We start from the raw sequence: 56,939 nt of genomic DNA, 5'->3' as shown, positions 1-56,939 counted from the left end.
ATGAATAGATTCACAAACCCTCAAGGTGGTGAGCAATACATTGATTCATAAAAAAATATATAATGCTAGAAACTTGAAAACAGCGAAAGGCACTTTAATTATTGAAGGTCCTGTCTCTACACATAACTTAGAAATGTATGAATTTCATCCAGATTTAGTTGCGTTTCGTCCTGCCGAGCAGCAATATAAAGCAATTGTCGAAATTTCTAAATTACCAGAAGCTCGTCTCATTATTGCTAGACATGACCAAACGATTGTTGGATATGTTACATACTTGTATCCTGATCCACTCGAACGATGGTCAGAAGGAAAGATAGAAAACTTAATTGAACTCGGGGCGATTGAAGTTGTCCCTGCCTTCCGTGGTTGCGCTGTCGGAAAGAACTTATTAGAAGTTTCAATGATGGACGACCATATGGAAGATTACATTATATTGACGACTGAATATTATTGGCACTGGGATTTAAAACAAACAGGCTTAAATGTTTGGGAGTACCGAAAAGTAATGGAAAAAATGATGAATGCTGGTGGCTTACAATGGATGGCTACAGATGATCCTGAAATTTGTTCGCATCCTGCTAACTGTTTAATGGTCCGCATCGGTAAACGTGTTGATACGGATACTATTCAAGCTTTTGATCGTCTACGTTTTCACAATCGTTTTATGTATTAATAAAGGGGGCAACTGGAATGATTGTAGAAGAAATTATGAATCAAAATGTAGTTACACTACATCCAAACGATACAATCGAAACAGCAATCCGAACGATACGCACGAAAGGCATTCGGCACATTCCAATTGTCGATCAAAATAATCACGTCGTGGGCATTATTTCTGATCGGGATGTAAGAGATGCAAGTCCGTCTATTCTAGATGAACAAGTTTCACTCGATATGCTGAAGCAACCGCTCGAACTTATTATGAAACATCCTGTTATGACTTGCCATCCTCTCGATTTCGTTGAGGAAATTGCTACTTTATTTTTTGAAAATAAAATTGGCTGTCTTCCTGTTACAAAGGCTGGGAAGTTAGTTGGAATCATTTCTGAATCTACAGTATTACACACGTTAGTAAAATTAACAGGAGCACATCAACCAAGTTCGCAAATTGAAATTCAAGTAAAAAACGAACCTGGTATTCTTGGAAAAGTCGTTGCTATTTTTAGTGATTTACAAATAAATATCGTGAGCGTTCTCGTCTACCCAGCAAAAGATGAGAATGATAAAGTACTCGTTTTCCGCATTCAAACGATGAATCCTCTAAAAGTGATTGATGCACTTGAAGCAGAAGGCTACCGCGTATTATGGCCGAACATCATGGGGATGCAAGCATGAGTAGCGCGTTTATTTATTCGGATGACTTTCGGGGCTATTCATTTAGCCCTGATCATCCTTTTAACCAACTGCGCGTCACACTTACGTATGATTTATTACAAAAGGGTGGTTTTATCTCTCCTGCTCAAATCATCTCACCACGGATGGCTACAGATGAAGAGATCGCCTACATTCATACAGAGGAGTACATAAATGCGGTAAAACGTGCTGGAGAAGGAAAGTTAGAAAAATCAATTGCAATGACATATGGACTTGGAACAGAAGATACACCGATGTTCCCAAATATGCACGAAGCAAGCGCATTGCTCGTTGGTGGTACGTTAACAGCTGTCGATGCTGTTCTTTCTGGGAAAGTAAAGCACGCTCTCAATTTAGGCGGTGGCTTACATCATGGCTTTCGCGGCAAAGCATCTGGATTTTGCATTTATAACGATAGTTCCATCGCAATGAAATATATTCAAAAGAAATATGGTTTACGCGTCTTATATATTGATACAGACGCTCATCACGGCGATGGTGTACAGTGGTCATTTTATGATGACCCTAACGTATGCACCATTTCATTACATGAAACTGGTCGCTATTTATTCCCTGGAACTGGCGCTGTAAACGAACGCGGACAAGGTAATGGTTATAGTTATTCTTTTAACGTTCCACTCGATGCTTTTACAGAAGATGAATCGTTCTTAGAATCATATCGAACTGTTGTAAAAGAAGTTGCAGCATACTTTAAACCGGATATTATTTTAACGCAAAATGGTGCTGATGCACATTACTACGACCCACTTACACACCTTTGCGCAACGATGAATATTTACCGTGAAATACCGAAGCTCGCTCGCGAAATCGCTAACGAATATTGCGAAGGTCGCTGGATTGCTGTCGGCGGCGGTGGCTATGACCACTGGCGCGTCGTCCCAAGAGCTTGGGCACTCATTTGGCTCGAAATGAACAACATCCAAAACATCTCAGGTTATCTCCCTCCAGAATGGATTGACGCTTGGAAAGGACAAGCTGAAACAGAACTTCCCCTCACATGGGAAGATCCAGACAACATGTATAAACCGATCCCCCGTAAACCAGAAATTGAAGAAAAGAATGCATTAACTGTAACGAAATCCCTTGAAATAATTCGGAATAATATGACAAAATCTTTGTACTAAACGAAAAGGAGGCTCGTTTTTGAATAGCCTCCTTTTATTTATTGTCAGTTTCTGTCGGTAAGTCGATATATTTTGAGATTCGCTGATATATTTTATTTAATAATTAACTGGTCCAACTTTTATGAGAAAAGGTCGTGATATTATGTGGAAACAACAAATAATCAATACAAAACGCGGCACATTTGAACTCTTTACAAAAGGAAATGGCGAACCACTCTGTATTACACATCACTATTCACAATTTAATGAAACTGGTGATTACTTTGCGGATGTTTTCACTGCTACACATCGTGTATTCCTCATTAATTTACGAGACGCTGGTAACTCAGCAAAAGCCAATTCAGCAAAAGAATTACGTATGATTGAAACGGTTCACGACTTAGAGGCAATACGAGAAGCTTTACAACTCCCAACATGGCATTTCGCCGGTCATTCAACAGGTGGTATGCTTGGACTTTTATATGCGATTACATATCCACATTCCTTACAATCATTAGTCGTGGCCGGAGCTGCAGCAAGTAATTATACCGAAACATCATTTTGCATTTATCACCTAGCACACCCACAGTTTCATTATATGCAACAGCTCATCGAAAACTTAAAAAAACCTGATCTTACAAGTGAAGAACGAAAAGAACTATCTACTGAGAGAGCAAAATTATCATTGCATAAACCGGAAAACTACAACTCTTATTTTTGTAAACCAATCCAAAAAACAATGTCTACTAGCCGAATGAATGCTTTCGCCAATGAATATCCGTCATTTGATTTAAGAGAGCATTTACCTTCTATCCAAACAAAAACACTTATTATATGCGGAAGATATGATGTGCAGTGCCCGATTCAGTATTCTATCGAGATGCATGAGGGTATATGTAATTCTATCTTCATTCCATTTGAGGAGAGTAACCATTATCCTTTTTTAGAAGAGGACAATCGGTTTATTTCTATTACCCAAGAATTTTTTGAGTTTAAAAAGGAAATTAAGGATTCACAAAGGCAATAAGTATAGGAAAATAGAACAAGTTTATTAGTGCTGTTTTACTAAAGGAGGACAATTGGATGAAAGAAAAATTATTAAGAGTTGGAACGACTTATATTCCAGTTACCAACGTAGAACTTTCTTCAAACTGGTATATAAACAAATTAGGAGCAGAGTTGAGCTTTAAAGATGAAGACAAGGCTATTATTAACTTTGCAAATCAAAGCTTTTTTCTCGTTAAATCCCAAGATAATCAACGTTTAAATTTTTTCGATTTTCATGGTGAAGAACGCTTTTCTTTAACATTTGAAGTTAACGGATTACATGCACTAGAGTCAATTCATAAGGACTTTATAAAAAAAGAAATTATAGTTGAAGAAATTGAAAACAGGGGACATGGTGGAAAGAATTTTATTTTTTATGATTTAGATGGTAATAAATTTGATGTTTGGAGTGAATTGAGTCCTATTTTCAAAGGAAAATACCTAATATCACAATAAAATATATTAACCGTTCTAATGTAGAGTCATTTTCACAATCGGGCTTAAATATTGAATAGCCTAGAAAGATACGAGGCTTATTCTATTAAAGCCTCGTTAATCCATATATTAATTTTCAAAAGAAATATTTCACACTAAAAACAGCAAGCAGAACAAAAAAATCATTAAACCTACATCAATGAATATCGATTTTTTATCTCCTTCTTTTATACTCATCATAAAACTAGAAATTATTTTAATTCCAAAAAAGATCATCATAAATAACCCACCGAAATGATCATTTGTAGGGTCTTCATCATAAAACATTTAAATTGCACCAATAATTAATAAAATAAGTATGATATTGGTTCCAATCTTTAAAGCCCTGTTTAATTTATTATCTTTTAATGTATCTCCCAAAATGTAGCACGCCCTCTCATGCTCTCCTATGTTTTATTTCTCTATATCTTAACATAAATTACCTATTTTCCCCTTTTAGTCCAGATAACAATAAAAAACCTGCCACTTACTCGGCAGGTACATTACACGTTAAAGCGATAACCAGCTCCCCACACTGTTTCAATATATTGCGGATGAGCGGGATCTCTTTCAATTTTTTCACGTAGCTTTCTAATGTGAACAACGACAGTGGCTAAATCGCCAGCTGAGTCTAGTCCCCAAATACGTTCAAATAACTGTTCTTTATTTAATACTTGGTTTGGATGCGTTACAAAGAATGTTAATAAATCAAATTCCTTCGTTGTAAACGCGATTTCTTCATTGTTTATAAAAACTTTTCTTGCTCGCTGGTCAATAGAAATTCCGTGAATGTATAGCGTATCGCGTTGCTTACTCACATTTCCTGATAATCTTTCATAACGAGAAATATGCGCTTTTACCCTTGCGACTAATTCACTTGGACTAAATGGTTTCGTTATATAATCATCCGCTCCTAAACCGAGTCCGCGAATTTTATCTATATCTTCCTTCTTTGCTGAAACAAGTAAAATTGGAATGTCTTTTATAGCACGTATTTGTTTACAAATTTCGAATCCGTTCATTTTCGGGAGCATAATATCTAAAATAATTAAATCATATTCTTCTTGCAGGGCTATTTGTAAACCTGTTTCTCCTGAATGCTCTACATCAACTTGGAAATCATTAATTTCTAAATAATCTCGCTGTAATTCTGCAATACTTACTTCATCTTCTATTAGTAAAATTCTTTTCAATTTACTCACCACATTCCTCTACTTTTTCCAATGAGAAGAAAATGCTTGTGCCTTTACCAAGCTCGCTTTCCGCCCAAATTTCTCCGCTATGTTCTTCAACAATTTGCTTCGCTATTGCTAAGCCAAGTCCACTTCCACCTGTGCTAGAATTTCGCGATTGCTCTGCACGATAAAACCGCTCAAATATATACGGCAGCGTATCAGCTTCTATACCTGATCCATTGTCCATCACTTTCACAATGACTGTATTGTTATCATTTAATACTGTTACAGTAATTTTCTTCTCTTCTTTATCCATGTATTTCACACTGTTATGAATTAAATTGGATATCACTCTATTTATCTTTTCACAATCGGCCGTTACATATAGTGGTGATGAATGTAATTGTAAGTGAACTTCTATACCTTCCTCACTTAAATCCATCTGCATCTCTTCTAATAATTCTTGCATAAACACGTTTAACTCTATCGTTTCAAACTGAAAGGGAACTCTATTCAAATCAAGCTTCGAAAATAAAAAGAGCTCATCAATGAGTGTATCCATATGTTTTGCCTTCGTATGAATGGTCATTAAATACTTATCCATTTTTTCTGGCGTATTTGCTACCCCGTCTTTTATACCTTCCACATATCCAATAATAGAAGTGATCGGTGTTTTTAAATCATGAGATATGTTTGAAATGAGCTCTTTTCGATTTTCTTCATACTGTGTTTGCATCTCTATCGACTCTTTTAATTTCTTTCTCATTTCCTCAAACCCTTGATTTAATTGCCCGATTTCATCATGGGATGTAACTGGAATTTGAAAATCTAAATTCCCTTCTTTAATTCTCGCAGTCGCATCTTTCAATACAAAAATTGGTTTTATCACACTTCTTGAGACGAAATAACTTACTAATCCAATGAGTAATATTGCTAGCAGTAAAAGCGCTACGAATAAAATTGGAAATAATTTTTGTGTAAGGTCTACAAATGAACTTTGCTTTTTTAGTACAAATATACTCCCTTCTTCTTTCTCTGCAAAATAAAAATCAAATTTTACATATCGATAAAATGTATCACCTAGTTCCGTTGTACCACGACTATTAATATTTGCTGCTTCAAATTTCGGAAGGGCTTCTGTTAAAGTCGAACTTTCAAAACCCTTTGTAGCATAAGAAATGTTTTCTCCCTTTCTTACAATTATTTTCACGCCTTCTTTTTCAATTGATGAAACGAACGATTCATCTAATAATTGAGATTGATGTTGCTTTGCCGCTAATTTTAATTCAAGATAGGCATTCTCTTCTTCTGCTGTAAGCGGCTTTTGAATGTAAGAACTTTTATAGAAATTTTTCACTGCTTCCAAGTCACCTGTTATCGAAAAAACAATTAAAAATCCCGCGACTAATATGAGCGTAATAGAAACGAGAATTACAGCAATATAAGAAAATAAAAACCTTGTTTTAATAGACATCATTTACATCCTCACTTTACCCATCCTTCATATTCATAAGCATAAAAATATATGTTCAAATACTCAAGCGATTTTATAGTAATTTTAGCGTCAGTTTATAAAAATTTAATGTTCCTATTTTAAAGTTGAAATTAGGAGGTTGAAATTCCATGTTCAAAAAAACATTCAGTATGATATGTTGCGTAATTTTTTTACAAGGATGCTCGCAAGAACAAGAAGTAAAAAAGGAGATGACAAACATGGAGACTGCACTACTAGCAGCTACTGAAAAAAATGAAACGAATACTGTTATATCTTTACTAAAACAAGGCGCAAATATAAATGCGACGGATAATCAAGGACGCACTCCGCTTATGATTGCTACATACAAAAATGATGTAAAAACCGCAAAAGCGCTTATCGAATCTGGTGCTGATGTAAATATCCAAGATGACATGAAAAACAATCCCTTTCTATACGCCGGTGCGGAAGGTTACTTAGACATTTTAAAGCTAACAATTGATGCTGGTGCAGATCCTACGATTACAAATCGTTACGGTGGAACAGCTCTTATCCCAGCCTCAGAACATGGCTATATTGAAGTTATAAAAGAACTCCTCACTCGAACAAATATTGATGTAAATCATGTAAATAACCTCGGATGGATAGCTTTAATGGAAGCCATCTTACTAAATAACGGAAACGAAACACAGCAACAAGTCATTCGCCTTCTTATTGAGCACGGTGCAGATGTAAATATTCCAGACCATGATGGTGTTACCCCGTTAGAGCATGCTCGCGCTCATCACTTTGAAGAGATAGAGAAGATTTTGTTAGAAGGACGTAAGTAAAAAGCTAATTTTTGCCTTCCTCCCCCACCCTATGCTACATTTAAGCCGTTACATTAATATTAATAGGGTGGGAATAAAAATGAACAAACCTAAAATTGGGATGATTGGACTTGGAAGTATTGCGCAAAAGGCCTATCTTCCAACACTTACAAAAGAAACAGATTGGAATTTTGTAGGGGCGTTTACACCTAACGAGGAGAAAAGAAAACAAGTTTGCCAGCAATACCGGATTCAAGACTTTCATTCTATTGAAATGTTAGCTTCGGAATGCGATGCAATCTTCGTGCATAGTTCAACTGCATCACATTATGAAATCATTTCTGAACTTCTGAAAAAAGGGATCGACGTTTATGTTGATAAGCCGCTAGCAGCTACAGTGGAACAAGCTGAGCAACTAGTCGAGTTGAGCGAGAAATATAACCGAAAATTAATGGTCGGATTTAATCGCAGATTCGTTCCTATGTATGTCGCTGCCAAAGAACAGGCTAATGATATTTCATGGATTCGAATTGAAAAGCATCGCACAAATAAAGTCGGGCCATATACGTACGATTTCACTATGTTAGATGATTATTTACACATTGTAGATACAGCTCGCTGGTTAGCTAATAATGACCTTAACGTCGTTCACAATATGATGCAAATCAATGAAAAGAATGAACTTCTTTACGGACATCATACATATACAACTCCAAGTGGACTGTTACTTTCTACTGCAATGCATCGCCATGCCGGTACAAATTTAGAACAAATTGAACTTGTAACGCCAGGGAAAATCATTCGCGTAAAAAATATGAATACATTTGAAATTGAACAGGAAAACTCAGTTTCACAAAGTGGTTCCCCATCATGGGATACGACGTTAAAACAACGTGGTTTTGAAGATGCTGTTCATCATTTTATTGAGTGTGTACAAGGCGATACAAAGCCTGTTGTAGATGGATTAGAAGGATTAAAAACGCAGCAAATGCTACAATCTTTACTAGATGATGTAAACAAAAATTAAAACGGATACATTTTTCAGAATTTACTTTCATTCCCATTTCCTCTTTATTTCTCTCGTAAATTTCTATAGAATATGTTGATAGGAATTATAAATTTCATATTGAATCGTGGAAAGGATGGGATTAACACATGTGGAACGAGTTTAAAAAGTTCGCTTTCAAAGGGAATGTCGTTGATTTAGCTGTCGGGGTTGTAATCGGTGCTGCATTCGGTAAAATCGTTAGTTCTTTAGTAAAAGACATTATTACACCATTACTTGGTATGGTATTAGGTGGCGTTAACTTTACAGATTTACACTTTGGATATGGTAAATCAGCTGTTATGTATGGTAACTTCATCCAAACAATTTTTGATTTCTTAATTATCGCAGCTTCTATCTTTATGTTTATTAAAGTTTTCAACAAACTAACATCTAAAAAAGAAGACGAAAAAGAGGAAGAAATTCCAGAACCAACAAAAGAAGAAGTTCTTCTTGGCGAAATTCGCGACTTATTAAAGCAACAAAATTCTTCTAAAGATAGAGCATAATTGAACGGATAAAAAGGCATGTCCCAAGGGACATGCCTTTTCTATATGTTATAACGTTTCTGAATTCATATGAATAAATAAAATAATACCAGCAACCATAAGTACCATAATGCTACCTGCAAATAGTGTAATACCAATAAACATTAAACTTGTGCTCATATCTACTGATACACTTTCAATAAAAATAGAAATTACATACGTGATAAGGGCAATTCCTGCAAGAATACTTCCTGGAACAAATCGCTTTAAGCCATTTTGTTTTAACGTCATATATGCAAAAATAGCAGTCATACAAAGCGTAATTATCCAAAGAACGATCATCTCTTCTCCCCCCTCACAAGCCTTTTCTTTCTATTATACATTACATTGCCCTATAATAGGTAAATTTGCACTTATGTGACATATAACAAGGAATCATACAATTTATAGAGAAATCTTCTAAATAAGCTATAAACTAGGGAGAATTTCAATTGAAAGATGATATTGTAGGATATTTTAAACAAGTAGAGCGATTCGATTAAATTACAATTGACTTAGACAAAGATGAAACCATTATTACTGGCCATGTGAAACAATATGATCCTTCTAGATTAGAACAGTTAATACAAAGTTTTAAAACGCACTGCCCAAACATGCCTTGAACATAATTTACGAAGCGCTGAAGAACTTTTTGCATTTTGGAAAAGAAATTGACCACTAGGAAAATATGGATATTTTTCATATAAATCGATATAATTACCATATACAAATATTCTTTGTAAGGGAGTGTTCATAATGATTTGGATTTCACTAATCGTATTAGCTTATTTCATCATTCTCGTCCCAATACAGTACAACTACATTAAAATGCTCAAAGAAAAACAGAAAAAAATGAATGTCTCACAAAACGAACTATATGACAACATGTCTTATGAAGAATCCCAAGTACATTACCATTATCAAAGTAACGTATTTACAATACCTGCTTCGCTTGTCGCAAGTATTATTTATAAAGTGAAACATGCAGCATAATATGTACGCTGTAAAATTATTGTTTGAGTCTGTTCATTCTGGTGAGCCTCATCCTATGAAAATGAATGAGCATTATGAAGAGAATCACGATACACTTTTTGAAGAAAGTATTATTCTTGTTAAAGCAAAAAGTTTAGAAGAAGCTCATGAACTAGGTGAAAAGATAGCTATACAATCGGAGCACACATACGATAATATGTATGATGAGCAAATCACATGGACGTTCCGAAAAGTGTTACATGTGTTTGAATTAGACGATACGCCATTTGAAACTGGAAAAGAATTGTACGCAAGATTTTTACACATTAAGAAAAATGAAACTGTAGATACAGTAATTGAAAAATATTATCCTGAATATGAATAAAAGCTCACAGCAAATGCTGTGAGCTTTTTTATACTTACTTCGTTGAATCTCTAAATTGGATACGGTGAGGTAAGATAACAGTGTGATCTTCCACTTTTTCTTTGTTCATATACTTTGTTAATAGACGCATTGCTACTGCACCGATATCATACATCGGTTGTACAACTGTTGAAAGTTGCGGACGAACCATTAATGCAAGGCGTGTATTATCGAAACCAAGTACTTCTACATCAGTTGGTACGTTTAATCCAGCGTCTTGTGCTGCATGGATTACACCTAGTGCCATTTCATCAGAAGATACGAAGATTGCTGTTGGCTTTTCATCATTGCTCCAAAGCTTTTCGAATGCTTCGATACCTGAGTCATATGTGTAATCTCCATCGATTACAAGATTTTCATCATATGAAATACCTTCTTCTTCTAAAGCTTTTTTATAACCTTGTAACTTCTTCGCGCTTCCCGCTTTATCAATGAATGGACCAGAGACGAAACCGATACGCTTATGTCCTTGCTCAATAAAGTGCTTCATTGCATCGTAAGCTGCTTGTGTATAATCAATATTTACTGATGGCGTTTCATTTTGCTCATCGAATGACGCTGCTAATACAATTGGTACTGGAGATTTTTTAAATTCTTCAATGTGAATGTCTGTAATATCTTCACCCATGAAAACAATTCCGTCCACTTGTTTTCCAAGCATCGTATTTAATAAATGGAACTCTTTCTCTTTGTTTTGGTCAGAGTTACTTAAAATGATGTTATATTTGTACATTGTTGCGATATCTTCAATTCCACGTGCAAGTTCTGCATAAAACGTATTTGAGATATCAGGAATAATAACACCTACTGTAGTTGTCTTCTTACTTGCTAGTCCACGTGCTACCGCATTTGGGCGGTATCCTAAACGATCAATTGCTTCTAATACTTTCTTTCTTGTTGTAGGCTTTACATTTGGGTTACCGTTCACAACGCGTGATACGGTAGCCATTGAAACGTTCGCTTCGCGCGCTACATCATAGATTGTTACGTTCATCTCATCGCACACTCCTTCTATTTTTGTTATCTATTTTTATGTATCGGTTACTTGAATGAAAAAAAGACATCAACTCTATTTGCAGATGCCACCAATCGTCCCGAGTTCTTCCTTTTACTAATGATACGATAAAAACGCAGGCTCATACAATATTTTCCCGCAAAAGTTTCGAAAAAATTCGCTTCTTTTCTCGTATTTTCGTATTTTTTATGAAAAAAGAGCATTTTTTGTAAAAAAATAGATGTTTCCTAAGTAGAAATCTTATTTTAAGCAGTACGATAGTAAATGAAATTTATATCGACGATTTTTCAAATATATGAACCGTAACTCGAAATATATCAGCGATTTTCCAAATATATCTACCACAACTCTAATTATATCAGCGATTTTTTAAATATATCAACTTACCAACAAAAATCGACAATGACAGTCTCTATACAGATGCCCCAAAAAGCCTTATTGGAACAGCTCATTAAAAGTTTTTATAATTTACTTCCAAATGATTTTAATTCATTCATAAAATCATTGAACTGCGGGATATTCATTTGCTGCGCCGCATCTGACAAAGCTACAGCGGGATTTGGATGTACTTCAGCCATAATTGTGTCTGCACCAATTGCCATCGCTGCTTTTGCAGTTGGTAAGAGAAGGTCACGTCTCTCTGTAGAATGCGTTACATCAAAAACGACAGGTAAATGTGTCTCTTTCTTTAAAATCGGTACAGCGGAAATATCAAGCGTATTACGCGTTGCTCTTTCATACGTGCGAATACCTCGTTCACATAAAATAATGTTCCCATTTCCCTTTGCCATCATATATTCTGCCGCATTAATGAATTCTTCAATCGTGGCTGAAAAACCACGTTTTAATAATACTCGTTTATTTACAGGATCCGCTGCCAGTTTTGCATATTGTGAGTGCCAATTTGAATAACATCAACGTAATCTAATGGCATCTCAATATCATTTGGATTTAAAATTTCACTAATAACAGCCAAATCATATTCATCTGCTACTTGGCGTAAAATTTGTAATCCCGCTAATCCAAGGCCTTGAAAATCATACGTTGAAGTATGTGGCTTGAACGCACCACCACGCATTAATTTCAACAATCGTATCTTCTATTTTTTCTTACAAGACACAAGTAGTGCTTTACGATGATCCTCTTCTTGTAACTCTAAACCAGCTTGAAAAATTTGTTTAAAAATATGTTGTAAAGTCGAAGTTTCAAATGGACCATTATTATTCTCTACAATTAAATCCAGCATATTTCTTTCACGTACAGGATCAAAACGTTTCACACCTTATACTTCTTTTAAAGTACCAACTTCTTGTACGAGACGACCTCTTTCGTTTAATAACTCTAATATTTGTAAATTAAGTTGATCAATTTCAGAACGTAAACGGCCTAATTGTTGTGATGCCATAAAAAGCCACCTCTTTCAAATTCCTATATATTACTTTTTTAAGATAACTTATTATAGTTGATACATATACGATTGTCACACGATATACAGCAATGAATTACCATCAAAAAACGTTGTATATTTTCATTTAAAATAAAAAAAAGACAGTTTACATACTGTCTTTTTTACAAGAAGGAAACAAACGGTTTATCACTGTTTTTCTCTTTTATAATAACGGCCTCAATTTTACTCTCGGACTTGATCTGTAATTGTACTTTCGCATCTTTAGGCAATTTGTCTAACATACCTTGCGCAGCTAATTGGGTAAGAGCCATTAATTCTGTTTTACCGTTATATTTAATAACAATATTCATATTTAATGTATCCATTTGATCTTTCTTATAAGAAACTTTTGCGTTGACTGGAATAAAATCTCCAGTAGAAAAACCTTTTATTTCCTTAGCAAAGTTATTTATTTTTGTATTATCTTCTCCATGTGCTTGTGTAAATTCATCAGAAGGATATGAATACGACTTTTCATCAATTGTACTCCAATTTCCAAGGTTCGTATCATTCTTTTGAACAGTAGCACTAGCAATATACGTACCATTTTTTAAAGAACTTGTACTTTCTTGCTTAAAGATAGCAAACGTAATTGGAGATTTGTTATATTTATCATTTTTGTTAATAGCTTCAATAAGTTGTTTAGCAACTTCAGACCCTTTAGACATAGCTTCTTCATTCGATACACTTGAAGACATAGCTAAGCCAATCATAACACCAGATAAACTTAATTCATTTGAATTCTGTTTTCCGAAATAGTCTTGTTCTATAATATTCGTCAAAACTGGCGCTTCTACTTTCGCAACTAGTTCATCAACTAGTTTCTCTGGAATATACTGATTTAATTGCAGTACGTGGCTCTCTGTATCAAATTGCTGCGTTGCAATATTTATTAAACCATTTTCATACTCTGCTAAATCTAATTTAGAATTTGTTTTTATATTAGCTGTATTAATAACCTTTTGTTCTTTTAAAGGAATAACAGTTCTATAATAATCTTTAGAAACAGCAGTTCTCGGAATCATACTTTTTTCTTTTGTATCTTTTTGTATAACTTCATCCTTCTTACTAATCGTATTACTATTGTTACTACAAGCTCCCAGTAATAAACTTACGACTGCGAAGGATAATGCCATTTTCTTCATTACTTAAAACCTACTTTCAACAATCTAGTTATTTAGTTTGAACTATTAATAGTGTACCACTAAATATATTTCAACAAAAACAAAAAAAAGAAGCAAGCACCTTTAGCTTGCTTCTTTTTACTTTATATTCTCTTCTAAAGCATCTTTTTTAATATTCCAATGAGATGTATTCCATACTACCATACCATCTTTTATGTATAACACTTGCGGTGATTCATGTCTAATACTGTATTGTTCTGCAACACGATTTGACACATCTCTTGCATCTTGTACGTATAAGTAATACGCTGGCACTTCTCTTTCTTCACTGCAATACGCTTGAAATTCTGTGTATGCACCGTGACTAATCGGGCATGTCGTACTATGTTTAAAAAGAACATACGGCTCATTCTTTTCTACTAAGACTTCAAGCTCTTCAATTGTTTCAAGCTTTGTCATATTCATCACGATTCACCTCTCATACGAAATCTAGAGCGCTTCTCTTTCTTTTCAGCGTTTTTCTCAATTCTTTCTAATTTACGCTCTTCTTTTTCAACCTTCTTCTCTTGTCTCGACGCACGGTAATGATTGTATACTTCAATCGCCGCACTGCTCCACTGTACAACTTGCGCTACTTTATCAGCGTTATTTTCAATTTCGTCCGTTACAGAGTCTGATACATTACGAAGCTTCGTATTTAAAGATTGGATTGTCGTTCCAATCCCATCTACACCCGCTACCACTTTATTTAATGACTGTGACTTCTGTTGAATATCATCAGCTAACGCATTCGTTTTATGTAATAATTGCTCTGTCTCTACGCTAATTCCTTGCATTTGTTTTTCTAAACCTTCTAACGTGCTTGCAACGTTTTCTAACGTCTTCTGAACCGATAACAACGTTCTGCATACATACACTACTAATACTGCGAAAGCAACCGCGATAATAGCCGCACTTACATATAAAAGAACTTGCATTTCATCACTTCCTTTATCTTTTTCATACTTTCCCCTATTATACAATCATTTTCCGTTTCATTCTAATCCCTATCTCATCATTAGAATTTTCATACTTATTCGTTAACTGTAACATAAATCATTCAACAAATTCCACTAAGTAGGTTACAATAGGAGAGGATACATAATTAGTAGGGAGGCTTTACATATGAAAGATCCACGTATTGAAAAGTTAGCATACAATTTAATTAACTACTCTATCCGCTTACAAAAAGGTGAAAAAGTATTAATTGAAAACTTTGGCTTACAAAAAGAACTTGTAACTGCACTTGTAAAAGAAGCATATGCAGCTGGTGGTTTCCCATTCGTCTCTTTAAAAGATCATCAAGTAGATCGCTCTTTATTAATGGGTGCTACTGAAGAACATTTCGAACAAATCGCTGCATATGAAGCGAGCGTAATGAAAGACATGGACGCTTATATCGGTCTTCGCTCTGGCGATAATATTAATGAACAAGCTGACGTTCCAAGTGAGCGTATGAAAGTTCATGGCCAAACAGTTGGCAAAAAAGTTCATAGAGACATTCGCGTTCCAAAAACACGCTGGGTTGTTCTTCGCTACCCAAATGCTTCTATGGCACAGCTTGCTAAAATGAGTACAGAAGCTTTCGAAGACTTCTACTTTGAAGTATGTAACTTAGACTACGGTAAAATGGATAAGGCGATGGATAGCCTTGTTACATTAATGAATAAAACAGATAAAGTTCGTTTAACTGGTCCTGGAACTGACTTAACATTCTCTATTAAAGACATTCCAGCAATTAAATGCTCAGGTCATTTAAACATTCCAGATGGTGAAGTATACTCTGCACCGGTTCGTGACTCTGTTAACGGTACAGTTTCTTACAACACACCATCTCCTTACAACGGTTATACATTTGAAAATGTACAACTTAAGTTCGAGAACGGTCAAATCGTTGAAGCAACTGCAAACGATTCAGAACGCATTAACAAAATCTTCGATACAGACGAAGGCGCACGCTACGTTGGTGAGTTTGCAATCGGCGTAAACCCATACATCTTACATCCAATGGGAGACATCCTATTCGATGAAAAAATCGATGGCAGCTTCCACTTCACTCCTGGACAAGCTTACGACGATGCATGGAACGGTAACAACTCGAACATTCATTGGGACTTAGTATGTATCCAACGCCCTGAATACGGCGGCGGTGAAATTTACTTCGACGACGTACTAATCCGTAAAGACGGACGCTTCGTTGTACCTGAATTAGAAGCTTTAAACCCAGAGAACTTAAAATAATAAAAAACGCTCGGAATTATATCCGAGCGTTTTTTTATTATCCTCACCCTATATCGATCTACTGTTCTTACTTTTTGTTTGCTGAAAATGAAAATAATATAAAAGTGCCACTGCGATAGTACCGATTGATATCGGAACATATAAAGGAAGATCCCATTTCATATATACTCTAGTGCAACCAACAAGCACAAATAATATTTCTAAACAAAACAAAGGTTTTACATACTTCATTTCTTCCCTACCATTTCTATTTTCACATGTGGATTTTCTTTCTCTATAAGCGCCAAGAATTCATCCATATTTTGCGGCATCGCAACCATATGTACTTTATATGCATTCGTCGTAATTTCAAGGGATTTCCCAACTTGACGAATTATTCTTATCTCTTTCAATACAATATCGTCATTTAAAACACCGTACTTTAATACGCCATTTTCTACTTTATGTTTTTTAATAAATACTTCCCAAAGGAGTGGTACATTTACAATGAAGCATAAACCCATCCCAATTAACGCTGACATCCAATGCGCTTTATTAGTGAAAAGCATGACAATTGGATATACAAACATAAAAGCTAACGTAAGACAAACAAAAATGACTACTGACTTACTTCTTTGAATTGGAAAGTTCATACCTACACCCCCTAATCCAAATTATACCACTATTTCCATTTTAGTTCATAGAAAAAGGCCATTTCTAAATGACCTTTTTCACAATGTACCTATAAAATTTCTTATCTACCTGTAACACTGGAAAGTTTTTCGGCAACTCGTCTATACCCACACTTTGAAAACCATTCTTTTCATAAAAGCGATGTGCCGCTAGAAACTTAACTGTCGTTCCTAAATAAATATCTTTCAGCTTTTTATTCTCAGCCCATGAAATTGCTGTTTGAAGCAACATATGTGATGCGCCCCATTCTTTTCCGCGAAATTCTTTTTGTACGAACATTTTTCTTAGCGCTACTTGAAGATTCTCAATATCTAATAAAGCTACTGTTCCAACTACTTTCCCATCATAAATTGCTACCCAAAAGTTTCCGTGATCCTTTTGATAGAATGTTTCTATTTCAAGTAAATCAGGTTGCTCTTCTTTCGTAATTGAAACATTATACTCTTTTTGCTGAATATGAACGATAAGATCTACTACTTCCTCTTGAAACGTACCTTCATATGGAACAATACGAATCTTCTCGTTCATCGAATCTCTTTCCATTCTGAAGCTAGTAAACTATATACAGCGATATCATGAAAATGATCATATAGCCATTCTTCATCTCGTAAAATACCATCTAACTTAAATCCTAAACGTTCTGGAATTGCGCGGCTTTTCGCATTTCCAACACCGCAACGAATTTCAATTTTATTCAGCTTTAAATTTTCAAATGCATAGTGAAGTACAGCCTTTACGCTACGCGTCATAATACCTTTCCCGCCAGCATCTTCTGCAAGATAATACCCAAGGCTCGTCGCTTTCTTCCCCCAACTCACTGGATGAATGCCTACCATCCCAACGAGCTTTCCTTTGTAACGTATACCACTTTCAAAACCGTCTCCCTCTGCAAACTTCTTTAACCACATCGGAAAAATCTCATCATAAGCATCAGCAGATTTTGTCCCATCTACCCAAGGGAGCCATTTTCGTAAATGATTACGGTTTTGATCTAATAATTGATATAATTCCTCTTTATGATGTTTTTCTAATAATTGTAGTTCGATTTCGTCATCTACTCGGAGTGTGAACATGTTTTTTAGTCCCCTTTTTATTTTTCTTATTATTCTAACATTTTTAGATGCAAAAAGTTAAATATTAACACTTTCTTTTGATTTTCTTTGTATAAAACCAGAAGAATACGCTACTCCCGTAATAACTAATATCATTCCTACAGATTGTGCAGATGTTATATTGACTCCTTCAATAAAAGAAATAAGTATTGTAACAACAGGCACTAGATTAAAAAATAAAGATGTCCTTGCTGCACCAATTTGAGCAATTCCATTATTCCACCATAAGTAACCGAGCACACTCATTCCGATTGCCATAAAGAGAATCGCTCCCCAAGCTAATAGGGTGATTTCAAAAAATGGCACTGTACTTTTTTGCGTAAAAGACATGATGGTAAAGGCAAGAGCACCAATAGTCATTGTATAGGTTGTAGTCTGTATTGGGCTACCAGTTTTAATAAACTTTCTGCCTAGTACACCGTATAGCGCCCAGCAAATATTCCCTAATAAAATATAAAAATGCCCTTTTGAAAATGATAAATTTTGTAGTGTATTAAATGAGCCTTGTGTAAGCACAAAAACAACACCAAGTAGTGCAAGTAACATTCCATTTACTTGGCGCTTTACTATTTTCTCTCGTAAAATGACACTTGCTAACAGCGTCGTAACGAGAGGATTTGTCGCCATAATAAGTGCACCATTAATAGCTTCTGTATGTTTCATTCCTAAAAAGAAAAAGAAGTTAAAGCCGAATACACCAACAATACCTAGCAAAAGATAATAGGTCCTATTCTGCCTCCATACCTCCACCTCAAAATCTTTTCGTATTTTTAACAGACATAACATTACAAATGCAGCAATCCCAAAACGCCATGCCGCTATATGAATCGCTTCGAAATACTGCACCGCATATTTCGAAGCATTAAATGTCCCACCAGTAAAAATTGCAAATCCTAATAACTGCGCATATACTTTATTTTTCATTGTCGGCCTCCAAGTCTTTTCCTTCTAGAAAACCGTAATAAACTTCCAACTTTTCTTCTGTTAGTTGGACAACCTTTTGCAATTGTTCTTGCTGTTCTTTTAACCTTTCTAAATGAGTTGTTAAAATTGAAATTCTCTTTTTTACTTTCGCTGGCACTTCCTCTTTCCTCTGCCTAATTTCCTCTATAATGCATCCATCACTTGCAAACTCAGCCATCTCTTCTAATGACATTCCAGTTTGTTTTAATGAATATAAAAATTTTAATAAGCGCACATCACCTTCTGTATATTGACGAATCCCGCTATTTCGCGTTGGTGGTGGTAATAATCCTAATTTCTCATAGTAACGCAAAGTATGAATACCCATCCCTGTTAATTCTGCTACTTCACCGATTTTATACATGTTTTCTCCCCCTTGTTTTTACATATTCATCTTACAACCTAGAGTTAGCTCTAGGTCAATACGTAAATAAAAATTGAACACAACAAAAAAGACGCATAGCCAAGCTATGCGTCCTTCCTATTACTTCTCTGCAACTTGAACTTCTTTTACGTAAGCTGCTTCGAATTTTTGGATGTCTCCTGCGCCCATGAAAATTAGAACGCCGTTTTTATGTTTCTTTAATACATCCGTTGTTGTATCTGTAATTAGTTCTGCACCGTCAATACGCTTTTGCAGATCTTCGATTGTTAATTCACCTTTTTTTTCACGTGCTGATCCGAAAATATCACATAAGTATACTTGATCAGCTTTGCTTAAACTTTCCGCGAACTCATCTAAGAACTTTTCTGTACGTGAGAATGTGTGTGGCTGGAATACAGCGACAATTTCACGCTCTGGATGTTTTTGACGAGCAGCTTCAATCGTTGCATTAATTTCTGTCGGATGGTGTGCGTAGTCATCAATGATAACTTGCTCTCCCATCGGCTTTTCATTAAAGCGACGTTTTACGCCTTCAAAAGTTGTTAATTGATGTTTTACTGCTTCTACATCAACGTTTTCATAGTGGCAAAGCGCGATTACTGCTAACGCATTTAATACGCTATGATTGCCGTATCCTGTAATTTTGAACGTGTCATAGTACGTATTACGAACGAATACATCGAATATCGTGCCATCTGTTCTCTTTTGGATGTTACGTGCTTGGAAATCATTATCTTCTCCAAATCCATAGAAAATAACAGGTACTTTCGCTTGAATTTTTTGAAGTTCTTCATCATCTCCACATGCAATAATGCCTTTTTTCACTTGCAATGCCATCTCTTGGAATGCATTGAATACATCATTGATGTCTGTAAAATAATCTGGATGATCAAAATCAATATTCGTCATAATTGCATAGTCTGGATTGTAAGACAAGAAATGACGACGATACTCACAAGCTTCAAATACAAAATACTTACTATTTTCTACCCCATGCCCTGTTCCATCTCCAATAAGGTAAGATGTCGGGTGTGCACCTTGCATTACATGGGCTAACAAACCTGTTGTTGATGTTTTTCCGTGTGCACCAGTTACAGCAACACTTGTGTATTGGCTCATCAGGTCACCTAAGAAATGATGGTAACGATGGACTGGGATGTTTAATTCTTTTGCTGCTACGATTTCTTCATGCGTATCAGGAAATGCATTTCCTGCAATAATCACTTGTCCTTCTTCTACATTATTCTTATCAAAAGGAAGGATCGAGATACTACGCTTTTCCAACGCTGTTTGTGTAAAGAAACGCTTTTCATAATCAGACCCTTGAACAGTATGCTTCATATCATGAAGAATTTGCGCTAATGAACTCATTCCTGTTCCTTTAATTCCTACAAAATGGTAAACTGTCATCTTAAAGAACCTCCAACATTTCGAACTAATACAACGGCCTATCTATAAGACAGTATATGAATCTTTTCTTATTTTGGTAATCATCATACATTTTTGATGTAGTGAAGTTATTCTTTCCCTTCACTTATCAGGATAAACTCGTACGTACTTCTTTATATGTCCATAACAAGTCCATTATAGCAAAAAAGAAGCCGCTATACTATGATAACAGAAAAACTGATAGGGTCAATCACCTATCAGTTTTTCTCTCTTTTACATATCTTCTCTTCTTTCTAATTGAACACGCTCTAAACGTGGGTTTGGACGATATTTACGACCAGCTTTTGCTTCTGGTTTCCCATTTAATTCTACGTTATCACCAGTAAAGCCAATATTCATTTTTAATAAGCTACTTCCTACCCCATATATATCAACAGGTACCTTTTGAGCTTCAAATTCACGAATACGCTTTTCATCAAATCCACCAGTTACAACGATATCCACATGCTGGAATCCTTCTTCATCCAGCGCCTTGCGAAGTGCAAATACAAGAGATGGATTTACACCACGTGGATCAAATGTTCCAAGTACTTCTGGGTGGCGAATGAAGTATTGATCAATCATCGTGCGGGACGTATCTACACGTACACCTTTTAATGTTGATCCAAATTCACGCGCTACGCGAAGTGCATCTGTAATGACATCATTGTTGTAATCAATTAATACAACTAATTCATCTTCTGGGAATTTCTTATGATATGCTTTTGCCGCTTCCACAACATCACCATTAAACATTTGAATTAATGCGTGAGGCATCGTCCCCATACCACTTTTTCCCCACCATTCATTCATCGCATGCGTCGCTTGTGCGCTCATACCTCCGATGTATGCTGCATAACCGTCACCAGCTTGTTGTGTATAATGATCATCACGGTCTCCCATGAAAATAACTGGTTTTTCTTTATCTACGCTACGCGCAGCTTGGACAACGTTATATACGTTTGTCGCAACTGATGTACGACGAGCTAAAATCCCATCAATGACACCTTCTAAAAATCCGAAATTTTCATAAGGACCATGAATTGTTAACACTGTTTCAAATGGACTAATTTTATCGCCATCTTTTAAAGAGTTAATCTCAAGTTCCTCAGGATTTTTAGCGAATGTTTGTAGCAATGCAATTACTTCATCCGTTCCGCAAAGAACTGCATTTTCCTTTTGGAAAAATTGCATCGTTACAACACTTTTCGGGCGAAATTCTTCGATGATTTCTCTAGTCTTTAAAAAGTAAACGGCAGAGAACCAACCTTCTCCAACACGTTCGTCAAATTTAAATGTTTTATTTGTTAGTCTATTTATTTCACCTTTTAATTTTAATTCAATTTCTTTCATGTCGCTTTACTCCCTACTTTACTATCCAACATTTTCTCTTAGTATACAGCAAAACCGTTTACTATACATTTGTTTCCTGCATAGCGGCAAATTCATCCTCAGAAATAAGGACATCTCTCGGTTTCGTTCCTCTACCTTCAGAAATAATTCCTTGCGATTCCATCTCTTCAATGAGACGTGCCGCGCGATTATAACCGATGCGGAATTTTCGCTGTACAGAAGATGTGGACGCTCCCCCTTGTTCTACAACAAATTGACATGCATCAAAGAACAATTCATCTTCCGACTCAGCCTGTTCTGTTTTCGCTAATAAATCCTCTTGCTTAAATAAGTAATTCGGCTTCATTTGCTTTCTCACATGATCAACTGTTTTTTCAATCTCATCATCCGATACATAGACACCTTGTATACGAACTGGCTTAGATGTACCGTTCCCTAAAAATAACATATCACCACGGCCAAGTAATTTCTCCGCGCCCCCAATATCGATAATCGTACGTGAATCAACTTGAGATGATACAGTAAACGCAATACGCGTTGGAATATTTGACTTAATTAAACCTGTAATAACATCTACAGATGGACGCTGCGTCGCTACTAATAAATGAATACCACAAGCACGTGCTTTTTGCGCAATACGACAAATCGCTTCCTCAACATCACCCGGTGCTACCATCATTAAATCAGCTAACTCGTCAATGACAATAACGATATAAGGTAATGTCTCTCCTGGAATTTCTCGCTCACTTACAATCGTATTGTAGCGAGTTAAATCACGAGCACCTGCGTGTGCAAACAATTCATAACGGCGTTCCATTTCCTCAACTGCCCATTTTAATGCAGCTGTTGCTGCTTTTACATCCGTAATAACAGGTGCTACAAGATGCGGAACAGAATTGTATGGTGCAAGCTCAACCATCTTCGGATCAATTAACATTAACTTCACTTCATGTGGTTTCGCTTTATATAAAATACTCGTTAAAATTGCGTTAATACACACACTTTTACCTGAACCCGTTGCACCCGCAATAAGTCCGTGCGGCATTTTTCGAATATCCGTTACAATTGGATCTCCTGAAATATCAAGTCCAAGCGCAACAGTAAGCGGTGATTCACTCTTTGTGAATACAGGACTTCTTAAAATTTCACGAAGAAATACTGGCTTACTTTCTTTATTTGGAACTTCAATCCCAATCGCACTCTTCCCTGGAATCGGCGCTTCAATACGAATATCTTTCGCAGCTAAACTTAACTTAATATCATCACTTAAATTTGTAATTTTATTTACTTTCACGCCTGGGTCTGGTTGCACTTCAAAACGAGTTACTGCTGGTCCTTGCGATACATTAATAACATGTGCTCCAACATGGAAATTATTAAACGTTGTATCTAATAATTCTTTCTGCTCTTCTAACCATTCTGTATTATCTAGCGCTGTTTGCTGTGGAATTGACAACAACGCTAATGGTGGAACAGTATATGTCGGTGGTGTGTGCAATACATTTCGCATATCGTTCTCTCTTTGATTTACAACATATGCCTTCTCTTTTACTTCCGTACTTGAAATTGGCTTTTGTACTTGCTCTACCACTACTTGCTGTATTGGTTGTTCTACTTGGGATTCTACTACTACTCGTTGTACTGGTTGCTCTTCCACTTGTGACTCTACTACCACCTGTTGCATTGGTTGCTCTTCCACTTGTGACTCTACTACCACCTGTTGCATTGGTTGCTCTTCCACTTGTGGCTCTACTACCACCTGTTGCATTGGTTGCTCTTCCACTTGTGACTCTACTACCTCTTGTTGCACTGGTTGTTCTTCCACTTGTGGCTCTACTACCTCTTGTTGCACTGGCTTATTCTCTACTCGTACATCAACAGAAGGCTGCATTGCCTTTGTTCTAGCTGCATGCCTTTCCATTAATCGTGTTCTGTCTTGTTTCAACATAACAACATTAAATGGTACATGACGCTTTTTCTCACGTTTTGGTTCTTCTTTTTGTACAACTGGTTGTTCTTCTGCGACTGGTGCTTCTTCTACAACTGATTGTTCTTCCGCGACTGGCGCTTCTTCTACAACTCGTCTATTTTCCTCTGTTTCTGCAATTAAAACATTCGCAAAACTTTGAACATCTTTCTTCGTTTGTTCATCAGCCTTAGCAACATGTATGAATTCACTCTTTTGTTCAATTACTTCATCTTCCTGCTGAATTTCCTCAAGTGCTACAAATGTCTCTACTACAGGCGCTTCTGTTTCTTCTGCCTCTGTAATTACTTCCACTTCTTCTGACTCTTCTGTTTCTGCAATTACTTCCACTTCTTCTAACTCTTCTGTTTCTGCAATTACTTCTACTTCTTCTAGCTCTTCTGCTTCCGCAATTACTTCCACTTCTTCTAACTCTTCTGTTTCTGCAATTACTTCTACTTCTTCTAACTCTTCTGCTTCCGCAATTACTTCCACTTCTTCTGACTCTTCTGTTTCTGCAATTACTTCTACTTCTTCTAGCTCTTCTGTTTCTGCAATTACTTCCACTTCTTCTAGCTCTTCTGTTTCCGTAATTACTTCCACTTCTTCTGGTTCTTCCGTTTCCGCAATTACTTCTACTTCTTCAGTTTCTTCTGGTATTATTTCCACAATGATTGTTTCTTCAAGTTTTTCTTCTGCTTTGACAATCACTGATTCTTGTGAAGTTTGCTTTTCTACTTCAATAGTAGGTTGTTTTATTTCTGTATTACGTTTAATTTCTTCTGATAATATTGTATCCTCGTGCTCTACTTTAGAAGCTACTACTTCTTCTTGTAGATTGTTTTCGTTTAACACCACTACATCTTTTTCTAGCTTAGCACTTTCCATCTGCTCAGCTACTGTTTTATGAAGTAATTCATCCGCTGAAACTTCCTGCGGTGTACTCATTTCTTTAATCACTTCTTTTTCTTCTACTAAAGGCACTTGGCGTTCAATTTCATAACCGTTTTTCTCTAGCCATTGATCAACAACTGATTTTTCTTCTTTTTTGCCCTGTTGGCCTTTCTGTTCAACTACTTCACCTGGAGCAGAAGACGTTGCTTGTCCTTCTGAGAAATCCGATAATGTATACCCTTTTTTCTCTAACCATGCATCAACAACTGCTTTGCCCTCTACAGATATTTCAAGATCTTCTCTTTCCTTTACTTCCTCCTGCTTTTCTTCCTTTTTCTCTACAGAAGGACGATTATATCCGTAAATTGGCGAAATCATTTCTGTTGGACGAAATGGTCTACGGTTACTTTCTTGCACTGGTGCAGATGCCTTTTTAATGACAGACTCTCGCTCCGGTTCATATTGCACTTCCGGTTCTTCATATGTAGAAACTACCTTCTCCACATACGGTCGTCTGCTTCTTTCCACTTTTATTCCTCTTTGAATAGGCTGATCTTCATACGTTACAGCTTGAACAGAGTGTTCTTCAAAATACCCTGTTTCTATAACATCCTCTTCATCGAACCCATTATCCGGTACTAATGGAAAACGGCATTTCCCTGCATTCCTACTTGCCATTTGTGCTTCTCTTGCTTCAGTGTAGTGGTTTACACGAGGAATTTTCGGCTGACTTTCAATTTGCTTTGGTACTTCTTTATTCATCGCTGTTTGTTCTTCCTCTTTGTTAAACAGCTTTTTCATCCAATCTAACATGCTTACCACTCTTTCTACTAAATAGTAACATCCTTTATTGTATCAGCATTCGGCAAAAAGTGCAGGTAAAATTAAGCATGTCATATTTATCCACAATATTCTAATTTACGAGTGTTTTCATATGGAAAAACGCAGCCTTTCATGTAAGACTGCGCTTAAGCTTTACTCTTCCGATATGCATCTACACTATCCGTTACACTTTGCAATAAAGAATTTACATACTGCGGGTCAGATAATTTTTTATCTTCTTCATAGTTTGACATAAACCCAAGTTCTAATAGTACGCCAGGTACTTTGGACCAATTGAATCCAGAAAGGTCATCCCTAAATTTAATTCCATTTACTTTCACTTGCTGATTTTCTCTCATTTTATTTACTATCGTTTGAGAGATTTGAAGACTTTCCGCATAAATTTCTTTCGTATACGGACTTCCTTCTGCCGGCGTCAATACAGCAAATCCACTTTGGTTTGGATTTTCAGAACCATCTGCATGAAGACGTAAAAATAAATTAGCCTTATGATTATTTGCGAATGTCGCCCGTTCTTTATTACTTATATCAACGTCTTGTGACGTTCTTGTCATTAACACTTGTATCCCTTTTTCTTCAAGCTTTTCTTTTAATAAAAAAGCCATTTCTAATACAAGTACAGCCTCTCTCTTTTTCGTCACAACACCTGTTGTACCATCTGTCACTTTATATTTTTGCGTTGTTGCCCCTGGTCCAATCGGCTCTAAATTTAAATTCGCTTTTTGTTGATGCCCTGGATCAATAACGACGAGAAACTTTCCTTGCTTTTCATTACTCTCTACTTTTTGTTCATTATTTTGCACTGGTTGCTCAGTTGGCGGCACCGGTGTAGTTTCTTCTTTCTTTTCCTCGGCTGATACTTCCTCTTGCCTATGTTCTACTTGCGATTCTTCGTTCTTTTCTTGTTCTTGCTGCTTTTCTACCGGTGCGTCTTCTTTGGTATCTTTGTTTTTCTCTTGTATAGAAGATGTAGTTTCTTTTTTCGGCTGCTCTTGTGAACAACCGGCCATATATATTCCAATGAATACAATCATGCTCATTATTTTTATATACTTCATACTTCTCTCCCATCACTTTGCACCGGATTCAAAGTTTTTCTTATAATTGCCCTATAATCTCATCCATATTTCCAATATAAACTGGCTGCCATGTTTCTGTACCACGTTCTGCAGTATAAACTGGATAAGCGTCATCATCTATATTTACGAAAACTGGATCGCCCATATCCGTTTCATATCCAATTGCAATCCATCCTTCTTGCCACTTTCCGTTTTCTTCACTTATTAATGACTTTTTATGTTTATCATATCGGTAACCGATTTGTCCTTTTTCTAATTCACTTTCACTAAACACATATATTTCATAAGTACCTAGCTCAACATCTTGCTGTTTTGAAGTTTCAATTCGTTTTAGAAGTTCTGCGATTTTTGGTTGTTGTTTCATACGTCTATCCCCTTCTATTTTTCTAAATTTTAACTAGTTTGTTTATAAAATACAATATAGATTTTAAGACAAAAGGTGACACCCTGATCATATTTACGATTTTTTGAGTATATCTATCACAACTCTCAATATATCAACGATTCAACACGAAATTTCGACTTACCAACAAAAATGACAAAAAAGAGAGGCTGCCCAAAAGGACAACCTCTCTTTTCTTATATCAATTAAAATTTAAATTCTTGTCCAACTTCAAAACTATCTTCTAATACAAGAATACCTTTTTCTTGTGGAGCGTCTGGAAGCTCTAATTCACGTGCAGAGCAGATCATTCCAGAAGAAGGAACACCGCGAAGCTCAGCTGGCTTGATTAACATACCACTTGGCATTACAGCACCGATTTTTGCAACGACAACTTTTTGTCCTGCATCAACGTTTGGTGCGCCACATACGATTTGTAATGTTTCTGTACCGATTTCTACTTTACAGATGTTTAACTTATCAGCATTTGGATGCTTTTCTTTTTCAGCTACATAACCTACAACAAATTTCGGAGAAAGATCTGCTTCTACTGTTTCTTCAAAGCCGTTCTTCGCTAAAATTTCGTTGATTTTCTCAACAAGCTCTTTCGTTAATGTAAGGTTACCTGTTTCTGTTACTTCTAAATAAGAAGATGCATTAAAGATGTTGAATCCTCCCGTTACGTTGCTTTCACGATCATAAACGCGAGCAACATCTCCTTTGCGATCAAAAGTACGGTTCTCTAAAGTAATATCTTGTAAGGCAACAATTAAAGTGTCACCAATTCCTTCAAGGTTGTAAAAAACGTTCACTTCGTTCATCCTTTCTCTTTTCCATCTGTCTTCTTCCGATTCTTCGCTAAAATAAAGATTGGTTCAAAGTCTCCATCTTCATATACGAATGAAAGTGATGTAATCGGAACATGCCCTTCGGCAAAAAATTTCATTGTCATTTGTGCAATAATATCATAACCGATTTCGTTGACGATATCAGCAATAATTAATACATCTTGGTGAGGAACAGCAACAACCATGTCACCAGAAATCTTTTCACGCATCGATTGTAGTAACGATTCGTTTAAAATACGCGTCGCGTCATACCCATCATTTGTGTTTAAAAAGTAGAATGTATTACCCGCTACTGTGTCTTGTTTAAATTCATAACCTAATGAGCGTGCGTTGAATAATGCCATTTCACGCACTTGTTGTTCTGTAAGCTCTAACTTTTGTAATAAACGCTCATCGATTAGTCGATACGTTTTATTAGAATCTAACGCGTAGTAAATACGTGTTTCCGCCGTATGATCCGTCATAATAAACGGATTTCCTTCTTCTGCTTGTTTCGGGAAAGAAGTAGAGCGAATAACAGGTAAAATTTTCGCTCCGCTATTTTCTTCTTTATGCATCGCAATTAGCGCTTCTTGTACGTAATAAGCAACCTCTTCAATTGCTTTTTCTTTATTCACTTCCCATTTTGCCACAACTCCTGGAAGCGATACGTTAATACCTTTTTTAGAGTCTTTCTGTTCAATACGTAGAACTTCTTTCTCGCTATCATACTGAAAGTCCCATTCTGGGCGAGATAATTTCTTCATTAACTCGTCTTTCATCTTTTTACTTGTCATCTTCATCTCTTTTTCCTCCCTTCCAAAAAAATAACCTCCCCCGCGAAGGTAGAGGTTGTTTTACAATTCAATTGGCAAATTGCCTTATTTTAAACCTTCAATGAACTCTTCGATTTGTTCTTGTGTTTTACGATCTTTGTTTACATAGCGACCAGTTTCTTCACCCTTATTGTACGCTACAAAGCTCGGAATGCCAAATACGTCTAATTTTACACATAGATCAATAAACTCATCACGATCTACATAGTAAAATGAGAAATCACTATATTTCTCTTCTACTTCTGGCATAAATGGGTCTACAAAACGGCAGTCTGGGCACCATTCTGCTGAGAACATAAAGACTACATTCTCTTCATTTTTTAATTGTTGGAATTGCTCCATGCTTTCTAATGACTTCATCTATATTTCCTCCTCTAACGAGTGCATGTTTTCATGTTATAATCTTTCTTTTATACTACCATACATCACGCATGGTGCAAGGTTTATGCTTGCTTTTTGTCATACTTATATTGCCCAACAAGTAACTTAACAACGTGTACAAATAATTCCGTGCGGTCGACATAATCATCTGTAAAAATACCAATCGCTCCTTCGTGACTACGAATGTCTTTTCTATGTACAAACTCTTCCATCACTTCACTTAACTCCTTGCCATCTTCAAGAGGTGCTAAAAAATCGTCTGGTAACGTAATACGTGCCCCTCCAGCCACGAATACTTTCCCATCACTTGTTGCTAGCGCGCCCCAGTTACACATAAATAAACCGTGCTCCGTTTTCATTACGCCGCCTTCTAGCCCAATACCAATTGGAGCTCCTCCTTCCTCTAGCGCTCGCTTCGCTCTATTAATCGCTCCTTGCATCGTCTCTTCATCTGAAAACGGCTGATTTGCTACTCCTGAAGGAACAGAAAGAGATGTAATTTCAGCATCTTTCCAAACCTTCTCCACAGCGCCAACCTTCGTTTTATTCTTCGATCCAACTACTACTTTCATTTCGTTCACCTCTATAAAAATTCATCATTCTATTCTAATATCCGCATCAGATACGAATTAAGCATCAACCACTACCACATATCACCAAGTCATCTATTCAGCCTAAAAAAGAAGGGTTTTTCTAGCAACATTACCGTCTTCGAAAACAAAAACAGCCTTCCTCTCACTTCCTACTTGGGGTCTTCATACATCATTCGAACACCAATTAAGCACTGACCGCTCCCACTCATGGATGGGTCATCTATTCAATCTAAAAAAAGAAGGGTTTTTCGCCCTTCTTCTCTACGCGTTATTCTTAATTGTCTCTAACGTCGTTTTATCTGTTGTTCTTACAAGCTTCGTAATTAATTCTTTCGCCGCTGCATAATCATCAACATGTAAAATTGAAGCATGTGTATGAATGTAGCGTGCACAAACACCAATTACTGCTGATGGGATACCAGAGTTACTTGTATGTACACGGCCAGCATCTGTACCACCTTGTGAAATAAAGTATTGGTACGGAATGTTGTTTGTTTCTGCTGTATCTAAAATGAATTCGCGCATTCCTCTATGTGTTACCATCGTGCGATCGTAAATACGAAGAAGAGCACCTTTTCCTAATTGACCGAACTGCGTTTTGTCACCAGATGCATCGTTTGCTGGACTTGCATCAAGCGCATAGAAAATGTCTGGTTGAATCATATTTGCAGCGGTTTGCGCTCCGCGAAGACCTACTTCTTCTTGTACAGTAGCACCAGAATATAATGTATTTGGTAATGTTTCATCTTTTAATTCTTTTAACAATTCGATTGCAAGACCACATCCGTAACGGTTGTCCCAAGCTTTCGCCATAATTTTCTTCTCATTTGCCATCGGTGTGAATGGGCAAATCGGCACGATTTGTTGTCCTGGTTTTACACCAATTTCAATCGCATCTTCATAACTATCTGCACCTATATCAATTAACATATTTTTTATATCCATCGGTTTTGCACGTTGCGCGTCACTTAATAAATGAGGAGGAATAGAACCAACAACCCCAATAACAGGACCATTCTTCGTCATAACTTGTACACGCTGCGCTAATAAAACTTGGCTCCACCAGCCGCCTAACGTTTGAAAACGAAGCATTCCGTTTTTCGTAATTTGCGTAACCATGAAACCTACTTCATCCATATGACCTGCTACAAGAACACGCGGGCCAGTTTCGTCCCCTTTTTTCAGACCAAATACGCTACCTAAACCGTCTTGTACAATTTCATCCGCATATTTGCTTAATTCTTGTTTCATAAAACGGCGTACATCATGTTCAAAACCTGATGCACCTTGTAATTCTGTTAACGTACGAAATAATTGTAATGTCTCTTTATTCACGAAGTCCCCTTCTTTCAAACCTTAGTAGAATACCTCTTTTATTGTAACGAAATTTTCGAAATGTTTCTAGTTTCTTCTTTTTTAGCTGTATTTGCTTTATAATTATTATTGGTACACTATTTTTATTTTATAGAATTGAGGTGAATATATGAGCTGGAAAGGTTTAGTAGCAGGTCTTGGCGTTGGGTTCGCAGCTGGTTATCTCGTTGCAAACAAAGTACAAGAACAATCCCATATTTCTTCAGAAAAAGCATTGAAAATGGTGAAACAAGCATTAAGTCATAAAGGTGAAATTACTGGCTCTTGGGTACATATGGTTCCAGAGACATTTGAAAAATATGATGTCGCATATGAAGTTTATCGCGGCGGTCTTACAACAATGTTAGATGATATACAAGAACGATTTGAATTTTTAGTTGATGCTAAAACAGGTACTGTTTTAGAGGTTATAGTAGCATAAAACGGAGGGTTCCCATTAGGTGAACCTCTTATTTTTTTGAAATTGCGGGTATTGATTAAAATTATATCAGCGATTTTTCGAATATATCAGCGCAACTCAAATTATATCAGCGATTTTTTAAATATATCGACTTACCGGCAAAATTCTATAATAAAAAAGAAGCTGCTCCAATAAATATGATGGAACAACCTCCTATTTTTATGCTTCTATACTCGTTTTCCGTTCTATTTTTTCTACGATATGCCCTTCCTCATTCCACTTCACAGCACGATAATATGCGTCATGATAAAACGTAAACCACGCCTCTTTGTCAGCACCATACTTCATCCACTTTTGTTTATTTTCAATCGAGGTCATCGGATAATCATCGTATGCCATTACCCATAATACATTTTGATGCGCGTGCGTCGGCAAGAGATCTGCTAAATGTAGCATCGTTTCCCCTTGACTCTCCAAAGCGATAACTGCATGTCCATCACTATGACCACCCGTATGCGCCATCTTAATTTCATCTGTAATTTCTATTTCTTGCTGGAACGTAACAACTTGATCTACAATCGGTTCCCAATTTTCCTTCCAATATGTATTACGGGATCTAATATTTGGGTTCCTCATTTCATTCCACTCTGTTTCACTTACGTAAACTTTCGCATTTGGAAACGCTGGTACAAGGTAATCCCCATCCCATTTTGTTATGCCAGATGCATGATCAAAATGAAGGTGTGTCATTAAAACATATTGAATATCTTCAGGCTTTAATCCCTGTTTTTCTAACGATTCATAAACCGATGATTCTTCTGTTACACCTTGATTTCGTTTCATCTTCTCATCCAACTTACCGTTTCCTATTCCTGAATCAATAAGTATATTTCCATCTTTCGTTTGTAAAAGTAACGGATCTGTTCGTAAGTAAATATGATTTGTGTCATTATGTTTATATTTACGTGACCAAAGTACTTTCGGCACAACACCAAACATTGCCCCTCCATCTAAATGTGTATTTCCGCCTTTTAACCACGTTACTTTTATATCTCCAATTTGTAACTGTTCCATTACACATCCCCCTTTCAATTAATCTTAACATAAAATTCTGATTATTTTAGATATAAAAAACCTATGCATTACTGCATAGGCTCTGTACGATATTTTGCTTCAACTCGGTAAATACGATGACCTTTACTAGAGAATTTCTCTTCGTATTCAGTCATGATGTTACCTTCAAAGTCGCTGTTATGAAGATCTAAGCTTAAGTAAGTTAGTAACATACCATACTCAGCCATACTCATAAGAGAATATTCAAATAAACCTTGGTTATCTGTTTTGAAATGAATTTCTCCGCCTTCTACTAACACTTCTTCATAATTGCGTAAAAACGTTTTATACGTTAAACGACGCTTCGTATGACGCTTCTTTGGCCATGGATCTGAGAAGTTTAAATAAACGCGATCAATCTCACCTTTTGCAAAGAAAACTGTTAAATCTTCAGCATCTTTATTAATTAATTTTAAGTTCGGCACTTCTTCTTCAATTAATTTATCAAGTGCATCTACAACAACACTTGTGAATTTTTCAATTCCAATATAATTAATATGTGGATTCGCTTTTGCCATATCATACATAAAGCGGCCACGACCTGTACCTACTTCAATATGAATTGGTTGTTCATTTCCAAATACTTCTTTCCAGTTACCAGCTCGCTCCTCTGGGTTTCCGATTACGATATGTGAATACTCGTTAATTCGATCCATTGCATACGGTTTATGTCTTAAACGCATAGATGTCTCCCTCTCTTTACAAAACTATTTTAAAGGAATAATTCCTTCTTTCTTTTTTTAATCAATCTACCAAACAAAAAACCAAGTACGTACGAGCACTCGGTCCGTTTCTTTCAAGTATAAGATGTACCATTTTGATAAAAACTACATACAGCATTAAACATTCCATGACGAAACAGCTTTTTCTCTTACATTTGAAGAGAAAAACAATCGAAAGGATGATCCGTTCATGCCAATTAATCAACAACATCAATTAGAAGTGCTGAAAGATATTTTAGTCAACCACCAAAGTGATTGCTGCGGGACAGTTTCAGAATGCGAGCAATTAGAGCGCCTCATTCAATCGTTACTCGCAAACGATAATATAAGTAGTGACGCTAAAACAATGCTAAACGATGTATATTCTTATAGTCAATCGGGTAAATCTTCCTCTAATTTGGACAACCATATTTCCAATAATCAAGAACAACTTACTCAGTGGATTGCTGGAATGGACAATTTTTCTTAAGTATTATTCTGAAGCAAGTAGTTGCTGTAAATATTGATGCCAATATTCAGCTTCTGCTTGCTGTTTTTTTGTTGTATGCCATTGAATAGACAAAATCGTTTGTGCTATCACATACCATCTCATGCGCCTAAGCAGCGATTCATCCATTTCAATATCATAAAAACCGAGCCACTCACTCCACTCCTGGCGCGGAATGTACCAATATAATAACATACCAAGGTCTAGAGCTGGGTCAGCAATTACAGCTCCATCCCAATCAATTAAAAACAACTCATCTTCATTCGACAATAGCCAGTTGTTATGGTTTACATCACAATGGCATACAACGAATTCATTGTATTCAATATCTTTTAGTGAACCCATTAAATATTGAAGACCTTGCTGAATTGTTTCATCATCCCTTATATCTCCTCTTAAAACGAGTTGCAGTTGTTGTAATAACTCTTGTGCGTGAAGCGGCTGCTTCCCAAGTCTTTGAATCATCTGTACAAGCGCTTTAGAGGAGTGAATTTTCTTCAAAAGTTTCGCAACACGTTCTAGTTTCATATCCTCTGGCTCTAGCTTCTGTCCCGGAAGCCATTTTTGAGCAGAAATTACATCACCGTTCGTTACCCTTCTTGTCCAAAGTAATTTTGGAACAATTCCTTCTGCTGACAATACCGCTAAAAAGGGCGATGTATTCCGCTTTAAAAATAACTTCTGTTGTCCGTTTTGCGCAATATATGCATCGCCCGTTACTCCACCAGCCGGTACAAGACTCCACTCTTTTCCTAATAATTGTTCCAACCATTCCATATTCATTACCCGTTAACAAATCCTTATCTTTTATAGTTATGAAAAGAAAAACCGCAACATTTCTACACATGTTGTGGATTCATATATTTTACTGTAAATGAAAAGAAAAATTAGCCTCAGCCAAAAATTCTCTATTTTATTTTACAAAACCTGTCATAGAATGACAACTTATCAAAATCGTCACCTTTGTCAATTCTACATTTATTACATTCTCATCGTCAAGTAGCGATTTGTCACATTATCGTCAATATATACGTGCTAATTGGAGCCAACCTAAGTTCCTTTCCTCTAAATGAAGAAATTGGCTCTATTTTCGCTTGCTTTTCGTTTACTATCACATGCCACGTTTCTTCTTTCGGAAGTTGCACAGTTTTAGCTTCTAAACCGCTATTAAATAAAACGACAATCTCTTTCCACGGCCCAAACGATTCTGCATGCTCTAGGTGATATGCAAGTACTTCTGTAGATGTTTGTAAAAAAGTCATATGTTTTTTTATAAGGTCTGCGTTTTGTAATCGGAATGCCCCATGCTCTTTACGAATCGCAATTAAACCTTTTATATAGTTAACGGTCTCTATTTCTTTCTCTTTTTGATCCCAATCTAATTGATTGATCTCATCATTTGCATTATAGCTATTTTCATTTCCTTTCTTCGTACGATAAAACTCTTGTCCTGCATGTAAGAAAGGAATGCCTTGTGAAAGAATAACCATTGCGCTCGCTAGCAGGTGACGTTTTTTCAAAATCGCTTCTGATTCTTCATTACTGCGCACTAGTTTATCCCACATCGTCATATTATCATGACATTCTACATAGTTAATGCTTTGCGCCGGCTCTAGAAACAGCCCTGTTTCTTTCATACTTAAAAGACTTCCTGCTGCAATATACTGCAAATGATTACAGTCTACATGCCCACCAAATGCAAAACCACGCTTATTTATATGAAATGTACTCCCTTTTATCCCATCACGAAATTGGTCATTAAACTGCGCGATATGTGGCATTTTCTTCGCATTATTTAACGTTGCTTTTTCCTCAAGAGGAAGCGGTGTTTGTAAATCCCATCCTTCTCCTAATAACAAAGCATCTCGTTTTATGTTTCGCACTTCTTTTTCTATCATATTCATTGTATCAACATCTAAAATTCCCATTAAGTCGAATCGGAATCCATCGACATTGTATTCAGTAAGCCAATATAAAATAGACTCTACAATGAATTTCCTCATCATTTTCCGTTCAGACGCTATATCATTTCCGACTCCCGTCCCATTAGAAGGCATACCATCTTCACCATGACGAAAATAATAGCCTGGAACAAGCTTCTCAAATGATGATAGCTCTCTTTCATAAACATGATTATATACAACATCTATAATCACCCTAATGCCATGCTCATGAAATGTCTCGATCAACTGTTTACACTCTACTATCCTGTTATACGGGTCAGAGGGATTTGTAGCATAAAATCCTGTTGGTGCATTGTAATATAATGGATTATACCCCCAATTATAGGCGGACGAAGAATTCGCCTCATCTACACCACCGAAACAATATAAAGGTAATAGTTCAACATGTGTAACACCTAAATCTTTTATATGAGACAACCCTGTTAACGTCCCGTTCCGTCCTGTTGTTCCCTCTTCCATCAATCCTTTATATGTTCCCTTTTGACTCACTCCACTATTTTGATGTATAGTCGCATCACGAATATGCAGTTCATACAATATGGCATCTGTCATTGATTGTAATGGTGGTAATCCTTCTCGTCTTGTTACATTCGTTTTTTCTAAATCGATAACAACACCGTGTTTTCCGTTTACCGTCACCGACTTTGCATAAGGATCTACAGCTTCGTTCCATATTAAATTAATACAAACAAGAAATGTATAGCGTGCTCCGTCTAAATCACCTTGTAATGTTTGAATCCAAACTCCGTTTTCTCCCCTGTACATTTCATGATCGGCATATTCTTTATCGCTCTTATAAATTCTTACTTTCGCAAGCCTTGCAGTTGGGGCCCATACTTTAAATGTCGTTTCTTCTTTTTGATACACAGCACCTAAATCTGTACCTTCGTAATAATACTTTTCATCGAAAATTGTTGTTCGAATAACAGCACCTATTTGTAAATCCGTTTCTTCATTCCGTTCATCTCGTACTGTATAATACTTTCCCACATCTAGCGGCTCTTCTATAAAGCACTCATACTTCGTTGCATCTGGAAGCGCAATCGTATGAGCAATCGGTAAATCTTTCACATTACTTCCTTCTTGCAAACGAAATGTCCGACTTGTTCCATACGCATGTGGGAGCAAAATTGTAATTTTATTCATTTCATCTAAATAGGCATCAAATGGACGTTTTACTTTCAACATAAAAAAATCACCATCATTCTCAAAGTTAAAATAAAGTGAAACTTTAATGAGCGAGATAAAATGAGCTGCAAATGATAAGGCTTTTCTTATCAACAAGACTCTATACAGTAACTCCATTCTTCTCTATAGTATATTCACCTGCATAAAAAACGTTTTCACCATTCTATTTTTGTAATTTTATTTCAGCAATCGATTTATACTTCGGGGTTTCTTTCACGTGGGATTCGTATAAAGTAATTGTATCTGCTTGAAATGATATTTCAGGTACTTCTTTTATACTTTCTAAATGAAACTTTTCTTCTCCTATCCATTTACGAGCAACAGTAATATGCGGATGATACGGGCGTGTTTCTAGAGAAAATCCATTTTCTTCACAAATGATATGTACTTGCTTTTGCAACTGAAACAAATCGTAATTCTCACTTACCTTCGCCCAAAAAATACGGGGCTGATCTTCTCTACCAAACGTTGAAAAACCTTGTAACGTGAACGATAGTTCTTTTGTTTTTGTAAGTGTTTGTAATCCATTCTTTATCCCTTTTAACTGTTCTTCTGTCGCACCTCCTAAAAAGGAAAGGGTAATATGATAATCTTCCTTATGTACCCACGAGCGAAATGGTAATTCCTCATTCGTATCCTCTTTATAGTTAGACAGCACTTCTTTTATATGATTTGGTAACGTAATTGCGACAAAATAATGCCTATCCATGTACATCTTCTCCTTCTTTCTATTGTTGCTTTTCTTTCTTATCTCATTCAGGTAAAAAGAAGCCGCTCTCCAAAATAGAGAGCGGTCATTATTTATATATCCATTACTTCGCTAATTCATGAATTGCTTGCGCATAAATTGCTGTTGCTTTTAATAAGTCTTCAATTTCAATATACTCATCTTTTTGATGCGCAAGTTCTTCTTTTCCAGGGAATAGCGGTCCAAATGCCACACCAGCTTTTAATGAGCGAGCATAAGTACCTCCGCCGATTGCTAACAATTCAGCTTTTTCACCTGTTTGTTCCTCATATACACGTTGCAACGTACGAATTAACTCGTGATCTTTATCAACGTGATGCGGACGAGAGTTAGAATAGTCTGCTACTTCAAATCCATACGTACCTACATATTCTTTTAACTTTGCAATCATTTCTTCAAAGTTAGTCGTAACTGGGTAACGTACGTTTAATCCTAAATTACCACCATTCTCTTTCGTATAAGAAAGGCGACCAACATTCACTGTTAATGGACCGCTAATTTCATCTTTATAAGCAATAGTAGCTTTTTCACCAAAAATATCACCAGTAAATGTTTCTGTTGCAAATGTCGCAAATGCAGTTGCTTTTCCATCAAGTGAAACTGTAGTTAAGAAGTTTGCTAATAATAAACCTGCATTTTCTCCTTTTTCAGGAGTAGATCCGTGCGCTGAAATTCCTTCTATTTGCAACGTCACTGTATTGCCTTCTATAGTCGATTTCCCTATTTTTTTAGCAGTTTGTAAATACTCTTCATATGCTACTGTAAGTGCATTTACATCTTCTCCTGTAATAACCGCTTCTGCAAAATCAGGAACCATATTTAAACGGCGCCCTGAATCAAATGAAACAAGTTCATATGTACCTTTTTTCTCTTCACTATCATTTTGCACAACTTGTATATCAGAAATTCCTTTTTCTGCATTAATAATTGGAAAGTCTGCATCTGGTGCAAAACCGATTGTTGGCATTTCTTCGTTTTTAAAGTAGTGATCTACACATTTCCAATTGCTTTCCTCATCTGTTCCTATAATCATACGAACACGTTTTGAAAGAGGTAAGCCTAATTCTTTCACAATTTTCATCGCATAATATGCTGCCATCGTTGGGCCTTTATCGTCAATTGCACCACGTGCAAAAATCTTTCCGTCGCGAATATCCGCACTATACGCAGGAGTCGTCCAGCCATCTCCTTCTGGTACAACATCAACGTGACAAAGAATACCTACTAACTCTTCTCCTTGTCCCATTTCAAGATGACCTGCATATCCTTCTAAATTTTTAGAAGCAAAACCTTCAGCTTCTCCTTTATGTAACATGAAAGATAGCGCTTTTTCTACACCTTCACCGAATGGTGCGCCTTCTTTCGCCGATTCTTCTTCCCATACACTTTTAATTTGTAAAAATTGTTGTGTATCACGAATTAAATCATCTTTTCGTTTTGCAACTTCTTCAGTCCAATTAATCGCTGACATCACGCATCCATCCTTCACTATATTATCTCTTTCATCATAGCAAACCGAAATCCCTTATGCCATACACGAAAACTAAATACCGAACAATTGTAATATTTCAGACATTTCTTATTAGTTTTTCTATTATTTTTTTAAAAAAATTTGCAGGAATTTGGCGTTTTACGTAGAATTTTATGAGTTAGTTGACTGACCATATATACAATGTCAACTACCAATATTTTTCTATATGAATATTTGTTAAACTTTTGTAAAATTTAAGTAGATTAAAGCATGAATTTTATCATGTAGAGTACAATGGTAGTAACGACCTTCTTTCCTGAATGGGGTCAAAAAAACTAGTAGAGGAGTGGTTTTCTCTTGAAACCTACAACTACTCGTATGCTAACACGCATTAAATCAATTTATATGTACATCAATGAAAACGGAACGGTAACGACGAAAGACCTTGTAGATGAGTTCGGGATCACACCGCGAACGATACAACGTGATCTAAATGTGTTGCAGTTTAATGAACTCGTGTATAGCCCTTGCCGCGGTAAGTGGACAACAACAGGAAAGAAAGTGAGAATGACCTCATAACGAAAAATAATTGTATGTAAATAAATACATACCCCTTTCTAACTATTAGAAAGGGGTTTTTTCTGCACCTATAAAGGTACTACTTTTCAGTATCTACTTGATATGTTCTTAACATTTCTACTTCTTCATCTGTTAGCTCTCGGTATTGTCCAAGTTCTAGTTCTTCATCTAATACTAACGGACCCATCTCCGTTCTTTTTAGGTAGACTACTTTTTTCCCTACCGCTTCAAACATACGCTTCACTTGATGGAATTTTCCTTCCGTAATCACAAGCTCAATTTCAGAAATATCATCGCTTTTCAATATTGTAAGCGCACCTGGCTTTGTTTCATAGCCATCGTCTAAAATAACACCTTTAGCAAACTCTTTTACATCCTCTTCTGTTACTACTCCTGCAACGTGTGCATAATATTTTTTCGGCACATGCTTTTTCGGAGATAATAATTGATGTGATAACTTCCCATCATTTGTTATCAATAAGAAACCCTCCGTATCGATATCAAGTCGTCCAACTGGGAACGGATCAAAGATTGCATCTTCTAATTCTAATAAATCTATTACTGTTTCATGATTATCATCTTCCGTCGCTGAAATAACACCTTGTGGTTTATGCATCATTAAGTAAACAAACTCTTTGTATTCCACAACTTCACCGTGAATCATAACTTCTTGCTCTTCTACATTTACATGAACTTTCGCATCTTTTACTGGCGTTCCATCAATTTTCACAACGCCATCTTTCAATAATTTCTTTACTTCTTTTCTACTTCCATATCCCATATTCGCTAATAATTTATCTAATCTCACGTTTTTCACCTTCTTTATTTATCATAGAAAAGGGGACGTAATTACGCCCCTCTTGATTTCAACTTTATTTTAAATCTACTACCAAGTTTACGTTGAATTTTATCTAATGCTTCTCCGCCAAATACTCTTTCAAGTACTCCTGTGCGAATTGCTAACAATCCGTAAACAAGACCACCAATACCTGCACAAATCGCAACTGTTATAAGAGCACCAATACGGCCATCAGGCGAAATCATGAAGGATAGAAGCCATTGTGATAGTTTTACAGCAACGACCATTATAAGTGTCAGTACTGCAATTTGGAATGTTCTTTTATATACAACACCGAATGAATAGTGTGCGTATTTTTTAATTTGTCGATTTGTATACCAAACAGAAGCTAAGAAACCAACTGCGGTCGCTAGAATTGCTCCTACTGTACCGAAATAACGAATAAAGATTACGTTACATACAAATTTCAAAATAACACCCATAATAAGCGCGACAATCGCATGCTTTTGCTGATTAATCCCTTGAAGAATTGCCGCTGTTACTGTAAATAAAGCAAATAACAATGCAACTGGTGCATACCACATTAATACTTGTCCACCTAATGGATCTGAGTCATAGAAAGCAGTGTAAATTGGATATGCAAGTGTTGAAATACCGATAACTGCTGGCAATGTTAAAAACATATTTGCTTGGAATGTTTGTGTAATTTGTAATTTCAAATAGCGGTATTGTTTTTCAGTAAATGATTTTGTAATTGCTGGTACAAGCGTTAAACTAAACGCTGTTGCCAGTGATACAGGAATCATAATTAACTTATGCGTCCACATTGTGAAAATACCAAGCGCTCGCTCTGCGATATCACCTTGACCAATCGCCTGCATAATTGAGTTAAATGTCAATGTATCAATTTGTTGATATAAAGGAATTGTTAACCCAATTACAACGTAAGGAATTGCATATGCGAATAACTCTTTAAACAATTGAACAGTACTTACTGTTGATTCTGGTACAGTTTGTTCAATTAAATATTGATCCAAATATTTTTTACGTTTTAACCAGTACCAAATTAACACACCGAGTGCTCCAACCGCTGAAACGAACGCAGCAAATGTCGCTACGCCAACTGCTGTTGCAACTGTACCGCCAAGTACTTTAATAACGATAAAACTACCAGCTAATAAAAAGACGATACGAATAATTTGTTCAATAATTTGTGAAACGGTAGTTGGTCCCATAGACTGGTGACCTTGGAAATAACCACGAATTAAACTCGCTGCTGGTACAACAATAAGTGCAAAACTTACAAGACGAATGATCGTCGTAACTTCTCCTACATTATTGTGTATACTTTGTTTACCAAGCATCGCTTCTGCAAACAGTGGCGCCGTCATGTACAGTACTAGGAACGAAAGAACTCCTGTTACTATCATCATAACCATTCCCGAGCGGAACATTCTCCGGCTCGTTTTATAATCGCCAAGCGCATTATATTTGGAAACAAATTTTGAAACAGCAAGCGGCACACCTGCCGTTGCGATACTTAAAAAGATCGTATATGGAATGTATCCATATGTATAGAGCGTTCCGCCTTCTGTGCCTACTAATGCATGAAACGGAAAGACGTAAATCATGCCTAAGAACTTTACTAAAAATGTCCCTAGCGTAACAATAAGCGTTCCGCGCAGAAATTTCGAATCGGACATACAAAAATCCTCCTACATCTACATAAAGTGAAACTATAATTAGTTGGAGACTTCTCTCCTACTCCTTATTAGTTGAACCATTCGAGCATTTACAGGCTAACAGACTCCCTATTTACTTCTCCTAAATCTTGAGGTTTTAGTCTTATCGCCTACAAATAGCAGGATAGTGCTGAACTCTAACTTTTGTATTGTACCACAATTCTCTCATTAAGCAGTACTTCACTCTATTTTTCTTTTAAGGGAAAACATGCTATTCTTTTAGGCAGGAAATGTAGAAAATGAGGTCGATATATTATGCATTATGATGTTATTGTCATCGGCGGCGGTCCTTCTGGGCTAATGGCTGCAATTGGTGCTGCAGAAGAAGGCGCAAATGTCTTGCTTCTTGATAAAGGAAATAAACTTGGGCGTAAACTTGCAATTTCTGGTGGCGGGCGCTGTAACGTAACGAACCGTCTACCACTTGATGAAATTGTTAAACATATACCAGGAAACGGTCGCTTCTTATACAGCGCTTTTTCTATTTTTAATAATGAAGATATTATTACATTCTTCGAAAATCTTGGTGTTAAATTGAAAGAAGAAGACCACGGTCGCATGTTCCCTGTGTCAAACAAAGCGCAATCTGTTGTAGACGCACTTTTAACACGATTAAAAAACTTAGGTGTAAAAATCCGTACAAATACGCCTGTTGAAACGATTGAATATGAAAATGGTCAAACGAAAGCAGTTGTACTGCAAACAGGCGAAGTGTTAGAAACAAATCACGTCGTTATCGCTGTTGGCGGAAAATCCGTTCCTCAAACTGGTTCCACTGGAGACGGATACGCTTGGGCTGAAAAAGCAGGTCATACAATTACAGAATTATTCCCAACAGAAGTACCTATCCTGTCAAACGAGCCGTTTATACGTGATCGCTCATTACAAGGTCTTGCTTTACGTGATATAAACTTAAGCGTATTAAACCCGAAAGGAAAAGCTATCATTTCTCACAAAATGGATATGCTCTTCACTCATTTCGGCCTATCTGGTCCTGCTGCTCTTCGCTGTAGTCAATTCGTCGTGAAAGCACTGAAAAAGTTTAAAACCAATACAATACAAATGAGTATTGATGCATTGCCAGATGAAAATAGTGAACAACTATTTCAGCGCATGCTGAAACAAATGAAAGAAGATCCGAAAAAAGGAATTAAAAACGTTTTAAAAGGTTATGTCCCTGAACGTTACTTCCTATTCTTATTAGAAAAAAACGAAATTGACGGTAGTGAACAAGCTGGACAAGTTTCTCATGAAAAGATTCGTGCACTTGTGAAAGACTTTAAAGAGTTTACTGTGAATGTAAATGGTACGCAGTCAATTGAAAAAGCATTCGTTACCGGCGGAGGTGTATCCGTGAAAGAAATTAATCCGAAAGAAATGTCTTCTAAATTCACGAACGGCTTATATTTCTGCGGCGAAGTTCTTGATATTCACGGTTATACTGGTGGCTATAATATTACATCAGCCCTTGTTACTGGTAGAATCGCTGGAACGACAGCTGGAGAAAACGCGAAAATGCAATATTAAAAAAAGAAACAGGGATTCCTGTTTCTTTTTTTATAGGTACATGAAATTATTATCGGTGATTCCACAGATATATCAGCGATTCTGTAATTATATCGACTTACCGACAAGAAGCAACAAACATCTGCTCCATGTAACTTTCCATTGCTTTTTTGTTGCTTTATATACCTTAGTACCTTTATATTTTATATTGTTGAATATTTAAAAAGGGTAAGGGGAAAACAAATGAGAAAAAAAGTCATGATGTCTTTAATGTTAATGACGTTTCTTTCTGCGGTAGAAGGAACGATTGTTAGTACAGCAATCCCTCGTATAACGAGTGATTTGTCAGGCGTCGAACTTGTTAGTTGGGTATATGCAATTTATATGCTTGCAACAGCTGTTTCGACTCCAATATACGGAAAGCTCGCTGATTTATTTGGTCGTAAAAAGGTTTTACTGATCGGGGCTACAATCTTTTTAGTCGGTTCTGCACTTTGCGGAGTCGTTACATCGATGGAACAATTAATTTTCTTCCGCGCGCTTCAAGGTATCGGTGCTGGTGCTGTTATGCCAATCACAATGACGATTATTGGAGACTTATATAGCGAAGCGAAAGACCGCGCGAAAGCACAAGGTTGGATGAGTGCCGTTTGGGGTGTATCCGGTGTTATCGGACCGTTAGTAGGTGGATTTTTAGTTGATTCTCTTTCTTGGCGTTATATTTTCTTCTTAAACGTCCCATTCGGAATTATCGCTTGCTTAATGATTGTAATTTACTACAAAGAATCTATTAAACCTGCTAAACATCATATCGATTATCTTGGTGCAACAGTTTTTTCATTAAGTACAATCGCTCTACTATATGCATTATTAACAGGTAGCAGTAAGCAAAACTGGGGAGACATGACAATTATCGGCCTATTAATCTTTGCCGCTATTTCATTCATTATTTTCTTGTTCATCGAGAAAAAATCTCCGGAACCATTAATTCCGCTAGCACTTTTCTCTAACCGTACATTATCTACGATAAATATATTAACTCTTATTGCTGGCGCAATGATTATTAGTATTACAATGTACCTTCCAATTTGGAGTCAAGGTGTATTAGGGAAAAATGCAACAGAAGCTGGACTTATTTTAATGCCAATCCCTGTTATGTGGACATTTGGCGCTATTTTCTCTGGTAACTTAGTAGGCAAATTAAAAACGAAACAAATCATTTTACTTGGAGCTAGCATTTTATCAGTCGCTACGTTCTTATTATTTACACTATCAACCAATTCACCATCGTTCCTCATTTATATAGCAGTCGGATTATTCGGCTTAGGAATGGGGCTTGTGACACCGATTTACATGGTAACAATTCAAGCAGCCGTACCAGCTCATACACGCGGAACAGCTGTTGGTTTAAATACATTTATTAATACATTTAGTCAAACGTTAGGTGCTGCAATATTCGGTACAATCTTTAATACGATGATTCACGCACGTGGTATTAAAAATCTTGATCTTGTATCTGGCGGACACGGCGGTACTACAGCAAACGTAGTAACCGAATCACAATCCGCATTAGCATCAAGCGTACACGTCATTTATATGAGCACTTTCGTATTAGCAGTATTTACATTAATTATTGCTTGGCTTTTATTAAAGCCAGCTACACAAACAAGTGAGCAACAATAAAAAGGATGACCATTTTGGTCATCCTTTTTATTCTTCATTCTCCACAATATGTTTCAGCATGGATAATTTATTATCCCAAAAACGTTCATAATACGAGAGCCACTGTTGTAATTCTTCTAATGGTTCTGGATGCAAACGATATATCTTCTCTCTTCCGCTTTTTCTTCCACTTACTAAATTCGCTTCCGAAAGAATATGAAGGTGCTTTACAACCGCAGTACGACTCATCGGAAAATGATCCGTTATTTTGGAAATCGGTAACTCTTTGTCACTTAATAACCGTATTACTTCTCGGCGGGTTGGATCAGCAATTGCTTGAAATACATCATATTTCGCTGCTGACGAGGACACTTAGCCTTCGACAACCTTTTTCAGTTTTTCATTTACAATCGCTACCCAACCACCGCTCATTCTATCGCGAATAATAGAGCTCTTCGCATTCGCTTTCGGAAGAATTTCATCAGGATGTTTCCAGCCGCCGTGAATTAACGTAAATTCTGTTTTGTTATCTCCTAAGTCTTTCAAATTAAATGAAACAACCCAGCCATCTGTATCCCATGAGAAAGATAAATGGTTTGGCTCATCAATTTCTAACACTTTACATGGTGATGGCCCAAATGGCGATTGCACATGAAATTCATGTCCTACCTCTAATACAAAATCATTTGGCATAAACCATGACGCAATCCCTTCTGCAGTTGATACTACACTCCATACCTTTTGAATAGACGCGTTAAAAACAATTGTTTGTTTAATATCATTTAATGTATTTTGTTGTTCCATTTTCATTCTCCTTTACTCGGCGTTATAACATAACACCTTTTGGTTTCACCTCGATAATATAACACCTTTTGGTTTCATGTCAACGCTAATTCTTTTACTGTTGAGAAATTCTCAACATTTTTTCAACAGGACAAACACCCTCTTAGCATTTCCTCATAATATACTCACAAAGGCAATACAAAATAAAAACTTCTCTCAACATGAAACTCCATCATTCATATTGAAAGAAACGCCTTACTTATATCATGCGTACTTCGTCTCTCCTCCTTCCCTCAGGGACAATACGCGAGATATGACAAATCAGAAGGAATATGCCCACCATTTGAGTAGGTAGTTATTTCTCTTCTCCTCAACATTTCCTTAGGAGCGAAATGACTACCGACTCACTCTTTTCAAACAAAAATAAAAAGGGGATGAAAGCTATGTTCTATTGCATTAACTGCTCTGATATTCATCATGAAAAACATCCAAATGATAAAGTATTCAAAAATGGTTTTTATATTGATCCATTTTTAGGTGATCGTTATCACCTTGGTATGTGTAAAGATGCCCAAAATCACGAAACAGGGGAGCCTCTTTTAACGACAAAGAAATTAGGCACACCCCAATCTATTATGAACGTATTACCGACACATGTTGTCCCAACATAAAGCATAAAAAAGAGCTGGCTCACCCAGCTCTTTTTTATGCTTTATAAACGATCATTGCTGAAAAACAATAAATTTGGTTTTCATCGTCGTTAATGGAAACACCAACTTGATATTTAATATCTACAAAGTTGCTATCATCAATCTTTTTCAAAAAAACATTTACAGCATCTTCTAAGTCTTTTTCGTGACTTTCATCAAACACTTTCACACGAATCATGTTAACACCGTCCTAGATCGCAGCCCTCCGCCGCTTGATTATTGCCACGGTGCGTATCTATGATGCGATAAAACTTTCCATTCTCATATATATATCCGTCTTCTAACACATATTCTTTATCTTCAGTATAGACATAAAACTTACCTATCATAAATTTACTCGTATATAATTCCAAATAATTTGGTCTAAATTTAGCTACAACTTTATTTGTAATATCAATTTTTATTGTGCGCCCCACCTTCTCTCCCTCCTTTGCAAAGAACGGATTTAGGTATATTGTATTAGCGCTTTTACATTTTATGCTTAAAAATAAGTGGATATGCCTTCTTTCTTCACCTGTACTATTTTTCTAAAAAAATCACTATAAATAAGGTCCCCCAAAAAAACATAAAAAAGCACTTCATCTTATTGACTCGAATATAAATATTATGTTATTATATAAAATTTGACATTTTTACATACGTATGCTATCATTAAAAGTGGTTACCACATATGGAGGTGGATGATTTGTTTCAAATTGGTGATAAAATCGTTTATCCAATGCACGGTGCAGGAATCATTGAAGCAATTGAAGAGAAAGAAATATTAGGTACTTCACGTCAATATTGTGTGATACGCATCATTAGTAAAGATATGCAAGTAATGCTTCCGATGAATCAATTAAAAAAATCGGGTATTCGTTATATCGTTGATCGAGGTACGTTAGATGATATACTTCTTGAATTTCAAAACGGGGAGTCAGACCCATCACTCTCATGGAAACAAAGATATACAATGAATATGGAAAAAATGAAAAACGGCAATTTACAAGATAGCGCAGAAGTTGTTCGGGATTTACTTCGCCGTAATAAAGAGAGAGCATTAAATGCGAGCGAAAAACAAATGCTAGATAATGCACGAAAAATGATGATCAGCGAAGTCGCGCTCGTACAAAATGTTACTGAACATCAAGCAACAGAATTTCTTCAAGATACAATTAATCACTAAATTTAAAATAGCTGGCCGCTATTTTTTTTGTAAAAAAAGGACGAAGAGTTTTATCTCTTCGTCCTTTTATATTACCCACGCCCAGCTTGAAACGATGGATATAACGTCATTCCACCATCTGCAAATAGCGTAATTCCCGTTACATAACTCGCCTCTGAAGAAGCAAGCCAAGTTGCTACTGCTGCAATTTCTTCTGGTTTTCCAATGTAGCCCATCGGTATCATACTTTCTACGTCAGCACGTTTTTTAGGATCAGCAAATTTTTCTGCATTGATCGGCGTATTAATTGCACCTGGTCCTATATTATTTACTCGAATACCTTTTGGCGCATATTCTAGCGCTAACGTTTCTGTCATCAGTTTAATGCCACCCTTACTCGCTGCATAGTGCACAAATAGTGGCCACGGAATTTTCTCATGAACACTAGACATATTAATGACAGACCCTTTAATGTCATGTTCTACAAAATATTTAATCGCTTCTCTACTTCCTAAGAAAGCACCTGTTAAATTTGTATTGATTACTTTATTCCAATCTTCAAGTGGCATTTCATGCGATGGTACTGCATTTTCTATCCCTGCATTATTAATCATAACGTCGAGCGTACCAAATTCTTTCACAGCAGATTGAATGAGATTCACAACATCTGATTCGACGGTTACATCACCTTTTACAGCAATCGCTTCTCCGCCTACCTTTTTAATTTCTTCTAACACATCATTTGCTTCTGATTCTCGTGAGCGATAATTAATAACCACTTTCGCTTTTTCCTTAGCAAACCTCACTCCCATCGCTTTTCCGAGACCAGTTGCTGATCCTGTAATAACGACAACTTTCCCTGCTAAATCACTATACATTTCTATACCTCCTTTAACTTTTGGCTATACCTAACATAATTCCGGCTGCGATAATAAAAACGATACCGACAACGATACCCGTTAATTGGCGTTTCGTTTTCTTTTCACCTAATATAAGAATCCCACCAAGCGTTGAAATAATAATTCCCATTTGCGATAGCGAGAAACTTGTTGCGACTCCGACACGCGGTTGTGAAATGAATAAAAACATATTTCCAGCTGCCCAAATTAACCCTGGAATAATATTTCGTATCGCATATTTATTAAATGGATGATGCTTAAATGTAAGTAAAATACCCCCTAATACCATACCAACTGCTTGTGGTAATAAAGCCGACCAACCATCTACATTAAATAACCTAATCACTACTACGTAAACTAAATAACCGACTGTTGAAATTAATAAAATTATGATACCTCTTTTAAAATTTGCTGCTTGCTCTGCATTCTTTTCTTCTTCACTTTGAAGTGATGTTAAAATAACACCGACAATAATACAAACGAGCGCTAAAATCCCAAGGACGACCGATATTGTCGTGGACCATTCATGAAATACGATAACGCCAAATAAAGTCGTCGCAACTAATTGAAGTCCTGTTGAAATTGGCATCGTCCTCGAAACGCCCATTAAATCAATACTTTTCAATTGATTCGCCTGACCAAGCGCCCAAAATAAACCTGACACAACTCCAACCCCAATCACGGTAGGTGTTAATACTGGCTTCATAAAAATATAAACAACAATTGAGAAAATAAGTGCTCCAAACGTTGTTCCAAGCGTTTGACTATACGGTCCCCCGCCCAGTTTTACGTTAAATAACACAATACTCCCCCAAAATATAGCTGGTAAAATTGCTAAAAATATATCCATCGCCCATTACCTTTCTCTGTAAAATGTCATAAATTGAAACTTTAATCACCCCGCAAATAGCGGAATAAGTTACCGCTCTCAATCATTAGAATGAGCTTTCATTTTTTCTTTTTTGCGAGCACAAATCTTTTCTACAACATCATTAGAAACATTTTTTTCTCGCTCCACATTTTTTACCTTTATATGATCTAAATAATCCTCCAAAGTAAGTGTAACTTTGTCATTTGGCGGATTATGTGCCCCTTGAAATGTAAGAAATTGTAGCGTCACTTCAAATCTAGGAACAAATTCATCTTTCCTGCCGAGACGCTTTATATTTATAACTGCATCACATTCATATTGATCTTCTGTCACTTGTCTAATAACCGAATAGTACCTATTCAATAACGCACTCTCTAAAAGCTGTTCTCTTGATTCTTTCGCGAAAGAATCGCTTGGAGAAGAGAAAAAGATAGAACATATCGCTGTAATAATTACACATATTTTTTTCATAACGTCCTCCTTATCCTATAAGTTAGTGTTCTCAAAAACGCCATAAAAAAAACGACTTCCCCTACTTAGGAAAGTCGTTTTAATGAATCCAATATTAACCACCACTCACTGGTGGTATAAGTGCAACCACATCACCATCTTGGACCCTGTCATCTTCATTTGCGTATTCTTCATTAATCGCAACCATAATTGGCTCTGAAACTGGTACATTATATTCTTTCGCAACAACATCTTTTAACTCTGCAACCGTAATATTTTCTTCCTCTATTTGTAATTCACTTGTTCCTGCCTCTTCTTGCAAGTGCGCAAATAACAATACTCGAATCATACTTATAGCTCCTTCCCAGGCTCTCCCGCCGGATATGGTGTTTTTTCTAATTGATCACCAATCCATGAGTCACCATCTTCCCAAAACTCCTTTTTCCAAATCGGAACAATTTGTTTTATGCGTTCCATAATATATTCATTTGCTTCATAAGCCGCTTTACGGTGTGGTGTTGAAACAGCAACAACAACCGCTATATCAGAAATTTGCAACGTACCGATGCGATGTGTAATCGCAACATATGTACCCGGCCATTTCTCTTTCACTTCCAGACCAATTTTCTCTAGCATCTTTTCTGCCATCGTCTTATAAGCAACATACTCTAAGTATAATGTACGACGCCCTTTCGTAAACTCTCTAACCGTTCCAATAAATGTTGTAACAGCACCGCATTCACGTCGAATCACTTTCTTCGTTACCTCTTCAATCGAGATTTCTGTATCAATTACTTCATAATATGTATTTGTCATTTCGCACTCCTAACCGTTTGTAAAAACCAGTCTATGTACAACTCTTCTTCTGTTATATGAAATACTTTATATTCTTCTCGTATATTTGCCGGGACATCATACCACGTAATAATCGCCACTATATTTTCTACTTTATGTAAAAGTTCAACGTCTTCCGCAGAACGAAGTAACACTACTTTCGGGTAGTTCTCTTTTTTATAGCCCTCTATTAAAATTGTATCCACTTCAAAAAACTCATATAAGCGAATAATTTCTTGCAAGGACCATTTCTTTCTTAGTGAAGAAAGTGAAAGCAATCCAGCACCTTCTACACTACTTACGACAGCACCAGCTTTACGGTGTCTTTCGCTATCTTTTTGCGCTACTTCTGGAAAACCTCCGTGCCCGTGATGTTTAATTGTAGCAACTTTCATTTCACTTTCAGCTAACACATGCACAATTTTCTTTACAAGTGTCGTTTTTCCGCTATTTTGATATCCTACTATTTGTAAGATTGAAGGGGCTTTGCCCATGGCCAATCACATCCCTCAGAGTGCTCTAACAATAATACGGATACTTTCATTCCGGTCTCAAATCCTCTCGTTCCTCCAGGTAACACGATAAAAGCATTCGCATCTGCAAGTGAAGATACCGCACTCGATTTATCTAAACCAACCGGCATCGCTTGTAACGCCCCGTCCACAATTGTTACGTTCGCTCTTACGAAACGAGTAAATGGATTTGGCTTCGGAAAATCTTTTTGTAAAATAGCATCCGCTCTATATACGTGAGGTTCCTTCGCATACAAATATGTTTTTATAATTGGATGCACAAATAATTCAAAGCCTACATAACAAGCAGACGGATTTCCTGATAAACCGAAGAGTAACTTTCCATCAACTTCAGCTACTGTCGTTACACTTCCCGGTCTCATCGCTATCTTATTAAAGAGTACATTCGCCTGTAACCTTTCATAAATAGCTGGTAAGTAGTCATAATCTCCTACTGATACACCGCCTGTTGTAATTAAAATGTCGACCTCATCCACCGCTGATTGAACAGCTGTAAAACATGCATCTAACTCATCCGCGAGTTGACCATAATAACGAACTTTCCCGCCAGCTTTCATAATTTGAGCTGCGATCATATACGAGTTACTATTTCTAATTTTCCCCGGTTCTAAAGGCTCATGTACTTCTAATAATTCACTTCCTGTCGTTACAATACCGACAACAGGCTGTTTTACAACTTTCACAGTGCTATATCCAAACGTTGCTAGTAAGGCTGCAATCCCTGGGTTAATTGCAACACCTTTCTTAACGAGAACTTGATTTTGTTTTATGTCTTCTCCTTTAAACGACACATTGTCACCGTTATTAAAAGGGCGTTTTAACTTCATATATGTTTTCCCGTTCTTCTCAAACCCTTCTGTCAGCTCGAGCATTACGACTGCATTACATTCTTCTGGAATAGCTGCTCCTGTCATAATGCGAATCGCCTTAAAAGCTCCTACTTCTTCTAAAAAAACAGAACCCGCCCCGATTTCTCCTATTACTTCAAATTCAATTGGATTCTCTTGGGTTGCTCCTTTCGTATCTTCTGCTCGAATGGCGAAACCGTCGTAAGGGGAACGATCAAAATGAGGAACGTCATGATCTGAGACAACATCTTCCCCGAGAATTCTCCCGTAACTTTCCGTAATAGAAATTTCTTCTACTTCACCATGTTTCGCATATTTCATTACCCGTTCTACTGCCTCAGCAACTTGAATTGGAATTCGTTTTTCTACCATCGTTTCTCACCTCATATTTGCAATTTTTTTTATCTCGATTAAACTTTATGTATTCAATAGAAATTACTTCAAGGAGGAATTCCATGTCTTCATTTACACATTTTAATGACCAAGGACGCGCAAAAATGGTTGATATAAGCGACAAAAAAGCAACCGTTCGAACAGCAATTGCGTGCTCTAGCATTGTCGTTACGAAAGAAATTTACGATAAAATCTCTCATAATGAAATTGGGAAAGGTGACGTATTAGCAGTTGCGCAAATCGCAGGCATTATGGCTGCGAAACGAACTTCTGATATTATCCCAATGTGCCATCCTTTATTATTAAAAGGTGTTGACGTTTCTTTCGATTGGAAACAATCAGAAGAACAATATCGTTTACTCATTGAAGTAAAAGTTAAAACAGAAGGTAGCACCGGTGTTGAAATGGAAGCTTTAACAGCTGCTTCCGCTACCGCTCTTACTGTGTATGATATGTGTAAAGCTGTCGATAAAGGTATGATTATCGGCGAAACGTACTTACTTGAAAAAACAGGTGGAAAAAGTGGAGATTATACGAGAAATTCATAATCCTCTCTCCGTTGAACCTAAAGGATTTCCTTTAGGTTCAACCTATATATCTTGCATATAAACTTTTCGCTACATTCATATCATTCGTCCCATGAATAAACGCCCTGCCATCTGTAAATAAAACAAAACGATATTCTTCTACCGGAAATGATAATAAATAAGGTGTCGCCTTTATCTCTACGCTTCTTTGTAAGCGCTTTTTAATTTCTTCTAAATTAAAATTCTTCCGCACACCCGGGCGAATTTGTACTGTATTTCGCCCACATAACACTTCTGTTTTTGTTTGTGCTTCAAATGTTAAACTCGGATATGTACGTAACCTTCCGCAAGATAAACAAGTATCTTTTTTCTGCCTATTCACTTTAAATGCCATCTGTTGATTATTCCAAAGATCAAACGATAACATCGTTTCACGAAGCGCCCCAAAGTCTTCTACTAATATTTTCAGCGCTTCCGTAATTTGATGCGCAACTACTAATTGTACTGCTGGTTGTATAATACCAGCTGTGTCACATGTTGCTCCGCTCGCCGGATGCTCCATTAAACAGCGAAAACACGGTGTTTTCCCTGGTAAAATTGTATACGTTACTCCGTAGCTTCCGACACACCCACCATATATCCACGGAATATTATACTTTTGTGAAATATCATTAATGAGAAGACGCGTTTCAAAATTATCTGTCGCATCTAATATTAAATCTACATCACGCACTAACTCTTCCATTTCTTGCACCGTTACATCCGTCACAACCGGATTTATTTCCACCTCAGAATTAATCGCTTTTAAATGTTCTGCAGCCGCTATCGCCTTCGGTTTATACTGCTTTGCATCTTCTTCTGTATATAGTTGTTGTCTTTGTAAATTACTCCATTCTACATAATCACGGTCAGCAATCGTTACTTTTCCAACACCTGCTCTAACAATCGCTTCTGCATTTGCCGCACCGAGAGCACCAGCACCAATAATAAGCACATGCTTCTCTCTTATTTTTCTCTGTCCTTCTTCTCCAACACCAGAAAATAATATTTGTCTTGAATATCGCTCCTGCATGCGATAGCCCCCTTTCTTATCCTCCTATATAAGACATTTCGATTTTCGGACGATTTTTTGCACTTTCTTCTGTTCGTTCATCCGAATACCTATCTTTTCTATTCATCCATACATCTTGTATAACACTTAATAACTCCTCATCCGAAAGATTTCCTCTAAGAAGTTCTCTTACATCCAAACCCTCTGTCGCAAATAAGCACGTATAAAACTTTCCATCTGCCGAAATTCTCGCCCTCGTACAAGAGGCACAAAATGAATCAGAAACAGATGTAATAAAACCAACTTCAACATTTGTTCCAACATACCGATATCGCTTCGCAACTTCACCAAAGTAATGCGCTTCAGCTGGCTCAAGCGGATACACCTTATGAATCATTTCAATCAATTCTCGTTTTGTAACGACTTGATCAAAATTCCACCCATTTGTACTACCAACATCCATAAACTCAATAAACCGAAGCGTGATTCCTTGCTCTTTAAAATATGCAGCCATCGGAAGTACTTGATGATCGTTCATCCCTTTTTTCACAACCATATTTACCTTTACTTCCAGTCCCGCCTCTTTTGCTGCTATAATTCCCTTAATTACCGGTTTCGTATTAATATTTCGACCATTAATATTCTTAAATATGTCATCATCTATCGCATCTAAACTAACATTCACTCTATGTAATCCAGCTTCTTTTAATGCCTTCGCTTGTTTCGTTAAATGAATAGCATTTGTCGTTAACCCTATCTCTATTAGCCCATCAATTTTCACAAGACGTGCAATAAGTTTTGTTAAATCTTTACGAAGTAGTGGCTCACCGCCAGTAATTCTAATTTTTCGTACACCGATGTTAACAAATAATTTTGCCAAACGCTCAATTTCATCAAAAGTTAGTAAAAACTCATCTTTCAAAAAAGCATAATCTGGCCCAAATATTTCCGCCGGCATACAATATGTACATCTAAAATTGCAACGATCAATGACAGATATACGTAAATCTTGAAGTGGGCGTCCAAAAAAATCTTTAACCATCTCCTGCATCGCCACCCTCCCTTTCTGCCAAATTTCTTTCTTTTCATTCTATTATAATATATTTTCGAACTGCGATGTTTTTACTCAAGTGAATAAAGTAAAACTTTAAATAATTAGAGGGGATCCACTCCTCCTGGTTAACGAGGTTTACTTACAAATACAAAGATAAAAAAACCTTGAAACATAAAAGTTTCAAGGTTTTCTGCTTATTAACTTAATCTAATAATAGTTAGAGTAGCCCCTGGCGTTGCTGTAGATAATGTAGCTACTGCAACTACTCCAAATAACTGTAAGCTAACAGCAGCTCCTGCAGGCAAATTAGCGATTATTGTTGCACTAAATGAACCAGTAGCGACTGTCGGGGCGTTTATCGTTCCCGCAAGCGGACTGCCATTTACAGTTATACGAGAACTTACAACTAATCCTGCCGTTAAATTAATTGTATAAGCTATATAATAGTTTCCTGCATTCGCAACTGTAAATACAGTATTCCCACCACTAACGGTTATTCCTGGGCCAATATTTTGATTGTTCGGTAATGGTACATTCGTACCACCTAATAAAACGGAAATAGCGGTTCCTGATGTATTATTCGCAAACGCATACGTTGCAGTTGTACTAACTCCAGTCGCCCCGGTCGCTCCAGTGGCTCCAGCTCCCGTTGGACCTGTATCTCCAGTTGGACCTTGTGAACCGGTTGCTCCTGTAGCCCCCGTCGGACCTTGGATTCCTTGCGGGCCTTGAATTCCTTGTGGACCTGTCGCTCCGGTTGCTCCGATTGCTCCCGTTGGACCTTGAATTCCTTGCGGGCCTTGAATTCCTTGTGGGCCTTGAATTCCTTGTGGACCTGTCGCTCCGGTTGCTCCTGTAACTCCCGTTGGACCTTGAATTCCTTGCGGGCCTTGAATTCCTTGTGGACCTTGAATCCCTTGTGGACCTGTCGCTCCGGTTGCTCCTGTAGCTCCCGTTGGACCTTGAATTCCTTGCGGGCCTTGAATTCCTTGTGGGCCTTGTGGGCCGGTCGGACCTATGTCACCTTGCGGACCTTGGATTCCCTGTGGGCCTTGTGCTCCGGTTGCCCCCGTCGCTCCTTGG

General features: G+C 36.7%; 64 protein-coding genes and 2 pseudogenes (1 of these 66 cut by a window edge). 19 read left to right on the top strand and 47 right to left on the bottom strand.

The genetic code is table 11. From position 1 onward, the window contains the following. Positions 1-40 precede the first annotated feature (40 nt). The 5 genes from acuA to ACTJJY_RS12485 all read left to right on the top strand — a co-directional run bounded on the left by acuA (position 41) and on the right by ACTJJY_RS12485 (position 3,980). Positions 41-673: an acetoin utilization protein acetyltransferase AcuA gene (gene acuA / locus ACTJJY_RS12505; RefSeq protein ID WP_440605637.1), complete on the top strand. Its 633-nt coding sequence runs from the start codon at positions 41-43 to the stop codon at positions 671-673. 17 nt (positions 674-690) lie between these two features. Next, positions 691-1,335, top strand: a complete 645-nt coding sequence (locus ACTJJY_RS12500; RefSeq protein WP_002123078.1) for an acetoin utilization AcuB family protein — start codon at positions 691-693, stop codon at positions 1,333-1,335. Further along, entirely contained in the window at positions 1,332-2,498 is a 1,167-nt protein-coding gene (acuC, locus tag ACTJJY_RS12495) for an acetoin utilization protein AcuC (RefSeq protein WP_440605636.1), read from the top strand. The genes ACTJJY_RS12500 and acuC overlap by 4 nt, the downstream gene beginning before the upstream one ends. A gap of 121 nt (positions 2,499-2,619) precedes the next feature. After that, positions 2,620-3,504, top strand: coding sequence for an alpha/beta fold hydrolase (locus ACTJJY_RS12490; RefSeq protein WP_440605635.1), 885 nt, complete (start codon positions 2,620-2,622; stop codon positions 3,502-3,504). A 56-nt stretch (positions 3,505-3,560) separates the two neighbouring features. After that, complete coding sequence (locus ACTJJY_RS12485; protein WP_440605634.1) at positions 3,561-3,980, top strand: VOC family protein; 420 nt, start codon at positions 3,561-3,563, stop codon at positions 3,978-3,980. 129 nt (positions 3,981-4,109) lie between these two features. Here ACTJJY_RS12485 and ACTJJY_RS12480 read toward each other — a convergent pair. From ACTJJY_RS12480 to ACTJJY_RS12470, 3 genes and pseudogenes are all read right to left on the bottom strand, one after another. After that, positions 4,110-4,379, bottom strand: a pseudogene (locus ACTJJY_RS12480) (hypothetical protein). A gap of 122 nt (positions 4,380-4,501) precedes the next feature. Then, entirely contained in the window at positions 4,502-5,191 is a 690-nt protein-coding gene (locus tag ACTJJY_RS12475) for a response regulator transcription factor (protein WP_440605687.1), read from the bottom strand. A gap of 1 nt (position 5,192) precedes the next feature. Beyond that, a complete protein-coding gene (locus ACTJJY_RS12470; RefSeq protein ID WP_440605633.1) occupies positions 5,193-6,647 on the bottom strand; it encodes an ATP-binding protein in 1,455 nt (484 codons plus the stop codon). A gap of 149 nt (positions 6,648-6,796) precedes the next feature. Between ACTJJY_RS12470 and ACTJJY_RS12465 the strand changes: the two genes are divergently transcribed. The 3 genes from ACTJJY_RS12465 to mscL all read left to right on the top strand — a co-directional run bounded on the left by ACTJJY_RS12465 (position 6,797) and on the right by mscL (position 9,010). After that, a complete protein-coding gene (locus ACTJJY_RS12465) occupies positions 6,797-7,477 on the top strand; it encodes an ankyrin repeat domain-containing protein (RefSeq protein WP_440605632.1) in 681 nt (226 codons plus the stop codon). Between the two features lie 79 nt (positions 7,478-7,556). Further along, positions 7,557-8,483 carry a Gfo/Idh/MocA family protein gene (locus tag ACTJJY_RS12460; protein WP_440605631.1) on the top strand — a complete coding sequence of 309 codons (927 nt, stop codon included), beginning with the start codon at positions 7,557-7,559 and terminating at the stop codon, positions 8,481-8,483. Between the two features lie 128 nt (positions 8,484-8,611). Beyond that, a complete protein-coding gene (gene mscL / locus ACTJJY_RS12455) occupies positions 8,612-9,010 on the top strand; it encodes a large conductance mechanosensitive channel protein MscL (protein WP_000267015.1) in 399 nt (132 codons plus the stop codon). Positions 9,011-9,058: 48 nt separating this feature from the next. On the opposite strand, the gene ACTJJY_RS12450 is transcribed toward mscL, so the two are convergent. After that, positions 9,059-9,331: a DUF3917 domain-containing protein gene (locus tag ACTJJY_RS12450; protein WP_000636589.1), complete on the bottom strand. Its 273-nt coding sequence runs from the start codon at positions 9,329-9,331 to the stop codon at positions 9,059-9,061. A gap of 453 nt (positions 9,332-9,784) precedes the next feature. Here ACTJJY_RS12450 and ACTJJY_RS12445 point away from each other — a divergent pair, with 453 nt between their 5' ends. Together ACTJJY_RS12445 and ACTJJY_RS12440 are read left to right on the top strand one after the other, a co-directional pair. Next, positions 9,785-10,021, top strand: coding sequence for a DUF3949 domain-containing protein (locus ACTJJY_RS12445; RefSeq protein WP_000637899.1), 237 nt, complete (start codon positions 9,785-9,787; stop codon positions 10,019-10,021). Position 10,022: 1 nt separating this feature from the next. Further along, positions 10,023-10,385 carry a DUF4288 domain-containing protein gene (locus ACTJJY_RS12440; RefSeq protein ID WP_440605630.1) on the top strand — a complete coding sequence of 121 codons (363 nt, stop codon included), beginning with the start codon at positions 10,023-10,025 and terminating at the stop codon, positions 10,383-10,385. Positions 10,386-10,419: 34 nt separating this feature from the next. Here the strand turns inward: ACTJJY_RS12440 and ccpA are convergent, their stop codons facing one another. The 5 genes and pseudogenes from ccpA to ACTJJY_RS12415 form a co-directional block, all read right to left on the bottom strand. Continuing rightward, positions 10,420-11,418, bottom strand: coding sequence for a catabolite control protein A (gene ccpA, locus ACTJJY_RS12435; RefSeq protein ID WP_001103303.1), 999 nt, complete (start codon positions 11,416-11,418; stop codon positions 10,420-10,422). Between the two features lie 482 nt (positions 11,419-11,900). Beyond that, a pseudogene (locus ACTJJY_RS12430) lies at positions 11,901-12,844 on the bottom strand (bifunctional 3-deoxy-7-phosphoheptulonate synthase/chorismate mutase). A 164-nt stretch (positions 12,845-13,008) separates the two neighbouring features. After that, positions 13,009-14,031 carry a CamS family sex pheromone protein gene (locus ACTJJY_RS12425; protein WP_440605629.1) on the bottom strand — a complete coding sequence of 341 codons (1,023 nt, stop codon included), beginning with the start codon at positions 14,029-14,031 and terminating at the stop codon, positions 13,009-13,011. Positions 14,032-14,148: 117 nt separating this feature from the next. After that, positions 14,149-14,475 carry a bacillithiol system redox-active protein YtxJ gene (ytxJ, locus tag ACTJJY_RS12420; RefSeq protein ID WP_001057469.1) on the bottom strand — a complete coding sequence of 109 codons (327 nt, stop codon included), beginning with the start codon at positions 14,473-14,475 and terminating at the stop codon, positions 14,149-14,151. Further along, positions 14,475-14,987 (bottom strand): DUF948 domain-containing protein, encoded by a 513-nt coding sequence (locus ACTJJY_RS12415; protein ID WP_001197721.1) that lies wholly within the window; start codon positions 14,985-14,987, stop codon positions 14,475-14,477. The genes ytxJ and ACTJJY_RS12415 overlap by 1 nt, the downstream gene beginning before the upstream one ends. A gap of 187 nt (positions 14,988-15,174) precedes the next feature. On the opposite strand from ACTJJY_RS12415, the gene ACTJJY_RS12410 reads away from it, so the two are divergent. Further along, a complete protein-coding gene (locus ACTJJY_RS12410) occupies positions 15,175-16,290 on the top strand; it encodes an aminopeptidase (protein ID WP_000654729.1) in 1,116 nt (371 codons plus the stop codon). Between the two features lie 48 nt (positions 16,291-16,338). Here the strand turns inward: ACTJJY_RS12410 and ACTJJY_RS12405 are convergent, their stop codons facing one another. From ACTJJY_RS12405 to ACTJJY_RS12330, 16 genes are all read right to left on the bottom strand, one after another. Continuing rightward, a complete protein-coding gene (locus ACTJJY_RS12405; RefSeq protein ID WP_440605628.1) occupies positions 16,339-16,521 on the bottom strand; it encodes a hypothetical protein in 183 nt (60 codons plus the stop codon). Continuing rightward, the gene (locus ACTJJY_RS12400) at positions 16,518-16,922 is read right to left on the bottom strand and encodes a PH domain-containing protein (protein ID WP_440605627.1); all 405 of its coding nucleotides are present in this window, start codon (positions 16,920-16,922) and stop codon (positions 16,518-16,520) included. The genes ACTJJY_RS12405 and ACTJJY_RS12400 overlap by 4 nt, the downstream gene beginning before the upstream one ends. Positions 16,923-16,986: 64 nt before the next feature. Continuing rightward, on the bottom strand, positions 16,987-17,490 hold the full coding sequence (locus tag ACTJJY_RS12395; RefSeq protein WP_440605626.1) for a GNAT family N-acetyltransferase: 504 nt from the start codon (positions 17,488-17,490) through the stop codon (positions 16,987-16,989). Further along, positions 17,487-18,035 carry a GNAT family N-acetyltransferase gene (locus tag ACTJJY_RS12390; RefSeq protein WP_000494681.1) on the bottom strand — a complete coding sequence of 183 codons (549 nt, stop codon included), beginning with the start codon at positions 18,033-18,035 and terminating at the stop codon, positions 17,487-17,489. Before ACTJJY_RS12390 ends, ACTJJY_RS12395 begins: the two co-directional genes overlap by 4 nt. 57 nt (positions 18,036-18,092) lie before the next feature. Further along, positions 18,093-18,998 carry a DMT family transporter gene (locus tag ACTJJY_RS12385; RefSeq protein WP_440605625.1) on the bottom strand — a complete coding sequence of 302 codons (906 nt, stop codon included), beginning with the start codon at positions 18,996-18,998 and terminating at the stop codon, positions 18,093-18,095. Continuing rightward, positions 18,988-19,401: a MerR family transcriptional regulator gene (locus tag ACTJJY_RS12380; RefSeq protein WP_440605624.1), complete on the bottom strand. Its 414-nt coding sequence runs from the start codon at positions 19,399-19,401 to the stop codon at positions 18,988-18,990. Before ACTJJY_RS12380 ends, ACTJJY_RS12385 begins: the two co-directional genes overlap by 11 nt. 120 nt (positions 19,402-19,521) lie before the next feature. Beyond that, positions 19,522-20,832 (bottom strand): UDP-N-acetylmuramate--L-alanine ligase, encoded by a 1,311-nt coding sequence (murC, locus tag ACTJJY_RS12375; protein WP_098611450.1) that lies wholly within the window; start codon positions 20,830-20,832, stop codon positions 19,522-19,524. A 252-nt stretch (positions 20,833-21,084) separates the two neighbouring features. Next, the gene (locus ACTJJY_RS12370) at positions 21,085-22,203 is read right to left on the bottom strand and encodes a nicotinate phosphoribosyltransferase (protein ID WP_440605623.1); all 1,119 of its coding nucleotides are present in this window, start codon (positions 22,201-22,203) and stop codon (positions 21,085-21,087) included. Positions 22,204-22,264: 61 nt separating this feature from the next. After that, entirely contained in the window at positions 22,265-25,876 is a 3,612-nt protein-coding gene (locus tag ACTJJY_RS12365; protein ID WP_440605622.1) for a DNA translocase FtsK, read from the bottom strand. A 155-nt stretch (positions 25,877-26,031) separates the two neighbouring features. Further along, entirely contained in the window at positions 26,032-26,964 is a 933-nt protein-coding gene (locus ACTJJY_RS12360) for an N-acetylmuramoyl-L-alanine amidase (RefSeq protein ID WP_440605621.1), read from the bottom strand. A 40-nt stretch (positions 26,965-27,004) separates the two neighbouring features. After that, positions 27,005-27,349, bottom strand: a complete 345-nt coding sequence (locus tag ACTJJY_RS12355) for a hypothetical protein (protein WP_000813348.1) — start codon at positions 27,347-27,349, stop codon at positions 27,005-27,007. 224 nt (positions 27,350-27,573) lie between these two features. After that, complete coding sequence (ytpR, locus tag ACTJJY_RS12350) at positions 27,574-28,188, bottom strand: YtpR family tRNA-binding protein (protein ID WP_001006777.1); 615 nt, start codon at positions 28,186-28,188, stop codon at positions 27,574-27,576. Continuing rightward, positions 28,185-28,997: a DUF1444 domain-containing protein gene (locus ACTJJY_RS12345; protein ID WP_000784605.1), complete on the bottom strand. Its 813-nt coding sequence runs from the start codon at positions 28,995-28,997 to the stop codon at positions 28,185-28,187. Before ACTJJY_RS12345 ends, ytpR begins: the two co-directional genes overlap by 4 nt. Before the next feature lie 78 nt (positions 28,998-29,075). Continuing rightward, positions 29,076-29,390: a thioredoxin family protein gene (locus ACTJJY_RS12340; RefSeq protein ID WP_000838193.1), complete on the bottom strand. Its 315-nt coding sequence runs from the start codon at positions 29,388-29,390 to the stop codon at positions 29,076-29,078. Positions 29,391-29,473: 83 nt separating this feature from the next. Continuing rightward, entirely contained in the window at positions 29,474-29,983 is a 510-nt protein-coding gene (locus ACTJJY_RS12335; protein ID WP_440605620.1) for a DUF84 family protein, read from the bottom strand. Between the two features lie 282 nt (positions 29,984-30,265). After that, on the bottom strand, positions 30,266-31,339 hold the full coding sequence (locus ACTJJY_RS12330) for a M42 family metallopeptidase (protein ID WP_001031517.1): 1,074 nt from the start codon (positions 31,337-31,339) through the stop codon (positions 30,266-30,268). 148 nt (positions 31,340-31,487) lie between these two features. On the opposite strand from ACTJJY_RS12330, the gene ACTJJY_RS12325 reads away from it, so the two are divergent. Continuing rightward, complete coding sequence (locus ACTJJY_RS12325) at positions 31,488-31,799, top strand: PepSY domain-containing protein (RefSeq protein WP_144514168.1); 312 nt, start codon at positions 31,488-31,490, stop codon at positions 31,797-31,799. Positions 31,800-31,997: 198 nt separating this feature from the next. On the opposite strand, the gene ACTJJY_RS12320 is transcribed toward ACTJJY_RS12325, so the two are convergent. Both ACTJJY_RS12320 and trmB read right to left on the bottom strand, forming a co-directional pair. Further along, on the bottom strand, positions 31,998-32,852 hold the full coding sequence (locus tag ACTJJY_RS12320) for a YtnP family quorum-quenching lactonase (protein WP_440605619.1): 855 nt from the start codon (positions 32,850-32,852) through the stop codon (positions 31,998-32,000). 68 nt (positions 32,853-32,920) lie between these two features. Further along, positions 32,921-33,574 (bottom strand): tRNA (guanosine(46)-N7)-methyltransferase TrmB, encoded by a 654-nt coding sequence (gene trmB / locus ACTJJY_RS12315; protein WP_001239383.1) that lies wholly within the window; start codon positions 33,572-33,574, stop codon positions 32,921-32,923. Positions 33,575-33,803: 229 nt separating this feature from the next. On the opposite strand from trmB, the gene ACTJJY_RS12310 reads away from it, so the two are divergent. Further along, positions 33,804-34,082, top strand: a complete 279-nt coding sequence (locus tag ACTJJY_RS12310; RefSeq protein ID WP_001122235.1) for a YtzH-like family protein — start codon at positions 33,804-33,806, stop codon at positions 34,080-34,082. 3 nt (positions 34,083-34,085) lie between these two features. Here the strand turns inward: ACTJJY_RS12310 and ACTJJY_RS12305 are convergent, their stop codons facing one another. The 4 genes from ACTJJY_RS12305 to pepV all read right to left on the bottom strand — a co-directional run bounded on the left by ACTJJY_RS12305 (position 34,086) and on the right by pepV (position 39,471). Further along, positions 34,086-34,883 carry a phosphotransferase gene (locus tag ACTJJY_RS12305; RefSeq protein WP_440605618.1) on the bottom strand — a complete coding sequence of 266 codons (798 nt, stop codon included), beginning with the start codon at positions 34,881-34,883 and terminating at the stop codon, positions 34,086-34,088. A gap of 227 nt (positions 34,884-35,110) precedes the next feature. Then, on the bottom strand, positions 35,111-37,252 hold the full coding sequence (gene pulA, locus ACTJJY_RS12300) for a type I pullulanase (protein WP_440605617.1): 2,142 nt from the start codon (positions 37,250-37,252) through the stop codon (positions 35,111-35,113). 163 nt (positions 37,253-37,415) lie between these two features. After that, positions 37,416-37,961 (bottom strand): RNA 2',3'-cyclic phosphodiesterase, encoded by a 546-nt coding sequence (thpR, locus tag ACTJJY_RS12295; protein WP_440605616.1) that lies wholly within the window; start codon positions 37,959-37,961, stop codon positions 37,416-37,418. Between the two features lie 103 nt (positions 37,962-38,064). Further along, positions 38,065-39,471, bottom strand: coding sequence for a dipeptidase PepV (gene pepV, locus ACTJJY_RS12290; RefSeq protein WP_440605615.1), 1,407 nt, complete (start codon positions 39,469-39,471; stop codon positions 38,065-38,067). 357 nt (positions 39,472-39,828) lie between these two features. Here pepV and ACTJJY_RS12285 point away from each other — a divergent pair, with 357 nt between their 5' ends. After that, positions 39,829-40,050 carry a DeoR family transcriptional regulator gene (locus ACTJJY_RS12285; RefSeq protein WP_000805512.1) on the top strand — a complete coding sequence of 74 codons (222 nt, stop codon included), beginning with the start codon at positions 39,829-39,831 and terminating at the stop codon, positions 40,048-40,050. A gap of 79 nt (positions 40,051-40,129) precedes the next feature. Here ACTJJY_RS12285 and ACTJJY_RS12280 read toward each other — a convergent pair whose 3' ends face one another. Together ACTJJY_RS12280 and ACTJJY_RS12275 are read right to left on the bottom strand one after the other, a co-directional pair. After that, the gene (locus tag ACTJJY_RS12280) at positions 40,130-40,858 is read right to left on the bottom strand and encodes a pseudouridine synthase (RefSeq protein ID WP_001234948.1); all 729 of its coding nucleotides are present in this window, start codon (positions 40,856-40,858) and stop codon (positions 40,130-40,132) included. Positions 40,859-40,899: 41 nt separating this feature from the next. Further along, a complete protein-coding gene (locus tag ACTJJY_RS12275) occupies positions 40,900-42,552 on the bottom strand; it encodes a putative polysaccharide biosynthesis protein (RefSeq protein ID WP_001284026.1) in 1,653 nt (550 codons plus the stop codon). 294 nt (positions 42,553-42,846) lie between these two features. Here ACTJJY_RS12275 and ACTJJY_RS12270 point away from each other — a divergent pair, with 294 nt between their 5' ends. Beyond that, positions 42,847-44,118 carry an NAD(P)/FAD-dependent oxidoreductase gene (locus ACTJJY_RS12270; protein ID WP_000558867.1) on the top strand — a complete coding sequence of 424 codons (1,272 nt, stop codon included), beginning with the start codon at positions 42,847-42,849 and terminating at the stop codon, positions 44,116-44,118. Between the two features lie 222 nt (positions 44,119-44,340). Further along, complete coding sequence (locus ACTJJY_RS12265; RefSeq protein ID WP_053563529.1) at positions 44,341-45,780, top strand: MDR family MFS transporter; 1,440 nt, start codon at positions 44,341-44,343, stop codon at positions 45,778-45,780. 27 nt (positions 45,781-45,807) lie between these two features. Here the strand turns inward: ACTJJY_RS12265 and ACTJJY_RS12260 are convergent, their stop codons facing one another. Continuing rightward, positions 45,808-46,131, bottom strand: coding sequence for an ArsR/SmtB family transcription factor (locus ACTJJY_RS12260; RefSeq protein WP_000098837.1), 324 nt, complete (start codon positions 46,129-46,131; stop codon positions 45,808-45,810). Then, on the bottom strand, positions 46,132-46,563 hold the full coding sequence (locus tag ACTJJY_RS12255; protein WP_000437769.1) for an SRPBCC family protein: 432 nt from the start codon (positions 46,561-46,563) through the stop codon (positions 46,132-46,134). Between the two features lie 422 nt (positions 46,564-46,985). Between ACTJJY_RS12255 and ACTJJY_RS12250 the strand changes: the two genes are divergently transcribed. Continuing rightward, positions 46,986-47,213 carry a DUF3973 domain-containing protein gene (locus ACTJJY_RS12250; protein ID WP_000498988.1) on the top strand — a complete coding sequence of 76 codons (228 nt, stop codon included), beginning with the start codon at positions 46,986-46,988 and terminating at the stop codon, positions 47,211-47,213. Positions 47,214-47,247: 34 nt separating this feature from the next. Here the strand turns inward: ACTJJY_RS12250 and ACTJJY_RS12245 are convergent, their stop codons facing one another. Beyond that, positions 47,248-47,430, bottom strand: coding sequence for a sporulation protein Cse60 (locus ACTJJY_RS12245; RefSeq protein WP_000621751.1), 183 nt, complete (start codon positions 47,428-47,430; stop codon positions 47,248-47,250). A gap of 1 nt (position 47,431) precedes the next feature. Continuing rightward, positions 47,432-47,668, bottom strand: a complete 237-nt coding sequence (locus ACTJJY_RS12240) for a DUF2553 family protein (RefSeq protein ID WP_000533803.1) — start codon at positions 47,666-47,668, stop codon at positions 47,432-47,434. 254 nt (positions 47,669-47,922) lie between these two features. Between ACTJJY_RS12240 and ACTJJY_RS12235 the strand changes: the two genes are divergently transcribed. Further along, positions 47,923-48,417: a CarD family transcriptional regulator gene (locus tag ACTJJY_RS12235; RefSeq protein ID WP_000451447.1), complete on the top strand. Its 495-nt coding sequence runs from the start codon at positions 47,923-47,925 to the stop codon at positions 48,415-48,417. 71 nt (positions 48,418-48,488) lie between these two features. Here ACTJJY_RS12235 and ACTJJY_RS12230 read toward each other — a convergent pair whose 3' ends face one another. The 7 genes from ACTJJY_RS12230 to ACTJJY_RS12200 all read right to left on the bottom strand — a co-directional run bounded on the left by ACTJJY_RS12230 (position 48,489) and on the right by ACTJJY_RS12200 (position 53,203). Continuing rightward, a complete protein-coding gene (locus tag ACTJJY_RS12230) occupies positions 48,489-49,274 on the bottom strand; it encodes a glucose 1-dehydrogenase (protein WP_440605614.1) in 786 nt (261 codons plus the stop codon). Positions 49,275-49,287: 13 nt separating this feature from the next. Next, positions 49,288-50,145: a glucose uptake protein GlcU gene (glcU, locus tag ACTJJY_RS12225; RefSeq protein WP_000350865.1), complete on the bottom strand. Its 858-nt coding sequence runs from the start codon at positions 50,143-50,145 to the stop codon at positions 49,288-49,290. Positions 50,146-50,223: 78 nt separating this feature from the next. Next, positions 50,224-50,637 carry a DUF3888 domain-containing protein gene (locus ACTJJY_RS12220; protein WP_000717656.1) on the bottom strand — a complete coding sequence of 138 codons (414 nt, stop codon included), beginning with the start codon at positions 50,635-50,637 and terminating at the stop codon, positions 50,224-50,226. 94 nt (positions 50,638-50,731) lie between these two features. Next, positions 50,732-50,965, bottom strand: coding sequence for a molybdopterin converting factor subunit 1 (gene moaD / locus ACTJJY_RS12215; RefSeq protein ID WP_440605613.1), 234 nt, complete (start codon positions 50,963-50,965; stop codon positions 50,732-50,734). A gap of 2 nt (positions 50,966-50,967) precedes the next feature. Then, the gene (gene moaE / locus ACTJJY_RS12210; protein WP_000185943.1) at positions 50,968-51,432 is read right to left on the bottom strand and encodes a molybdopterin synthase catalytic subunit MoaE; all 465 of its coding nucleotides are present in this window, start codon (positions 51,430-51,432) and stop codon (positions 50,968-50,970) included. Further along, positions 51,429-51,944 (bottom strand): molybdopterin-guanine dinucleotide biosynthesis protein B, encoded by a 516-nt coding sequence (gene mobB / locus ACTJJY_RS12205; protein WP_440605612.1) that lies wholly within the window; start codon positions 51,942-51,944, stop codon positions 51,429-51,431. Before mobB ends, moaE begins: the two co-directional genes overlap by 4 nt. Next, positions 51,914-53,203 carry a molybdopterin molybdotransferase MoeA gene (locus tag ACTJJY_RS12200; RefSeq protein ID WP_098511245.1) on the bottom strand — a complete coding sequence of 430 codons (1,290 nt, stop codon included), beginning with the start codon at positions 53,201-53,203 and terminating at the stop codon, positions 51,914-51,916. The genes mobB and ACTJJY_RS12200 overlap by 31 nt, the downstream gene beginning before the upstream one ends. 83 nt (positions 53,204-53,286) lie before the next feature. Between ACTJJY_RS12200 and moaC the strand changes: the two genes are divergently transcribed. Continuing rightward, positions 53,287-53,772 carry a cyclic pyranopterin monophosphate synthase MoaC gene (moaC, locus tag ACTJJY_RS12195; RefSeq protein ID WP_000094146.1) on the top strand — a complete coding sequence of 162 codons (486 nt, stop codon included), beginning with the start codon at positions 53,287-53,289 and terminating at the stop codon, positions 53,770-53,772. A 37-nt stretch (positions 53,773-53,809) separates the two neighbouring features. On the opposite strand, the gene ACTJJY_RS12190 is transcribed toward moaC, so the two are convergent. From ACTJJY_RS12190 to ACTJJY_RS12180, 3 genes are all read right to left on the bottom strand, one after another. Further along, complete coding sequence (locus tag ACTJJY_RS12190; protein ID WP_327905530.1) at positions 53,810-54,823, bottom strand: molybdopterin-synthase adenylyltransferase MoeB; 1,014 nt, start codon at positions 54,821-54,823, stop codon at positions 53,810-53,812. A gap of 16 nt (positions 54,824-54,839) precedes the next feature. Next, positions 54,840-55,853, bottom strand: a complete 1,014-nt coding sequence (gene moaA, locus ACTJJY_RS12185; protein ID WP_440605611.1) for a GTP 3',8-cyclase MoaA — start codon at positions 55,851-55,853, stop codon at positions 54,840-54,842. 200 nt (positions 55,854-56,053) lie between these two features. Then, positions 56,054-56,939 carry the 3' portion of a BclA-related collagen-like exosporium protein gene (locus ACTJJY_RS12180; RefSeq protein WP_440605610.1) on the bottom strand. Its footprint extends 3,026 nt past the window's final position, so only the last 886 of its 3,912 coding nucleotides appear in the window; its start codon lies off the right edge, out of view; its stop codon occupies positions 56,054-56,056.

It is taken from the genome of Bacillus sp. 22475 (assembly GCF_052044835.1).
Lineage (GTDB): Bacteria > Bacillota > Bacilli > Bacillales > Bacillaceae_G > Bacillus_A > Bacillus_A cereus.
This window is presented reverse-complemented; position numbering and strand designations above follow the sequence as displayed.

Bases quoted from the DNA above. Each gene is read 5' to 3' on its own strand.
- ACTJJY_RS12335 (WP_440605620.1), bottom strand. From the start codon at position 29,983: ATGAAAGTAGTAGTTGGATCGAAGAATAAAACGAAGGTTGGCGCTGTG.
- ACTJJY_RS12305 (WP_440605618.1), bottom strand. From the start codon at position 34,883: ATGAATATGGAATGGTTGGAACAATTATTAGGAAAAGAGTGGAGTCTT.
- ACTJJY_RS12340 (WP_000838193.1), bottom strand. From the start codon at position 29,390: ATGAAGTCATTAGAAAGCATGGAGCAATTCCAACAATTAAAAAATGAA.
- ACTJJY_RS12355 (WP_000813348.1), bottom strand. From the start codon at position 27,349: ATGAAACAACAACCAAAAATCGCAGAACTTCTAAAACGAATTGAAACT.
- murC (WP_098611450.1), bottom strand. From the start codon at position 20,832: ATGACAGTTTACCATTTTGTAGGAATTAAAGGAACAGGAATGAGTTCA.
- ACTJJY_RS12440 (WP_440605630.1), top strand. From the start codon at position 10,023: ATGTACGCTGTAAAATTATTGTTTGAGTCTGTTCATTCTGGTGAGCCT.
- ACTJJY_RS12460 (WP_440605631.1), top strand. From the start codon at position 7,557: ATGAACAAACCTAAAATTGGGATGATTGGACTTGGAAGTATTGCGCAA.
- ACTJJY_RS12265 (WP_053563529.1), top strand. From the start codon at position 44,341: ATGAGAAAAAAAGTCATGATGTCTTTAATGTTAATGACGTTTCTTTCT.
- acuC (WP_440605636.1), top strand. From the start codon at position 1,332: ATGAGTAGCGCGTTTATTTATTCGGATGACTTTCGGGGCTATTCATTT.
- ACTJJY_RS12220 (WP_000717656.1), bottom strand. From the start codon at position 50,637: ATGAAAAAAATATGTGTAATTATTACAGCGATATGTTCTATCTTTTTC.
- ACTJJY_RS12485 (WP_440605634.1), top strand. From the start codon at position 3,561: ATGAAAGAAAAATTATTAAGAGTTGGAACGACTTATATTCCAGTTACC.
- ACTJJY_RS12470 (WP_440605633.1), bottom strand. From the start codon at position 6,647: ATGTCTATTAAAACAAGGTTTTTATTTTCTTATATTGCTGTAATTCTC.
- ACTJJY_RS12270 (WP_000558867.1), top strand. From the start codon at position 42,847: ATGCATTATGATGTTATTGTCATCGGCGGCGGTCCTTCTGGGCTAATG.
- ACTJJY_RS12190 (WP_327905530.1), bottom strand. From the start codon at position 54,823: ATGCAGGAGCGATATTCAAGACAAATATTATTTTCTGGTGTTGGAGAA.
- ACTJJY_RS12320 (WP_440605619.1), bottom strand. From the start codon at position 32,852: ATGGAACAGTTACAAATTGGAGATATAAAAGTAACGTGGTTAAAAGGC.
- ACTJJY_RS12345 (WP_000784605.1), bottom strand. From the start codon at position 28,997: ATGAAGATGACAAGTAAAAAGATGAAAGACGAGTTAATGAAGAAATTA.
- ACTJJY_RS12395 (WP_440605626.1), bottom strand. From the start codon at position 17,490: ATGAACGAGAAGATTCGTATTGTTCCATATGAAGGTACGTTTCAAGAG.
- ACTJJY_RS12255 (WP_000437769.1), bottom strand. From the start codon at position 46,563: ATGGAACAACAAAATACATTAAATGATATTAAACAAACAATTGTTTTT.
- ACTJJY_RS12425 (WP_440605629.1), bottom strand. From the start codon at position 14,031: ATGAAGAAAATGGCATTATCCTTCGCAGTCGTAAGTTTATTACTGGGA.
- trmB (WP_001239383.1), bottom strand. From the start codon at position 33,574: ATGCGTTTAAGACATAAACCGTATGCAATGGATCGAATTAACGAGTAT.
- ACTJJY_RS12365 (WP_440605622.1), bottom strand. From the start codon at position 25,876: ATGTTAGATTGGATGAAAAAGCTGTTTAACAAAGAGGAAGAACAAACA.
- ACTJJY_RS12360 (WP_440605621.1), bottom strand. From the start codon at position 26,964: ATGAAGTATATAAAAATAATGAGCATGATTGTATTCATTGGAATATAT.
- moaA (WP_440605611.1), bottom strand. From the start codon at position 55,853: ATGCAGGAGATGGTTAAAGATTTTTTTGGACGCCCACTTCAAGATTTA.
- ACTJJY_RS12410 (WP_000654729.1), top strand. From the start codon at position 15,175: ATGAAAGATCCACGTATTGAAAAGTTAGCATACAATTTAATTAACTAC.
- ACTJJY_RS12405 (WP_440605628.1), bottom strand. From the start codon at position 16,521: ATGAAGTATGTAAAACCTTTGTTTTGTTTAGAAATATTATTTGTGCTT.
- ytxJ (WP_001057469.1), bottom strand. From the start codon at position 14,475: ATGAATATGACAAAGCTTGAAACAATTGAAGAGCTTGAAGTCTTAGTA.
- pepV (WP_440605615.1), bottom strand. From the start codon at position 39,471: ATGTCAGCGATTAATTGGACTGAAGAAGTTGCAAAACGAAAAGATGAT.
- ACTJJY_RS12325 (WP_144514168.1), top strand. From the start codon at position 31,488: ATGAGCTGGAAAGGTTTAGTAGCAGGTCTTGGCGTTGGGTTCGCAGCT.
- ACTJJY_RS12230 (WP_440605614.1), bottom strand. From the start codon at position 49,274: ATGTATAGTGATTTAGCAGGGAAAGTTGTCGTTATTACAGGATCAGCA.
- ACTJJY_RS12250 (WP_000498988.1), top strand. From the start codon at position 46,986: ATGTTCTATTGCATTAACTGCTCTGATATTCATCATGAAAAACATCCA.
- thpR (WP_440605616.1), bottom strand. From the start codon at position 37,961: ATGGATAGGCATTATTTTGTCGCAATTACGTTACCAAATCATATAAAA.
- ACTJJY_RS12445 (WP_000637899.1), top strand. From the start codon at position 9,785: ATGATTTGGATTTCACTAATCGTATTAGCTTATTTCATCATTCTCGTC.
- ACTJJY_RS12310 (WP_001122235.1), top strand. From the start codon at position 33,804: ATGCCAATTAATCAACAACATCAATTAGAAGTGCTGAAAGATATTTTA.
- ACTJJY_RS12390 (WP_000494681.1), bottom strand. From the start codon at position 18,035: ATGTTCACACTCCGAGTAGATGACGAAATCGAACTACAATTATTAGAA.
- mobB (WP_440605612.1), bottom strand. From the start codon at position 51,944: ATGGGCAAAGCCCCTTCAATCTTACAAATAGTAGGATATCAAAATAGC.
- ACTJJY_RS12500 (WP_002123078.1), top strand. From the start codon at position 691: ATGATTGTAGAAGAAATTATGAATCAAAATGTAGTTACACTACATCCA.
- mscL (WP_000267015.1), top strand. From the start codon at position 8,612: ATGTGGAACGAGTTTAAAAAGTTCGCTTTCAAAGGGAATGTCGTTGAT.
- moaE (WP_000185943.1), bottom strand. From the start codon at position 51,432: ATGACAAATACATATTATGAAGTAATTGATACAGAAATCTCGATTGAA.
- ACTJJY_RS12380 (WP_440605624.1), bottom strand. From the start codon at position 19,401: ATGTATAAAATCGGTGAAGTAGCAGAATTAACAGGGATGGGTATTCAT.
- ACTJJY_RS12200 (WP_098511245.1), bottom strand. From the start codon at position 53,203: ATGGTAGAAAAACGAATTCCAATTCAAGTTGCTGAGGCAGTAGAACGG.
- ACTJJY_RS12385 (WP_440605625.1), bottom strand. From the start codon at position 18,998: ATGAAAAATAAAGTATATGCGCAGTTATTAGGATTTGCAATTTTTACT.
- ACTJJY_RS12450 (WP_000636589.1), bottom strand. From the start codon at position 9,331: ATGATCGTTCTTTGGATAATTACGCTTTGTATGACTGCTATTTTTGCA.
- ACTJJY_RS12245 (WP_000621751.1), bottom strand. From the start codon at position 47,430: ATGATTCGTGTGAAAGTGTTTGATGAAAGTCACGAAAAAGACTTAGAA.
- pulA (WP_440605617.1), bottom strand. From the start codon at position 37,252: ATGTTGAAAGTAAAACGTCCATTTGATGCCTATTTAGATGAAATGAAT.
- glcU (WP_000350865.1), bottom strand. From the start codon at position 50,145: ATGGATATATTTTTAGCAATTTTACCAGCTATATTTTGGGGGAGTATT.
- ACTJJY_RS12370 (WP_440605623.1), bottom strand. From the start codon at position 22,203: ATGAAAGAAATTGAATTAAAATTAAAAGGTGAAATAAATAGACTAACA.
- ACTJJY_RS12400 (WP_440605627.1), bottom strand. From the start codon at position 16,922: ATGAACTTTCCAATTCAAAGAAGTAAGTCAGTAGTCATTTTTGTTTGT.
- moaD (WP_440605613.1), bottom strand. From the start codon at position 50,965: ATGATTCGAGTATTGTTATTTGCGCACTTGCAAGAAGAGGCAGGAACA.
- ACTJJY_RS12235 (WP_000451447.1), top strand. From the start codon at position 47,923: ATGGAGGTGGATGATTTGTTTCAAATTGGTGATAAAATCGTTTATCCA.
- ACTJJY_RS12490 (WP_440605635.1), top strand. From the start codon at position 2,620: ATGAGAAAAGGTCGTGATATTATGTGGAAACAACAAATAATCAATACA.
- ACTJJY_RS12275 (WP_001284026.1), bottom strand. From the start codon at position 42,552: ATGTCCGATTCGAAATTTCTGCGCGGAACGCTTATTGTTACGCTAGGG.
- moaC (WP_000094146.1), top strand. From the start codon at position 53,287: ATGTCTTCATTTACACATTTTAATGACCAAGGACGCGCAAAAATGGTT.
- ytpR (WP_001006777.1), bottom strand. From the start codon at position 28,188: ATGAACGAAGTGAACGTTTTTTACAACCTTGAAGGAATTGGTGACACT.
- ACTJJY_RS12415 (WP_001197721.1), bottom strand. From the start codon at position 14,987: ATGCAAGTTCTTTTATATGTAAGTGCGGCTATTATCGCGGTTGCTTTC.
- ACTJJY_RS12465 (WP_440605632.1), top strand. From the start codon at position 6,797: ATGTTCAAAAAAACATTCAGTATGATATGTTGCGTAATTTTTTTACAA.
- ccpA (WP_001103303.1), bottom strand. From the start codon at position 11,418: ATGAACGTAACAATCTATGATGTAGCGCGCGAAGCGAACGTTTCAATG.